A 56,428-nucleotide genomic window follows, 5' to 3' on the forward strand; every position below is an offset into this window, starting at 1 on the left:
GACCCGTCCGCCGAGTACGTGACCGACTCCGCCTGCCCCTGCCAGGGCGCGGCCACCGCCTCCCCGTCCCCGGCCGGGCGGCCGTCCTTCCACGGGTACGCCTTCGCCCACAGGTATCCGCGGAGTACGAGCCGACCCCCGTCCGGGGAGAACGCCCCGTCCGTGACCCACGGGACGTCCCCGATGCGGCGGAAGGTGTTGGTGCCGGAGACGGACAGGGTCTGCGGGCCCTCGTAGAGGCCTCCGGCCTTCTCGTCCTTGCTGGCGATGTACACCCGGCCCGTCACCGGGTGGACCATCAGCGCCTCCGCGTTCCGCGGCCCGTCGGCGTACTTCACGGTGAACTGCTCGGCCTTGAGGGTGGTGTCCGCGAGGGTCTTCGGCTCGGCGAAGCGGTAGATCCACACGTGGTTCCAGGTGCCGCCGCGGTTGTCGCCGATGTCGCCGACGTAGAGGTTGCCGTCCGGGCCGAGGGAGATGCCTTCGACGTCCCGGGGGGTGCCGATGCCCGTCAGGGTGATCCGCGCGACCGTCTTCCCGGTCGCGGAGTCCACGGCGTAGACGTACGGGCCGTCGTCGCTGTCGTTGTGCGTCCAGTAGACGCCAGGGTGGATCCGGCTGGCCGCGAGCCCGCTCGACTCCTTGATCCGCGGGTCGGTGATCGTGAACCCGGACGCGCCGGGCCCGGACGCGGCGGCGACCGAGGGCAGCAGGGCGAGAGCAACAGCGGCGGCGGCGGTCAGGGGCAGCAGGTGCGGGCGCATCCCCCTAGCCTGCCAGCCGGGCCCGCGTGTCCGGCATCACAGGAGCCGCGCCCCCTTGATCCGCGAAGATGACCGGATGCGTTTCATGTTCGTCGGGGACTCCATGACCATCGGGCGCGCCGGCGACTACACCTGGCGCTACCGGATGTGGCAGCACCTCGACACCACCTTCGGCGGCCCGTACGAGATCGTCGGCCCCCGCAGCGGTCTCTACGACGCCGTCGCGGACGCGCCGGCCAGCGACGCGTACGCCGACCCCGGCTTCCCCGCCGATGCCCGCCGCCACCTGGCCGGCTGGGGCGAGGGCTGGCAGCACATGGCCCCGCTCATCGGGCCGGCCGCGGGCGCCGCCGGGGCCGACGTGCTGCTGGTCTCCCTCGGCCTGATCGACCTGGGCTTCTACACCGCCGCCGAGGGCACGGCCGCCAACGTCCGCCGCTTCATCACGGAGGCCCGCGCCGCCCGGCCCGGGATCCGCATGGTCCTGCTGCCCGTCATACCCAACGTCCGGGCCCGGGACGACGCGCCCTTCGCGCGGCAGGTCGAGCTCTTCAACGAGCTCCTCGCCAAGGCCGTGGCCGACCTGTCGACCCCCGCCTCGCCGATCCTGCTGGCCGCGCGCCCGGAGGCGTACGAGATCGACCGGGACACCTACGACGGCACGCACCCCAACGCCTCCGGAGAGCACCGCCTCGCGGGGGAGTTCGCGGCGGTCCTCCACCAGGCCTGGGGCCTCGGCGGCCCGTACCGCCCGCGGCAGGACACGTAACACGTCCTTCACGGGCGGGTCTTGCTTCGAGCGCACTCCAGGCAGTTGGCTAGTGGCCCATGGAGTACACGCAGCTCGGACGCACCGGTCTCAAGGTCAGCCGACTTGTCCTCGGCACCATGAACTTCGGCCCCCAGACGGGAGAGCCGGAGAGCCACGCCCTCATGGACACGGCCCTCGACGCCGGCATCAACTACTTCGACACGGCCAACGTGTACGGGTGGGGCGAGAACAAGGGACGTACCGAGGAGATCATCGGTACCTGGTTCAGCCAGGGCGGTGGCCGTCGGGAGAAGACGGTCCTCGCCACCAAGGTCTACGGGAACATGGCCGCCGAGGGCGACCCGTGGCCCAACTACGACCGCCTGTCGGCGCTGAACATCCGGCGGGCCGTCGACGCCAGCCTCAAGCGCCTGAACACCGACTACATCGACATCTACCAGTTCCACCACGTGGACCGGCTGACGCCCTTCGAGGAGATCTGGCAGGCCGTCGAGGTCCTGATCCAGCAGGGCAAGGTCCTCTACGCCGGCTCCTCGAACTTCCCCGGCTGGAAGATCGCCCAGGCCAACGAGGCCGCGGCGCGCTCGGGGCGGCTCGGCCTGGTGAGCGAGCAGTGCCTCTACAACCTCGCCGAGCGGCGGGCGGAGCTGGAGATCATCCCGGCGGCCGAGGCGTACGGGCTCGGCGTCATCCCGTGGTCCCCGCTGCACGGCGGGCTGCTGGGCGGGGCGATCCGCAAGGCCTCGGAGTCGGGTCGCTCGGCGAGCGGACGCTCGGCGGACGCGCTCGCGAACAGTTCCGTACGGGCGCAGGTGCAGGCGTACGAGGACCTGCTGGACAAGCACGGACTGGAGCCCGGCGAGGTCGCGCTGGCCTGGCTGCTGACGCGTCCCGGGGTCACGGGTCCGATCGTCGGTCCGCGTACGCCGGAGCAGCTCGCGTCCGCGCTGCGGGCGGTGGAGCTGGAACTGTCGCCGGAGGTGCTGGCGGGACTGGACGAGGTCTTCCCGGGGCCGGGTGCGGCGCCGGAGGCGTTCGCCTGGTAGGTGTCGCGGGTCGGTCCTACTGGCCGACCGCGGCGGCCACCGCCACCACGACGAACATCAGTACGAGCACACCGGCCATGACGCGGTTTCTGGTCTTGGGATCCACCCGTCGAGCCTAACGCGACCGGGCCCGCCCTTCGTACGGAGGGGCGGGCTCTCCCAGTTCCCAGGAGCCGACGACCTCGTAGCGGGGCTGTTCGCCGGGGACGCCGGAGACGGGCAGGTTGCTGCGGACCAGGCTGAGCTCGCCGACCTGCCAGCCGGTGCCCTCGAAGGGGGCCAGGGCCGTGCAGTAGGGCCGGAGGTCGCCCTGCTCGTCGCGGAGCCGCCCGAGGGTGAGGTGGGGGGTGTAGCGGCGGTGCTGGTCCATGGGCACCCCGGAGCGGCGGGCGGCGGCGTCGGCGCGCTCGGCGAGCATGCGCAGGGCGTCGAGGTCCCCGGCGGCGCCGGCCCACAGGGAGCGGTGGCCGAAGTGCCCGGAGCCGTGGATCCGGAGCGGGAAGGGGGCGCTGCGGGCCGCGGCGCGGGCGAGGCGGGCGTGCAGTTCGGGGAGGACCTCGTCGTGGACCTCGCCCATGAAGGCGAGCGTGAAGTGCCAGCCGGCTTCCGCGGTCCAGCGCAGCCGGTCGTCGCGCAGGCCGTGTACGGCCCCGGCGAGTTCCGCGCGGCCCGCCTCGGGCGGGATGACGGCTGCGAACAGTCTCATGGGCCGAGCGTAGGCCTGCGGGGGTGCCCGGAGCACCCCCGCGAGGGCCTACGCCGCCGTCGCCAGCTGGCGGCGGCGGTCCGACGGGACGAAGGTCACGCCGTGGCGGTTCACGCTGAGGCGGAGGTTGCCGACGCGCGAGAGGACGAGGCCGATCGTGACGGCGGCGGCCAGGGAGACCGCTCCGCCCGCGGCCATGCCGATCCGCGCGCCGTACGTGTCCGTGATCCAGCCGACCAGCGGGGCCCCGATCGGGGTGCCGCCGGTGAAGACCATCATGAACAGGGCCATCACCCGGCCCCGCATCTCGGGGTCGGTGGCCATCTGGACGCTGGAGTTGGCGGTGACGTTCACCGTCAGGCCGAAGACCCCGATCGGGACGAGGAGCGCCGCGAACAGCCAGAAGCTCGGTGCGAAGGCCGTCACCAGGAGGAGTACGGAGAACAGCACCGCCGCCGCGACCAGCAGCCGCAGCCGGGAGAGGCCCCGGCGGGCCGCCAGCAGGGCGCCCGCCAGGGAGCCCGCCGCGATCAGGGTGTTGAAGAGCCCGTACGTGCCCGCGTCCCCGTGGAAGACCTTGCTGACGAAGGCCGACAGCCAGATCGGGAAGTTGAAGCCGAAGGTGCCGATGAACCCGACGAGCACGATCGGCCAGATCAGCTCGGGCCGTCCGGCAACGTACCGCAGGCCCTCCCGGAGCTGGCCCTTGGCGCGGGGCTGGACCTCGACCGGGTGCAGGTCCCGGGTCCGCATCATCAGCAGGGCCGCGAGGGGTGCGGCGAAGGACAGGCCGTTGAGCAGGAAGGCCCAGCCGGAGCCGACGGCGGTGATGAGGACACCGGCGATGGCCGGGCCGACCAGGCGCGCGGACTGGAAGTTGGCCGAGTTCAGGCTGACCGCGTTGGCCACCTGGTCCTTGCCGACCATCTCGGAGACGAAGGTCTGGCGGGCCGGGTTGTCCACGACGGTGACCAGGCCGAGGAGGAAGGCGGCGAGGTAGACGTGCCAGACGTTGACGTGGCCGGCGAGGGTGAGGACACCGAGCGCGAGGCCGGTGAGGCCCATGGCGGCTTGGGTGCAGAGCAGCAGCGGCCGCTTGGGGAGCCGGTCGGCGAGTACGCCTCCGTAGAGCCCGAACAGCATCATCGGCAGGAACTGCAGCGCGATGGTGATGCCGACCGCGGAGGCGGATCCGGTCAGGGACAGGACCAGCCAGTCCTGTGCGATGCGCTGCATCCAGGTGCCGGTGTTCGAGACGGCCTGGCCCGTGGCGAAGAGCCGGTAGTTCCGGATCTTCAGCGAGCTGAACATCGAGTTCTTGTGCGGTGCGGTGCCCGGCGTGCGTGTAGTGGTGGATGTGTGGCCGGGGGCGGAGTCTGCTCCGGGTCCCGTACTCAAAAGGGTTCGCCTCCTGGCGTCGTTCCTATAGGTGCGCGAGCTTGTCCAGGACGGGCGCGGCTTCGCGGAGCTTCGCCCATTCGTCCTCGGTCAGCTCGGCCGCGAGCCCGGCGAGGAAGGCGTTGCGCTTGCGACGGCTCTCTTCGAGCATCGCCTCGGCCTCCTCCGTCTGGCGGACCACCTTCTGGCGGCGGTCGTCGGGGTGCGGTTCCAGCGTGACCAGTCCCTTGGCTTCCAGCAACGCGACGATGCGCGTCATGGACGGCGGCTGCACGTGCTCGCGCCGGGCCAGCTCACCGGGGGTGGCCTGGCCGCAGCGGGCGAGGGTGCCGAGGACCGACATCTCGGTCGGGCTCAGCGATTCGTCGACGCGCTGGTGCTTGAGGCGCCTGCCCAGCCGCATGACGGCGGAGCGGAGGTCGTTCACGGCGGCTGCGTCGTCGCCATGGGAAAGGTCATGCATGTATTTAGAGTAACTCATTACTCTTCCTAAGGAACAACGGTTATCTGGTGTCACTCGTACGGGTGAGTCGGCTCCGGAAAGTGACACGCGTCCATGCCCTGTGCCCCGACCCTTTCGGCATGGGGACACATGTGCTGAGCATGCGCATAGACGGGGAGCTCCTCGACAGGCTCCGGACTCATGCCGCCAAACGCGGAATGAGCGTCCAGGACTATGTGGTCCGGACGCTCATTCGCGACGATTTCGACGAACGCTTCAAGGCCGCCGTCGACGAGACGGAGAAGTTCTACGGGCTTACGTGAGGCCCAGCGCCGGCATCGCGTAGTAGAAGACGAAGACCGCGGACACGACGTACATGGCCACCGGGACCTCGCGGCCCCGGCCGGTCGCCAGCCGCAGCACGGAGAAGGCCACGAAGCCGATGCCGATGCCGTTGGTGATCGAGTACGTGAACGGCATCATCACCATGGCCAGGAAGGCCGGGACGGCGATGGTGAAGTCGTTCCAGTCGATGTCCCTGACCGAGCCGGCCATGATCAGGAAGCCGACCGCGACGAGCGCGGGCGTGGCCGCCTGTGAGGGGACCATCGTGGCGAGCGGCGTGAGGAACAGCGAGACGGTGAAGAGGCCGCCGGTCACGATGTTCGCGAGGCCGGTCCTGGCCCCCTCGCCGACGCCGGCCGTGGACTCCACGAAGCAGGTGGTGGCCGAGGAGGAGGAGGCGCCGCCCGCGGCGACGGCCATGCCGTCGACGAAGAGCACCCGGTTGATGCCGGGGAAGGAGCCGTCCGGCTTCGTCAGCTTGGCCTCGTCGCCGACGCCCAGGATGGTGCCCATCGCGTCGAAGAAGCAGGACAGCAGCACGGTGAAGACGAACAGGACGCCGGTCAGTACGCCGACCTTGCCGAAGCCGCCGAACAGGCTGACCTGACCGATGAGGCCGAAGTCGGGGGCGGCCACCGGGTTGCCCGGCCACTCCGGGACGGTCAGGCCCCAGGCGGTGTCCGGGAGCTTGGTGACCAGCTGGACCACCAGGGCGGCGACGGTCATGGCCACGATGGAGATCAGGATCGCGCCGGGGGTCTTGCGGATGATCAGGGTCAGCGTCAGCAGGACGCCGACCACGAAGATCAGGACGGGCCAGCCGTGCAGGTGGCCGTTGCTGCCGAGCTGGATCGGGACCGTGGTGTGGGCGAGGTCCGGCATGCGGGTGACGAAGCCCGAGTCGACCAGGCCGATCAGCAGGATGAACAGGCCGATGCCGATCGCGATGCCCTTGCGCAGGCCGAGCGGGACCGCGTTCATGACCCGCTCGCGCAGACCGGTGGCGACCAGCAGCATCACCACGAAGCCGGCCAGGACCACCATGCCCATGGCGTCGGGCCAGCTCATGCGCGGGGCGAGCTGGAGGGCGACCACGGTGTTGACGCCGAGCCCGGCGGCGAGGGCGATCGGGACGTTGCCGATCACGCCCATGAGGAGGGTGGTGAAGGCGGCGGTCAGCACGGTGGCGGTGACCAGCTGGCCGCCGTCGAGCTGGTGGCCGTACATGTCCTTCGCGCTGCCCAGGATGATCGGGTTCAGCACGATGATGTAGGCCATCGCGAAGAAGGTGGCGAAGCCGCCCCGTACCTCGCGGCCGATGGTCGAGCCGCGCTCGGAGATCTTGAAGTAGCGGTCCACGGAAGAAGCGGGGGCCGACGTGCTCATGGGGGTCCTGGTCCTCAGCGGTGATGCAGTGGTGGTTTCCTACGAAGAAATCGGGCCAAGCCCAAATCGTTTCAGTATGAACACATGAACGAGAGGGCGTCCATCTCCGCGCGTAGACCCTCCGCCGACCGGCCTAGACTGGTCACCATGGCGAAATGGACTGCGACGCACGAGGCCCCCGAGCCCCTTGAGGGCCCGATCGTGGGCACCGTGGCCGGCGGCACGATCCTGTGGTTCGCCCTCTTCCTCTTCCAGCTCCCCTTCTACGGGTGGTTCGCGGACCGGGGCATGCTGTGGTGGGTCTGGACCTGCGCGGTCGGCGGGGTCCTCGGCCTGATCGGCCTCTGGTACGTCCGCGGCCGCGAGGCCGCTCTGCGGCGGCACGCGGCGGAGCTGGCCGCTCGGGGCGAAGCCGACCCGTCGGCCCCGTCCCCCCAAGCGGGCTAGCGCCCGACCTCCCGCGCGGGCCGGCTGCGACCCGTCTGCGGGGCCCGCGCGCTCCCGTGCGGGTCCGCTGTGGCTGGTCGCGCAGTTCCCCGCACCCCTGGCGGGCCGCTGCGCGGGCGGCCCGGCCCCTAGGGGGTACTCGGGGAGGATTCGGCTCATCCGGAAGTCGGATATTCGTATCTTTCGGCGGGTGGGTGGGGGATTCGCCCCTTAACGTCGGAACCATGACGGAGCGGGCGCAGAGCGCATCAGACGGGCCGGAGCCGGGCGGGGGCGGCGCGGCCGCCGGGACCGCCATCGACGCGGGGGCCGAGTTGGATCCCGTACACCCGGTCAAGCCGCCCGCGCCCAGGTTCAAGCCGGCAGGTCTCAGCACCACCGAGGTCGCCGAGCGCGTCGCCCGCGGAGCGGTCAACGACGTCCCCGTCCGCAGCAGCCGCTCCACGTCCGAGATCGTCCGCGCCAACGTCTTCACCCGCTTCAACGCCATCATCGGCGTCCTCTGGGTGATCATGTTCTTCGTCGCGCCGATCCAGGACAGCCTCTTCGGCTTCGTGATCATCGCGAACACCGGCATCGGCATCATCCAGGAGATGCGCGCCAAGAAGACCCTCGACGGCCTCGCCGTCATCGGCGAGGCCAAACCCAGCGTCCGCCGCGACGGCCGCACCGCCGAGATCTCCACCTCCGAGATCGTCCTCGACGACGTCATCGAGCTCGGCCCCGGCGACAAGGTCGTCGTCGACGGACTCGTCGGCGAGGCCGACGGACTGGAGATCGACGAATCGCTGCTCACCGGCGAGGCCGACCCCGTCCTGAAGAAGCCCGGCGACCCGGTCATGTCCGGCTCGTTCGTCGTCGCCGGCGGCGGCGCCTTCACGGCCACCAAGGTGGGCCGCGAGGCCTACGCCGCCCAGCTCGCCGAAGAGGCCTCCCGGTTCACGCTCGTCCACTCCGAGCTGCGCTCCGGCATCTCCACCATCCTCAAGTACGTCACCTGGATGATGATCCCGACCTCCATCGGCCTGATCATCAGCCAGCTGGTCGTCAAGGACAACAACCTCAAGGACGCCATCGCCCGCACCGTCGGCGGCATCGTCCCGATGATCCCCGAAGGCCTCGTCCTCCTCACCTCCGTCGCCTTCGCCATCGGCGTCATCCGGCTCGGCCGCAAGCAGTGCCTGGTGCAGGAGCTGCCCGCCATCGAGGGGCTCGCCCGCGTGGACGTGGTCTGCCTCGACAAGACCGGCACCCTCACCGAGGGCGGCATGGACGTCACCGAGTGCCGCCCGCTCGGCGGCGCGGACGCCTCGTACGTCAAGAAGGTCCTCGGCGCGCTCGGCGAGAGCGACCCCCGCCCCAACGCCAGCCTCCAGGCGATCATCGACGCCTACCCCGACAGCGCCGAGTGGCGCTGCACCGAATCACTGCCCTTCTCCTCCGCCCGCAAGTACAGCGGCGCCAGCTTCAGCGAGGGCGACGGCGAGAACAACACCTGGCTGCTCGGCGCCCCCGACGTGCTGCTCCCGGCCGGGGACCCGGCCCTGGAGGAGATCAACGAGCTCAACGAGCAGGGCCTGCGGGTCCTCCTGCTGGGACGGGCCGCCGTCGAGCTCGACGACCCGGGCGTGGCCACCGGGGTCAGGCCGACCGCCCTCGTCGTCCTGGAGCAGCGGCTGCGCCCCGACGCCGCCGACACCCTGCGCTACTTCGACGACCAGGACGTCAAGGCCAAGGTGATCTCCGGGGACAACGCCGTCTCGGTCGGCGCGGTCGCCGGCAAGCTGGGCCTGCCCGGCGCCGAGAACACCGTCGACGCCCGTACGCTCCCCACCGACCAGGGGGAGATGGCCGAGGTCCTCGACGGGAACGCCGTCTTCGGGCGGGTCACCCCGCAGCAGAAGCGCGACATGGTCGCCGCCCTCCAGTCCCGGGGCCACACGGTCGCGATGACCGGCGACGGGGTCAACGACGTGCTCGCGCTCAAGGACGCCGACATCGGCGTCAGCATGGGCTCCGGCTCGGAGGCCACCCGGGCCGTCGCGCAGATCGTCCTCCTCAACAACAGCTTCTCCACCCTGCCGTCGGTGGTCGCCGAAGGCCGCCGGGTCATCGGCAACATCACCCGCGTCGCCACCCTCTTCCTCACGAAGACGGTCTACTCGGTGCTGCTGGCCATCCTGGTGGTGTGCTGGCAGGTGGAGTACCCCTTCCTGCCCCGCCACCTGACGCTGCTGTCCACCCTCACGATCGGCATCCCGGCCTTCTTCCTCGCCCTCGCCCCCAACAAGGAGCGGGCCAAGCCGCACTTCGTGAAACGCGTGATGCGGTACGCGATCCCGGGCGGGGTCATCGCCGCCGTCGCCTGCTTCGTGACGTACATGATCGCCCGCCACTACTACACCGGCCCCGACGCCCTCAAGGCCGAGACCAGCGCCGCGACGCTCGCGCTGTTCCTGACCTCGATGTGGGTGCTGGCGATCATCGCCCGCCCCTACACCTGGTGGCGGGTCGGCCTGGTCGGAGCGATGGGCGGGGCGTTCCTGATCGTGCTCGTCGTGCCCTGGCTGCAGGAGTTCTTCCAGCTCAAGCTGGAGGGCGCCGTGATGCCGTGGACCGCCGTCGGCATCGCCGCCGTGGCGGCCGTCCTCATCGAGTTCACCTTCCGCTGGGTGGACCGGCGGTTCCCGGCGTAGGGATCGGGAACCGGCGGGGTCACGGTCAACCGTGGGCCCCGTGGTTCATTCCCGAGAGGGATCGACAGGGGTCTCGGGGGGTATTCATACTCGAACTATGGGAACGAAAAAGATCACTATCACCTTGCCCGATGAGGTGGTGGAGTACATCAAGGGGCACGTGGACCCGCGTGGTGTCTCCGCCTACGTGACGGCCGCGGTGGAGCGGGAAGTCGCGATGGACAAGCTCGGTGAGCTGTCCGCCGCGCTCCAGCAGGAACACGGCGTCCTGACGGAAGAGGAGCGCCTGAGCACGGACGAGTGGCTGGCATCGATCGACGCGAAACACGACGCGATGAGAGCCGGGGCCGAGGTGAGGCACGACTCCGGGCAGGTGGCGGCATGACGCCACCACCGAAGCCCGAGCCGCTCGACCGCCCACGGGTGTTCGTCCTCGATTCGGAGGCGCTGTCCAAGGTCGTGCGCGGGGACCGGGCGCTCCTCGGTCTGGTGAACAAGGCCTGGGAGCGCAAGGTGCCCGTCGTCACCTCCGGCCTCACGACGCTCGAGGCCTGGGACCCCCGGCCGGGCAAGGCACCCCGGCTCTGGGACTGGGCGCTCTCCCGCGTCGAAGTCGTCGACGCGGACGCCTCGGCCGTCGCCGTCGCACGCGCCCTCCTCACCGACGCGGGGCTGCACGGCCACAAGTACGCCATCGACGCGGTCCTGGCCGCAGTCGCCGTCGTGAAGGCGAGGCGGGGCGAACAGGTGACGGTCTTCACCTCCGACGCGGGTGATCTCACGCGGCTCCTGTCGGGGCATCCCGTCCTCGTCGAACGGGTCTGAGGGGCTCACGCCGCCAGTGTGTGGGCCTGCTCCGTGCGGGACGCGATGCGGGTGCGCAGGGTCAGGATCGCCGCCGCGGCGAGCAGGCCCGCGGCCAGTGCGCCCCACCACAGGGCGGCCGCCCCGACCCCGGTGTACAGGGTGACGCCCAGGGTGAGGGCGGAGAAGCGGGCCAAGCCCCAGGTCCAGCTGAACGCGCCCTGGTAGCGGCCCCGGGCGTCGGCCGGAGCCAGGTCGGCCACCAGCGAAGCCGCGATGCCGGCCACGGCCACCTCGCCGAGCGACCAGACCACCACCGAGACCACGTACCCGGTCACGGAGTCCGCGAGCCCGGTCAGCGCCACCCCGGCGGCGATCAGGGCGCCGCCCGCAGCCTGCACCGGCAGCTGCGGCAGTCCCGACAGCCGGGCCGTCACGAACGGCTGCAGGGCCACCACCAGGACGGCGTTGACCGCGGCCAGGGCCCCGTACACGGCCGGCGAGAGCCCGCTGTCGCGGACGGCCAGCGGCAGCGCCACCTCGGTCAGCGAGTACACGAACAGCTGGATCCCGAACAGCGGGAGCAGCAGGAGCATCAGCCGGTCGCGCAGGACGACCCCGTAGCCCAGGCCGCCGGAGGCCTTGGCCGGAGCGGTGCGGGCCGGTTCGCGCAGCCGGGTGGCGACCACGGTGGCGTAGACGAGCGCCGAACCGGCGTCGACGGCGAAGAGCAGCCAGTACCCGTGCGCGGCGAGGAAGCCGCCGAGGACTCCGGCGACGGCCGTGCCGATGTTGACGCCCCAGTTGAACAGGGCGTACGCCCTCTGCCGCCAGCCGGTGTCCACCGAGTCGGCCAGCAGGGCGAACGCGGCGGGCGGGACGGTGGCCCCGGCGGTGCTGAGGAGCAGCGCGGAGGCGGCCATCGTCCACACCCCCGGGGCCAGGAACAGTGCGCCCTGGGCGACGGCGGAGCCGATGAGCCCGATCAGCATGGTCGGGCGGCGGCCGATCCGGTCGGCGAGCACTCCGCCGAGGGCCGGGCCGAGCAGGTGGCCGGCGCCGAGCGCGCCGAGCACGAAGGAGGTGCCGGATCCGGTGATGCCCCGGTCGGCGAGGAGGAAGACCAGGAACGGGGTGACCAGGTAGCCGATGCGGTTGACGATCGAACCGGCGAACAGGGTCCAGACGAGGGGCGGGAGACCGCGGAAGGAGGAGGGCATGGCAGGAGCCTGCGCCCTGGGCAGCCGGGGGCCCATTGATTAAGGTGGGGCCGAATCCAACGGCATGGCGGGCGGGCAAGCAGGCGGGGGCGGCAGGCGCATGGAGTACGAACTGAGCTTCACGGCCACGGACCTGGCACAGACCAGGTTCGCGGTGTCCCCGATGTGGGAGGTCGTCACCAGCTTCCGGCTGCTGCGCGAGGAGACCGACCCTCCGCTCCACCGCCGCTGGGCCCGGCAGGTGCGGCCCCGGCTGCTCGCCGCCGGACTGGACCGGGGCTGGCTCGCCGCCCTGATCCCGGGCACCGGCTACCTCGCGGACTTCCTCAACCCGACCCCGGCCGGCCCCTTCGGCGAACTCCCCGGGGAACTGGAGGCCATCCGCCGCAGCCCCGCGGCGCAGGTGCACGCCGACCTCGACGTCCTGGTGGCGAAGACGCCCTGCCCGGCGCCCCGGCTGCGGCTGCTGCGCGAGGAGCCCGAGGCGGCGCTGGAGAAGGTCACCGCCGAGATCGAGACGTACTGGGACCTCGCGCTGGGCCCGTACTGGCCGCGCATCCGCCAGCTGCTGGAGGCGGACGTGTTCCACCGGGCCCGGCAGGTCGCCGAGCACGGCTCGGCGCACGTCCTCAACGAACTCCACGAGACGGTCAGTTGGGACGCCGGCACGCTGCGCATGGTCCGCCGGCAGTGCTCGATGAACCGGGCGGACACGGGAGCCGGCCTGCTCCTCGTCCCCTCCGCCTTCGCCTGGCCCCGCGTACTGACCCGCTCGGTGGCCCCCGAACCGCCCCAGCTCGCCTACCCCGCCCGCGGGATCGGCACCCTGTGGGAGCCCCGCGCCACCAAGTCCACCGACGCGGTGGCCGCCGTACTGGGCCGCTCCCGCACCCTGCTCCTCGCCGAACTGGACACCCCCGCCTCCACCACCCAACTGGCCCGCCACAGCGGCCTGTCCACCGCCGCCGTCTCCCAACACCTCACCGCTCTACGCGACGCGGGCCTGGTCACCGCCCACCGCGCGGGCCGCTCGGTCCTGTACGCCCGCACGGCGATCGCGGACGCGCTGCTGACGCCGGTGGGCGCCGGTACCCCCTGACGCACGCCGTGGCCGGAACCGAATCGTGATCAGGCAAAGCTGGTGCGACCCGGTGGCCCGTGTGTGAGATTACGGCTGATCAACTCTTTCTTCCCTGGGGGGAACAGCACATGAGACGAGCGCGTGCTCTGCCACTGGCAGGACTCGCCCTGGCGGTGGCCCTGGTCTCCACGGCCCCGGCAGCAGCCGCGGGCGATCCCGTGGCACCCAAGGTCACGGCACCCCGTACCCTTCCCAAGCCCGAGTTCGCGGGTGAGAACACTTCGTCCGACTGCTACACCGACCCGTACAGCGGGTCCGGAGCGGGCTGGGTCGGCGCGAGCTTCGACGGCGTGAGGCTCCGCGTCAAGGCCACCGGCCCCGCGGGCACGCAGCTCCAGACCACGTTCCAGTTCTGGGACACCTCCTACGGGGGCAAGCGCACCAACCTGACCAACGGCTGGTCCGCGCCGTCCGACCAGACCGCGTACGTCAGCCGCGACCTGGTGAAGGAGGGCGGCCAGTACGGCTGGCGGGCCCGTGCCACCAACGGCAAGCTGACCGGCGCCTACACCCCCTGGTGCTACTTCCGGGTGGACACGACGCCGCCGACCGCCGCGGTCACCACCGACGCGAAGCCCAAGAAGGTCGGCCAGGAGGCATCCTTCACGCTCCACGGCACCGACACCGGATCGGAGATCGCCTGCGCCCGCTGGCAGACGCAGCAGACCTTCGGCGTCGGCTGGAAGTGCTCGGACGAGGCCACCGACCTCCACGTCGTACGGCTGGTCGACGGCAAGGCCGACATCAAGGTCAGGCCCGAGACCTGGGGGTCCCAGGCCATCTACCTGCAGACGATGGACAACGCGGGCAACCTGGCCCACGCCTCACTGCGCTACTACGCGCAGTCGAGCACCGCCCCCATCGCCCTCGGGGACATCGACGCGGACGGCAAGCCCGACGTCCTGGCCCCCGACGCGGCCGGAAACCTCAACACCCGTGGCGCGGACCCGCGCGACACCCCCAGTGCCCACGCCGGCGCGGCCCCGGGCGATCTCGGGAGCTGGGCCCGCGTGCAGTACACGCACCGCGGCTCGTTCTACAGCGACAGGGTGGACGACCTGGTGGCGCACGCCCCCGGCGGATCCCACCTCTTCCTCTTCCACAACGCCGGCCTGGGGCATTTCACCGAGGACGGTCCGATGATCATGGACAAGCCCAGCACCTGCAAGGACGCGGCACGCAAGGTCATCGACTGTGTGAAGAACGGCCTCGGCGCGGACTGGTCCAAGGTCACCGGGATCGCGGCCTACGGTTCGCCCCGGGGAGACACCCCGGCCGACGGCCAGACCGTCACCCGTACGTCGCTTCTGTTCGTGGAGAACGGACGTCTGTGGCTGGCGGAATCGTCCATCGGTACGAAGCTGAGCCGCGAGGCGACCCTCATCTCGGGCAACACCACCCGCTGGGCCGGCTACGACCTGCTCACCCCGGGCCGTGCGCAGGGCACGGACTTCCCGACCCTGTGGGCCCGCTCGCAGAAGGACGGCACGGTCCGGGCCTTCACCATCAAGGGCACCCCGGCCGCCCCCGACTTCTCCGCCTTCGCCAACCCGGCCGCCGGGCCGGTCCTGACCACCCTGGCCCCGGCCGCGCACCCGCGCATCGGCTCCGACGGCGACCTCACCGGTGACCGCATCCCGGACCTCTGGTCCGCCGACGCCTCCGGCAAGGTCACGGTCTTCCCGGGCAAGGGCACGGCGAAGCCCTACCCGACGGTGACGGGCTTCGGCGCGGCGCGCTGAGCGAGCCACCACCCCGTACGGTCTCCGGCGCCCCGCAGTGGGCGCCGGAGGCGTTTCCTCAGTCGAACCAGCGGTCGCGGGCCAGTTCCGCCGTGCGGGACGGGTCTTCCAGGAGGGCTGCCACCTCGAAGCGGCGGGGCCACTGGCCGGCCGCCCAGGCGAGGGCTGCTGCCACGCCTTCCAGGGTGGAGGCGTGCAGGGTGCCGTCCGGGGTGCGGCGCCAGTCGAGTTCGGTGCCGCCCGCCAGGAGTTCCTCGTGCTCCACGTAGCTCTTCGGGGTGGCCGGGCCCAGGAGCTGGTGGACGGAGTCGGGGACCTCGTGTTCCTCGCCCGCGGTGGTGACCTCCGCCGGGACCGTCTCCGAGAGGCGGCGGACCTGGAAGAGGTCGGCCAGGTCGGCCGCCCGGGACGGGGCGACGGGGAGGAGGGGGAGGCCCGCCGTCAGGGGGAGGAGGTCGGGGGCGTCCGCGACCAGGGCCTCGGAGGCGTCCACGACGACCACCTCGCCGTCGACGACCGCGCGCAGCTCGTCGGGGAGGGTGACCTGCTCCGGGTCCAGGTCGGCCAGCGCACCGTACAGGCCGTGCAGTTGGCGTCCGGTGACCTCGCGGTCCGGGTCGGCGAGGCGGCCGAGCAGTTCGGCGGCGCCGCCCGGCTCCTCCAGGAGGGCGGGCACGGTGGTGCGTACGCCCAGGGCCCGCAGGACCTGCTCGTCCTCGAAGCCGGTGGCGTCCGCGGGGGTGTAGAGGCCCGCCAGCAGCGGGTCGCCGCCCGCCGCGCGCAGGCCGGCCGGGCGGCGGCCGTCCAGGACGGGGTGGTCGCGCAGCCACCAGGCGGTGTACGGGCGCACGGAGCGGGTGGTGCCGTCCGGGAGCAGGACCCGCACGGGCTGGGTCAGGGCGTCCCGGTAGGGGGGCTGGGCCAGCATGGCCAGGGCCCGGGGCCAGCTGTCGTCGTCGACCAGGTCGAGGTCCCGTACGGCGACCAGCTCGGTGGCGACCGGCGGCACGGGGGTGTCGGGCAGCTGGTCCAGGAGGTCCTCGCACCACACGTCGACGGCGTCGAGCAGGCCGGCGTCGTCGGGCTCGGCGAAGTCCCCGTCGCGGGGCTCCAGTTCGTCGGGGTCCAGGACCACGTCGGTGGCGCGGACCAGCTGGAAGGCGGCGAGGACGCCCACGGCGGTGAGGGTCGCGGCGTCCCAGCGTTCCACCAGTTCGGCGTCCACGTACGGGATCTCGTCCTCGCGGATCACCGAGGCGAGGGGGGAGTCGGGGAGCAGGAGTTCGCCGGCCGGGGTCGGTTCGCCGTCCTCGTCGGGCAGGGCGAGCGCGCCCAGCCACGGTTCGTCGCCGGGGGAGAGTTCGGCGTCGCGGACCAGCCCGAGGACGATGTCGGCCAGTTCCTCGGGGTCCAGGGCGTCCTCGTCCCAGATCTCCCCGGCGTCCAGGGAGGCCGCGACGGCCGCCCGCACCTGCGGGGTCGTCAGGACGGCGCGCGGGCTCGCCGGGAGCGCGCCGAGCTTCTCCAGCAGCGGGTGCACGGCGTCGGGGTGGGCCACCTTCAGGCCGAGCCGGGCCAGGCTTTCGGGGTTGCCCGAGCGCGGGGCGTCCGCGCCGGGCAGCAGCAGGTGCCGGGGGCCGATCGCGGTGCGCCCGTCGGCCAGCGGCACGGGGAGGCCGGAGAGCCGGTCCGGGTCGACCCCGGCGAGGCTGTCGTAGAGCCGGTACCACCACTCGGGGGTCCGCTCGATGCCCGCGATCCGCTCGATGGCCTCGCCCAGCGGCAGCCGGCCCACGCCCAGGGTGCGCAGTTCGGGGCGGCGTTCCAGCCCGGCGGGGAGCAGGGTCGGCAGCACCTCCGCGAGGACGCGGACGGTGTCGGCGCCCGCGCCCTCCACCACCTCGGCCTCGAAGGGGCGCAGGGCGGCCCGCTCCTCGGGGTCCTCCGCGGGGGCGGCGGGCGCGAGGAAGGCCGTACGGGGCAGCCGTGCGATGACGGCGGCGCGCAGGGCCCCGTCGAGCTCCCCCTTGCCGAGCGGGCCGGGTACGAGGTCCACGAGCGCGGTGCTCACCGGGTCCCAGGAGCCCAGCAGCTCGGCGTACGCGTCGGCCGCGCGCTCCACCAGGAAGTCGGTCAGCGGCCCCGGCGCGGGGTGCCGGCGGGTGGTGTCCAGCGGCAGGGTCGCGATGAGCAGCGCGGGGATGCCCAGGGGTTCGTCGGTCGGGGTCGGCGCGTGCACCACGGCGGCGGTCGCGGGTCGGACCGGGGCGCCTTCGGCGTCGACGGGCACGGACCAGGACACCGCCCAGACGGGCCGCAGCCGTTCCTCGACGGGCCGGTCGGCGAGCAGCGCCTTCTCGATGGGGCCGGAGTGGCGCACGGTGCGCCAGCGGCGGAGGCCGGGCGGGGTGTCCGGGGCGTGCAGGGTGTCCGCGGCGGAGTCGGTGATGACGGTGTACGGGCCTTCGGCGCGGCGGGTCAGCGTCCGCACGCCCCCGGCCGGGGTGTCGATGACGACCTCGGCGAGCCCCGGCAGGGTCAGCAGCAGGGCGTCGTCGACGCCGGCGAGCAGCCGCCCGGCCAGCTCCTCGGCGGCGGCGTCGCGCAGCGGGAGGACCACCACGGTGTCGTAGCCCTCGGGCGCGGTGCCCTCGGCGGGCAGCGGGAGGCGCAGCAGCGGGACGTGGCCGTCGCGGCGGCGCAGTTCCTCGCCGAGTCCGGAGCTGCCGACGGCCGCTCCCCGGGCCAGCTCGCGGGCCTCGGCCAGGGACCAGCGGACGCCGCCGTGCCGGCCGAGGACGGCGGGCTCGTCGGAGACGGCGAGGACGGCGGCGAAGCCGACGCCGAAGCGGCCGACGCTCTGGGAGGAGTCGTCGCGCTTGGCGGAGGCGCGGAGCGTGGACAGCGATTCCACGCCGGTGGCGTCCAGCGGGGAGCCGGTGTTGGAGACGGCGAGCAGCGCGTGCCCGTCGGGCTGGTCGGTGCCCGCGTGCAGGGTGAGCCGCAGCCGGCCGGGGACCCCGGCGCGGGCGGCCGCGTCGGCGGCGTTCTGCGCGAGTTCGACGACGAGCCGGTCGCGGTAGCCGCCGAGGGCCAGGTCCTCCTCGGCGTTGGCGTCCTCGCGGAAGCGGGCCGGGCCCGCGCCCCAGGCGTCGAGCACCCCGCGTCGCAGCCGGGCCGTGCCGAAGGGGTCCACGCCGTCCGGGGCCGCCGTCACTCGCACGCTCACGCTGCTGCCTCCAAGCTGCACTGCGATGTACCGCGCCGTACCGAGTACTGCGCCGTACGGCATCCACGGAACGGCGGACGCCGTGGCCCTGAAGGTATCGCGTGCGTCGAGCGCCTCCGCAAACGAACCGGCTTCAGGCAGACTTCAGAAGTCGGTATCGCACTGCTATTTGTGAGGATTGCGCATGATCACGCTCACCAAGGAAGACGGCCCCGCGGACCTGGGCGGCGTAACCCACCTGTCCATCGGCGTCTCGTGGGACCCGACCGTGGGCAGCAGCGGTGGCCTGATGGGCAAGTTCAAGCGGAAGATCGGGACCGACCTGGACCTGATCGCGATCGCGATGCAGGGCTCGGACCCGGTCCGGCTCGCGGGTCTGGACTCCCTCGACCCCATGGGCAACGGCTCGCTGCTCCACAGCGGGGACAACCAGACCGGCCACGGCGAGGGCGACGACGAGACGGTGACCGTCGAGTTCGCCCGGATACCGGGCAACGTCACGTCCATCGTCTTCGTCGCCGCCGCCTACAAGAAGGGCAGTTCCTTCCAGAGCGCCCGCAACATCAGCTTCAAGGTGTACGACGGCACGGGCGGCAGCACCCAGCAGGTCGCCGACATCTGGCCGAGCCTGCTCGGCACGGACAACGGCTGCGCCGTGGCCAAGGCGATCCGGGACGGGGCGGGCTGGAAGCTCCAGGTCATCAACGAGACCGGGAAGATCAAGCCGGGCGACGAGCAGGCCCTGATGCGGTTCGCCGTGGCGAAGTAGGCGCCCGGCCGGGGCCCGGACGAGGATCCGGGCCCCCGGGGCTACTCCTGGCCGACGAGGTGCGCGAACACCACGACGTTGGCGTCCCAGTGGCGGTCCTTGGTGAGGTTGCCGCCGCAGGTGATGACGCGGAGCTCGGCCTTGCCGTGGGTGTCCCCGTAGACCTTGTCGGTCGGGAACTGGTCCTTCTTGAACGTGTCGACCTCGTCGACGGCGAAGACGGCGGTGGAGCCGTCGTCGCGGTGGACCTCGATCTTCTCGTCCTTCTTCAGCTTCTTGAGGTTGTAGAAGACGGCCTCGGGGGCCTGGGGCGTGTCCATGTGCCCGACGATGGCGGCCGCGCCCTTCTCCCCGGGGGTCGGGCCGTCCTTGTACCAGGCCGCGTCCTTGGGCTTGGCGAAGTCGGGCTCCGTCATGACGCCCTGGGCGTCGAGTCCGACGGTGTCGAGCGGGGCGTCGACCTTGATGTCCGGGATCACGATCCGGTCCGGGACGGAGGCGCTCAGCACGGAGGCGTTCTTGGCGGCGGCCGGGTCGTTCTTGGCGCCGGTGCCGGCGTCGCCGCCGGAGCCGCAGGAAGTGATCAGGAAGGCCGTGAGGCCGGCGGCGCCCGCCAGGGCGGCCACGCGCAGGACGCGGCCGCTCCGGCGGGGGGCGCGGTCAGGGGCGGACTGCTCAGCCATTGTCTGCCGCGTCCGAGGGGACCCAGCCCAGCGGGGCCTGGCCGGTGTTCACGGAGCCCTTGGGGGTCTTGTGGTGGCTCGGGTCGAGCGGGGCCGGCTTCGGCTTCGGGTTGACCGGGCCGGTGGCGTCGGTGGTGAACTTGACGGTGTCGAACTTCTTGCCGCCCGCGAAGGCGTCGACGCCGTAGTAGCCGGTCTTGACGTCCTTGGCGACGACCGCGGTGCCGGTCCAGACGCCCTTGCCGTCGTTCTTCAGGTTGACCTGGCCGCCGAAGGCGTCGGACTTGACGAACGCGCTCTTCTCGTCCGCCGACGTCTTGATGGTGACCTTGATCTTCTCGCCCGGCTTGCCGTGGTCCTGGGACAGGCTCAGCGTCGAAGTGGTCGGCGTCGGGGTCGGCTTGCCGTCCTTGACCGTGATCTGGGCGGTGGCCTGGAGCTTCTCGCCCTTGGGGCCCGTGCCGGTGAGGGAGATGCCGTAGTTTCCGTCGGCGACCTTGGCGATCGTGGCGGTGGCGCCGCGCCCGTCGGTCATCTTGACGTCGTTCAGGGCCTTGGAGGAGATCGACAGGTTCGTCGAGCCGTCCGGGACCTCCATCGACATCTGGACCGCGTCGCCCGGCTTGCCGGAGCCGGGCGAGACCTTGAGGGCCGCCTTGGCCGCCACGTCGGTGCTCGCGCTGCTGTGCGCGGTCGGGGTGGAGTCGGCGGCGAACGCCACGGTCGGGACGGCCAGTGCCATAGACGAGGCGAGGGCGATCGCCGAGAAGGTAAGTGCCTTGCGCATGGGGTTCCTCCTGAACGGGCCGGGGTTCGTTCCCGGCACACCAGACATGAGGGACATCCTGGGGTGGTCGGTTGCAGCCTTCGGGAGGGCCGGGAAGGGCCCCTGCCGAAGGTCCCGGGGCATAAAAGCGCAGGTGGCGGTGGTGGGTTGGAGTTCTCGTTTGCTCATGCTTTGCCCCGATTTTTGGGACCAAGGTCCCAGGGTTCCGGGCCGTGTGCGGGACGTCGTCCTTCAGGGCTCGTTCAGGTCTCCCTCAGGGCCGCCTCAGGCCGCTACGGGCAAAGCGGAAGCCCCCGGTGACGGGAAGTCACCGGGGGCTGCGGAGCGTTGGGGCGGGGTCGGTCAGAGGGCTTCGATCACGTAGTCCACGCACGCGGTGAGCGCCTGGACGTCCGCCGGGTCGATCGCCGGGAACATCGCGATACGGAGCTGGTTGCGGCCGAGCTTGCGGTACGGCTCGGTGTCCACGATGCCGTTGGCGCGCAGCGCCTTGGCGACCGCGGCCGCGTCGATGTCGTCGGAGAAGTCGATCGTGCCGATGACGGACGAGCGCTTCGCGGCGTCCGCGACGAACGGGCTCGCGTACTTCGACGCCTCGGCCCAGCCGTACAGGTGGGCCGCGCTGGCCGCCGTACGCCCGGTCGTGAACTCCAGACCGCCCTGGCTGTTCATCCACTCCAGCTGCTGGTCCAGCAGGAAGAGGGTGGAGAGCGCCGGGGTGTTGTACGTCTGGTTCTTCAGCGAGTTGTCGATCGCCGTCGGCAGCGAGAAGAACTCCGGGATGTGCCGGCCGGAGGCGTGCACGCGGGCCGCGCGCTCCAGGGCCGCCGGGGAGAACGCCGCCAGCCACAGGCCGCCGTCGGAGGCGAAGGACTTCTGCGGGGCGAAGTAGTAGACGTCGGTCTCGGTGATGTCCACCGGCAGACCGCCGGCGCCCGAGGTCGCGTCCACCAGGACGAGCGACCCCTCGTCGGCACCCGCGACGCGCTTGATCGGCGCCGCGACACCCGTCGAGGTCTCGTTGTGGGTGTACGCGTACACGTCCACGCCCGCCTCGGCCACCGGGTCCGGGTGGGTGCCCGGGTCGGAGGAGATCACCGACGGGGCGTCCAGCCACGGCGCGGACTTCGCGGCGCTGGCGAACTTGGAGGAGAACTCACCGAAGGTGAGGTGCTGCGACTTCCGCTCGATGAGACCGGCGGTCGCGATGTCCCAGAAGGCGGTGGAGCCGCCGTTGCCCAGGATCACCTCGTAGCCCTCGGGGAGGGAGAAGAGGTCCCGGAGTCCCTGGCGCACGGAGCCGACCAGGTTCTTGACCGGAGCCTGGCGGTGGGAGGTTCCGAGCAGGGAGGTACCGGTGGCGGCGAGGGCGTCCAGCGCCTCGGTCCGCACCTTGGAGGGGCCCGCGCCGAAGCGTCCGTCGGCGGGCTTGATGTCAGCGGGAATCTGGATCTCGGCCACAAGCGGAGCGTATCCGGTCCGGGTCCACGCCCTGGAGCCGCGTCCACCCGATGAGATGACGCGCGTAGAAGCGAGCCGGGCGGCAGCCGGTGGCAGGCTGTCCGACGTGACCTCACCCGGTGAACTCGAACGGACCCTGCGGAAGAACCTGCGCGGAGAGGTCGACTTCGGCGCCGCCGCCCGGGCCCTGACCACCATGGACGCCTCGAACTACCGCCGCGTCCCCGTCGGCGTCGTCGCCCCGCGCGACGCCGAGGACGTGGCCGCCGCGCTCGCGGTGTGCGCCGCCGCCGGGGTCCCGGTCGTCCCGCGCGGCGGCGGCACCTCCATCGCCGGCCAGGCCACGGGCGTCGGCGTCGTCCTCGACCTCACCCGCCACATGAACGCCCTCGTCTCCCTGGACCCGGCCGCCCGCACCGCCGTCGTCCAGCCCGGCCTGGTCCTCGACCGGCTGCGGGACGCGGCCCGCCCGCACGGGCTGACCTTCGGGCCGGACCCCTCCACGCACTCCCGGTGCACGCTCGGCGGGATGATCGGCAACAACGCCTGCGGGGCCCACTCCGTGGCCTGGGGGACCACCGCCGACAACGTCGCCGAGCTGGCGGTGACGGCGTACGCGGGCTCCTCCCACCGGCTCGGCACCGGCTGGCGGGGCGCGCCGGACGGGCTGCGGGAGCTGGTGGCGCAGAACCTGGCGGTGCTGCGCACCGGCATGGCGGGCGGCCCGGCCGACGGCTTCGCGCGGCGGATCTCCGGCTACGGGGGCCTGGACGCGCTGCTCCCCGAGCGGGGCACCGGGGTGGCCCGGGCGTTCTGCGGCAGCGAGGGCACGCTCGGCGTGGTCACCGAGGCCGTCGTACGGCTCGTGGAGCTGCCGGCCGCCCCGGTCCTGGCCGTCCTCGGGTACGCCGACGAGAGCGCGGCCGCGCAGGCCGCGGCGGGGCTGCTCGGGTACGGACCGCTGACCGTGGAGGGCATGGCCGCCGACCTGGTCGGGGCGGCCGCCTCCGGGCTTCCGCGCGGCGGGGCCTGGCTGTTCGTGGAGATGCCCGACGAGGGCGCGGCCCGGGCCCTGCTGCGGGCCTCCGACGCGGTGGACACCCTCCTCCTCACCGACCCGGCGGCGCAGCGGGCCCTGTGGCGGATCCGCGAGGACGCGGCGGGCACGGCCACCCGGATGCCCGACGGCACCATGGCCTGGCCGGGCTGGGAGGACTGCGCGGTCCCGCCCGCCCGGCTCGGCGCCTACCTGCCGGAATTCCGGGCCCTGCTGGCGGAGCACGGGCTGCGCGGATCCCCGTACGGCCACTTCGGCGAGGGCTGCGTGCACGTGCGGATCGACTTCGACCTGGTGACCGCGCCGGGGGTGGCCCGCTTCCGCGCCTTCTCCTCGGACCTCGCCGACCTGGTGGTCGCGCACGGGGGCTCCCTGTCCGGGGAGCACGGGGACGGGCAGGCCCGGGCGGAACTGCTGCCCCGCATGTACGGGCCTTCGGTGATCGGGCTCTTCGAGTCCTACAAGCGGGTCTGGGACCCGGCGGGCGGCATGAACCCCGGGATCCTGGTCCGCCCGGCACGCCTCGACGAGAACCTCCGCTTCGCCCCCCTCCCGGCGTCCCTGCCCTTCGCGGGGGAGGTCGCCCGGTGCGTCGGCGTCGCCAAGTGCCGGTCGACGGAGGCCGGGGGGACGGGGGTGATGTGCCCCTCGTACCGGGCCACGGGCGAGGAACGCCACTCCACGCGGGGGCGGGCCCGGCTGCTGCACGAGATGCTCGCCGGGGAGGTCGTCACCGACGGGTGGCGTTCGGCGGAGGTCGCCGAGGCGCTCGATCTGTGCCTGGGCTGCAAGGGCTGCCGCAGCGACTGCCCGGTGGGGGTCGACATGGCCGCCTACAAGGCGGAGTTCCTCCACCACCACTGGGCGGGCCGGCTGCGGCCGCTCTCCCACTACGCCCTGGGCGGGCTCCCGGACTGGCTCCGCCTGATCGCCGCGCTACGGCTGGCCGCGCCGCTGAACCTGGTGTCCCGCTTCCTCCGCATCCCCGGACTGGAGCGGTCCCGCCCCCTGCCCCGCCTGGCCCGAACCCCGTTCACACGCGCCGCCCGCGCAGCACTCCGCTCCGAGCCACATCCAGCCTCGCCGGCGTTTGAGGCGCGGGGTCTGGGGCGGAGCCCCAGGGGGTCCGGGGCGCAGCCCCGGGGAACGGGCGAAGGGCGGGTAGGGGACCTTGCCCCGCAGGGTCGCCCCGGGGCCGGGGCCGGGGCCGGGGGTGTGGTGACGGTGTGGCCGGACACGTTCACGGAGTACCTCGCTCCCGAGGCCGGGCACGCCGCCGTGCGGGTCCTGCGGGCCGCCGGCCTGGAGGCCACGGTGCAGACCGGCCGGGTCTGCTGCGGGCTGACCTACGTCTCCACCGGCCGCCTCGACACCGCCCGCAGGGTCCTCCGCCGCACCCTGGACGCCGTGGGCGACGCGCAGGGCCCCGTCACCGTCCTCGAACCGAGCTGCGCGGCAGCGCTCCGCACCGATCTGCCCGCCCTCCTCCCGGAGGACCCCCGCGCGGCCCGTCTCGCAGCGGCCGTCCGAACCTTCGCGGAGACCCTGGAGGAGTACGCCCCCCACTGGCAGCCGCCCCGCCTGGACCGGCCGGTCGCCGGCCAGACGCACTGCCACCAGCACGCCGTCCTCGGTGACGCCGCCGACCGCCGGCTGCGCGAGCGCGCCGGGCTGACGGGAGGGCTCAGCGGCGGCTGCTGCGGCCTCGCGGGCAACTTCGGCTTCGAGCCCGGACACCACGAGGTCTCCGTGGCCTGCGCCGAGGAGCAGCTCCTTCCGTCGCTGCGGGCGGCCGCGCCGGGCACCGAGGTGCTGGCGGACGGGTTCTCCTGCCGGACGCAGATCGCGCAGCTGGCGGGTGGCCGGGCCCGCCACCTGGCGGAGGTCCTGGCGGAGGGCTTGCCGGACGGCCTGCCGGAACCGGACGCGGACAGGATGTAAGGCAAAACACGGAAGCACGGTCCTTACTCACCCCCTAATCTGGATAAATGCCCACGACCACCGCCACGCCCGCCCAGCCCTCACGGACGACCACCACGGCCACTGCCCCCGCGGACGGCTCCTTCCGGGCCCGTTTCGGGCCCGTCGCCCTGGTGGTCACGGCGGGCGTCTCGGTGCAGTTCGGTGCCGCCCTCGCGGTGATGCTCATGCCGCGGGCGGGCGCGGCCGGCGTGGTCACGCTGCGGCTCGCCGCGGCCGCGCTGGTGCTGCTGCTGGTCTGCCGGCCCAAGGTGCGCGGGTACTCCCGCTCCGACTGGTCGACCGTCGTGTGGTTCGGCGTGACCATGGCCGGCATGAACGGGTTCATCTACCAGGCCATCGACCGGATCCCCCTCGGCCCCGCCGTCACCCTGGAGGTACTGGGCCCGCTGGTGCTCTCCGTCGTGGTCTCCCGCCGCCTGCTGAACCTGCTGTGGGCCGGGCTGGCGCTCGCCGGAGTCGTCCTGCTGTCCACCCACGGCGGAGGCGGCCTGGGCGGCCTGGACCCGCTGGGCGCGGCCTTCGCCCTTGCGGCGGGCGGCATGTGGGCGGCGTACATCGTGTTCAGCGCGCGGACCGGCCGCCGGTTCCCGCAGGCCGACGGGCTGGCGCTGGCGATGGCCGTGGCCGCCGTACTGTCCCTGCCGCTCGGCGTGATCGAGGCCGGGTCGGCCCTGCTCCACCCGAGCACCCTGCTCCTGGGCCTGGGCGTGGCACTGCTGTCCTCGGTGCTGCCGTACACGCTGGAGCTGCTCGCCCTGCGCAGGCTCCCGGCGCCGACCTTCGCGATCCTGATGAGCCTGGAGCCCGCGATCGCCGCGACGGCCGGGTTCCTGATCCTGAACCAGGCCCTGTCGGCGCTGGATGCGGCGGCGATCGCGCTGGTCATCGTGGCGAGCATGGGGGCGGTCCGCTCGCAGGCCCGCCCGGAGCGCCGCAAGCGGCCGTTGCCTGCTCAGGCCGGCGTCGAGGACTCCAGCGCGGGCAGGAACTGATCGTAGAAGCCGGCCTTGAGCCGCAGCGCCCGCTCCTCCGTCTCCCGGAAGGCGGCGGCCCCGGCCGCGCCCTCGGCCCGGCCCAGGAGCTCGGTCACCCGCGCGGCCAGCCGGTCGGAGTGGGTGTCGGACAGCAGGGACACCGTCGCGAGCGAATGCGTCTTCGCGTCGTGGACCAGGTGCGGGTGGTAGAAGCGCGAACGGTTGCGGCCGCCTCCCTCGGCCGTGAACAGCGGCCCCATCCGTTCCCACAGCCGCCCGTACTCGACGGAGACCAGCACCTCGCCCCAGAAGCGGAGGAGGGTCAGCAGCCGCAGGTCGGCATCGGCGTGGCCGCCCGCGTCCGCGATCAGTTCGAGGGTGTCGGTGATGGCCCGCCGCGTCGCGGCCGTGGGCCTCGACGCCACCAGCGCCTCCCTGGACACGCCGAGGCGGTGCATGTCCTCGGTCATGTCCTCGCGGTGCGAGGGCGCGTGCCCCTGGGCGCCCGGGTACTCCTCGCGCAGGATGATCCGGGCGATCCGCAGCCCCTCCTCGTCGCGCAGCAGGTCGATGGCCAGGTCGTACGACGGGGTGAAGGCGAGCGAGACGAACCTCCGCTGGAGCAGGAGCTCGGCGAAGTCCGCCTCGGGCAGCCGGGTGATGTGCGCGAGGACGGGATGCTCCTCGAAGCGCTCGATCAGCCCGTCCTCGAACCGGTCCAGCTCGTGCAGTCCGGCCGGCCCGGCCGGCCCGTCGTGCCGGTTCGGAGCGCTCAAGTCGTACATGGCCGTACCTTTCCGTGGATCTCGATCTGGATCTCGACCCGTATCCGTATCCGCATCCGCATCCGCATCCGTTTCCGTACCTGGATCTGGATCGGGATCGGGATCCGGGTCACCAACTGATGTTTCTGAGCGACTCGCGCCAGTCCGACAGGGCCACGTCGCGGCCGATCGACCACAGCGTGTCCAGCTCCCTCTGGACCTGTTGGCCCATCGCGGTGTCGGAGCCGTCGATCTCGGTCTGGGCCGAGTTGATCGCGAGCTGGCGGTGCAGGAACGAACTGACCAGAAAGTGCTCGTCGGCCTTGTGCACGGCGATGGACGGCAGGGAGTTGTACACCCGCACGCTGAGCAGCTCCCGGCCCCTCGCCCCGACCGCCCTGTGCAGTTCCGCGAGCCCGGCCAGGCACATCTCCACCCGCGCCTTCACGTCCAGCGCGAGGGCGGGGTCCCGTACGGAACGCAGTGCCTCGTCGCGCAGCCCCGCCACGGGCGAGGACGGGTACAGGAGCATGATGCGCACCGGCACGCCGTGGTCGACCAGCGCCTTCTCCAGCGCGGGCTGGAGGTGTTCCAGGTTGGGGATGAAGGTCTGCAGGATGACCACCTCCTCGATGGCCTCCTCCACGAACGCGTTGAACTGCACGTCGGGGAACTCCGCGTGCACCCGGATCACGCCGAGGTAGTTCTCCTGCTTGAGCTGCTGCGCGACGGTGTCGATGTCCAGCTTGGCGAGCTGCGCCTGGAAGCTGCTGTCGAGCCGGGCCACCTGCGTCCGGAGGGTCTCGTCGAGCCGGGTGACCTGGGCCTCGACCACGTCGAGCTTGCGCAGGCGGTCGATCTCCAGCAGCAGGAACACGGTGACCGTGCTCAGGATGAGCAGGGTGACCTTGGGGAGCGCGCCGCCGGGAGCGAGTGCGTCGAGCCACCCGAGGAGGTCTGCGATCAGGACCACGACGCCCGATGTGGACATCAGGGCCAGCGCGATCCGTTCCACGCGATAGCGAACGTCGACACTCATGTTGCTCCAGCCCCCGTGCCCCGTACCTCGTGCCCGTCGTGGTCGGCCACGAAGGTATACCGACTCCCGTTGTTTCAGGGCGGGTTGAGGGGGAGGGTGGGGATGAATGGGGCGAGTTCAGGCCACGCCGGGCCGGGAGGGCCCGGTCAGCCCCCGGTTGGCCCCCGGACAGCCCCCGGATTGTCCCCGGTCGGTCCCCGGTCAGTTCCAGGTGGTGTCGCCGGCCGGCCGGGACGTCACGTCCGCGTGCTGGACGTTCGCCTCTACGCGGGCCGTGCCGGAGTCGGGGGACTCCCCGTCCGGGAAGTCCTGGCCCCAGCCGCTGAACACGGCCACGCCCAGCGCGAGGGCGCTCAGGGCGGCGGTCGCGAAGTACATCCGACGAGTCGTCATGCGTGGAGCATTCCAGCCGCCCGCGCCGGAGGGAAGGGCTCACCCGCTCCTGTTCGTGCGCCCCGCCGCGGCGCCCGTCCCCGCTGCCCCGTAGCGCGCCGCCGTAGCGGCGGCCGCCGCTCCGATGCGCCGGCGCAGGGCCGGTGGGGCCAGTACCTCGGCCTCCGCGCCGAGCTGCAGGAACTGCGCCTCCGCGTGGTCCTGGGACTCGATCGGCAGTACCGCCCTGGTCCAGCCGGGCAGTTCGGCGTCCGGGGTTCCGGTGGCGGCCAGGGCCCTGGCCTGGGCGCCGGTCAGCCGGGCGGCGGCCCGCGCGGAGACCCGTACCTCCACCTCCTCCGGGTACAGCCGCTCGTGGAACTCCGCCTGGGTGCGCTGCCAGTGGGAGGCCAGCTCGAAGCCGTCCGGGAGCACGCACTCCTCGCCGGTCTCGCGCACCGCGAGGATCTGGTCCACCCGGTAGGTGTACGGGGGGCCGGCGGCCGTATCGGGTCCGGCGGGTCCGGCCGAGCCGGCTGCGCCGTCCGTTCCGGCTGCGCCGTCCGCGCGGGCCGCGACCAGGTACCAGCGGCCCGCCTTCAGGACCAGCCCGTACGGGGCCAGTCGCCGGTCCACCTCGTGGGGTGCCTTCCAGCGCCGGTAGCGGACCTCGACGACCCGCCCCCGCCACACCGCGTCGGCGACCCGCGCCAGGTGCGGGGTCTCCTCGTGCTCCGCGTACCAGCCGGGCGCGTCCAGGTGGAACCGCAGCCGCATCCGGTCGGCCTGCGCACGCAGCTCCGCGGGCAGGGCGGCGCGCAGCTTCAGCTGGGCGGTGGACAGGGCCCGGCCGAGGCCGAGTTCGGAGGCCGGACCGGGCAGGGAGGTGAGGAAGAGGGCCTCGGCCTCGCCCGCGGCCAGACCGGTCAGGCGGGTGCGGTAGCCGTCGAGGAGCTGGTAGCCGCCGCTGTGTCCGGCATCCCCGTACAGCGGGACGCCGGCGGCGGCCAGCGCCTCCGCGTCGCGGTAGACCGTACGGACCGACACCTCCAGCTCCCCGGCGAGCTCGGCGGCGGTCATCCGGCCCCGGGTCTGGAGCAGGAGCAGGATCGAGAGCAGTCGGCTGGACTTCACGTGCACTTCACTGCCACAGGATGTCAGTGAACTGCTCCTACGGTTCCCCCATCAGCGCACAGAGCAGCATGGTTGGGAGACCGCACATGAACAACCTCGACTCCGACTCCGACTCCGACCTCGGCTTCGACTTCCTCGTCGGCACCTGGGACGTCGCCAACCGGTGGCTCGCCGACTTCCTGGATCCGGACAGCGGCTGGGAGGCGTTCCCGGGGGTGTCCCGGGCCGGCCGCCACTTCGACGGCGCCGCGAGCTTCGACGAGATCGAGTTCCCGACGAAGGGGTTCGCGGGCCTGACCCTGCGCCTCTACGACCCCGAGCGCGAGCAGTGGACCCTGAACTGGGCCAGCCGCCGGACCGGAACGCTCTACCCGCCCGTCACCGGACGCTTCGACGCGGCGTCGGGCACGGGCGTCTTCGAAGGTGAGGACACCTACGAGGGCAAGGCCGTCCTGGTGCGGTTCGTGTGGTCGGGGACGGAGACGGGCTCCCCGCGCTGGGAGCAGTTCTTCTCGGCGGACGGGGGCGAGAGCTGGGTCCACAACTGGACGATGGACTTCACCCGCCGGGCGGAGGCGGCCGGCACCACCGCCTGACTCCGTCCGTCGGCCGCCACGTCAGAGAAGCCCGATCTGACCGATCTGACCGACCTGCCCGAGCGCTGCGCTCAGGGCGTCCGGCCGCTGCTCGACGGGCAGGTGCTCGACCAGCCGGACCGGGCACCCCAGCGCCGCGGCCCCCGCGTCCGCGACGGCGTCGTCCCCGACCATGAGCACGTCCGCGGGCTCCGCCCCGAGCGCCTCGCAGGCGATCCGGAAGAGGCGGGGGTCGGGCTTCTGGACTCCGTGCTCGAAGGAGAGCACGTACGCGTCGACGAACCGGTCGACCCCGTGGGCGCGGAAGACGGGGCGCAGGTCCCAGCCGATGTTGCTGACGACGGCGACGGGAACGCCCCGTTCGTGCAGAGCGGCGAGCGTGGCCGCGGTATCGGGGTAGGGCCGCCAGGCCGCGGGGGTCCAGTGCCGCTCGTACAGGGCGTCGGCCAGCTCCGGAGAGGGCAGCGGCACCTGGCGGGTGAGGGCGGTGTAGGCGGCCCGGTGCTGCTCGGGACTCAGGTCCCGCTCGCGCCACAACGGCTCCAGCCGGGCCGGCACCCGCCGCGGCGACGCCCCGCCCGGCAGCGCGCCCGCCTCTTCGAGCAGGGCGGCCAGGGAGGCGAGTTCGGCCTCGGGCAGGTCGATCCCGGCGTCCGCCACGACCGCACGCAGCCAGTCCGCGGTGGGCTCGACACGGAAGAGCGTCCCGGAGAAGTCGAACATCACCCCTCCGACGACCCCCGCAAGCCCGCCCCGCCCGCCATCCACACCGCCACGGAGGGCAGGGCCACCCACGGCCCCGTCCGCAGCCTTGCCCCTGTCGTTGCCTGCGTCCCGGCGGATGCCCCCGCGCAGGCTGTCGCCCTCATCGCTGCCCGTGCCGCCGGTGCTGCCGCTCATGTCCCCGCTCTCGCGCTCGCCCACGGCGTGGATCCTCGCCGCGGTCAAGCGCCCGGCGCAACCCTCGCCCCCGGCCCCAGTTCAGGTCCCGGCCCCGGCCCGGCGCCGGAGTAGGCCCCGGTCCTGGACCTGGCCTCAGCTCCGGCTCTGACCCTGCCCTCGGCCCCGGTCCCGGCCTCTGCCGCCGCCCGCCGGGCCCCGGCCCCGCCCGTCCGGGCAGGGGGGATTCGGGGCAAGTCCCTTGCGCTCCAGCCCCGTTCGCGTCCAAAAAATAAATGCAAGCACGCTTGATTGTTTTGGCCGCGGCTGCCACGCTTCCCCTCACGCCGAGAAGGGGAGCGCACCCGTGCCCGATCCGTCCGCTGTCGAGAACGCCTTCGCCGTCTTCGCCGATCTCCGCGAGGAGGGCCGGGAGCTCGACTCCCTGGTCGGGGAGTTGCCCGCTCCCGACTGGGCGAAGCCCACACCCGCACCGGGCTGGAGCCTCGCCCACCAGATCGCCCACCTGCACTGGACCGACCGGGCCTCCCTGCTCGCCCTCACCGATGCCACCGCCTTCGCGGGGCTGGTCGAGGAGGCCCTGAAGGCCCCCGAGTCCTTCGTCGACGCGGGTGCGGAGGAGGGCGCGGCGCTGGCTCCCGCCGAGCTGCTCGCCCGCTGGCGCGAGGGTCGTGCCGCGCTCGACGGGGCCCTGGCCGCGGCCTCGCCCGACGCCAGGTTCCCCTGGTACGGGCCGCCGATGAAGGCCGCGTCGATGGCGAGCGCCCGCCTGATGGAGACCTGGGCGCACGGCCAGGACGTCGCCGACGCGCTCGGCGTGCGCCGCGTACCGACGGCCCGGCTGCGGCACGTGGCGCGGATCGGGGTGCGGGCGCGCGACTACGCGTACGCGGTACGGGGACTGGAGGCGCCGGCGGGGGAGTTCCGGGTGGAGCTGACCGTGCCGGGAGCCCCCGCCGAGGTGTGGACGTACGGCCCCGAGGACGCGCCGCAGCGGATCACCGGCCCGGCGCTCGACTTCTGCCTGCTGGTGACCCAGCGCGCCCACCGCGACGACCTGGCCCTGAAGGCGTCCGGCCCCGACGCCGACCGCTGGCTCGGCATCGCCCAGGCCTTCGCGGGTCCGGCGGGCCCGGGCCGCGAGCCGGGGGCCTCCCGGTGACCCGGCGCCCGCTGCTGATCGGGAACGCGTCGGGCTTCTACGGGGACCGCTTCGACGCCCTGCGCGAGATGCTGACGGACGGCCCCCTCGACGTGCTGACCGGGGACTACCTGGCCGAGCTGACCATGCTGATCCTCGGCCGCGACCGCCTGAAGAACCCGGAACTCGGCTACGCCAAAACCTTCCTGCGGCAGCTGGAGGAGTGCCTGGGCCTCGCCCACGAGCGGGGCGTACGGCTCGTCGTGAACGCGGGCGGCCTGAACCCGGCGGGACTCGCCGGAGCGGTCCGCGCGCTGGCCGCGAAGCTGTCCGTGCCCGTCGCGGTCGCGCACGTGGAGGGCGACGACCTGATGCCGTACGGCGAGGGCGCCCTCACCGCGAACGCCTACCTCGGCGGCGCCGGGATCACGGCCTGCCTGCGGGCGGGCGCGGACGTGGTGGTGACCGGCCGGGTCACGGACGCGGCGCTGGTGAGCGGGCCCGCGGCATGGTGGTTCGACTGGGCGCCGGACGACCACGACCGGCTGGCCGGGGCGGTGGTGGCGGGCCACGTACTGGAGTGCGGGACCCAGGCCACGGGCGGCAACTACGCCTTCTTCACCCGCCACGACGTGTCCCGCCCGGGCTTCCCGCTGGCGGAGATCTCCTCGGACGGCTCGTCGGTCATCACCAAGCACGCGGGCACGGGCGGAGTCGTCTCCACCGGTACGGTCACGGCGCAACTCCTCTACGAAACCCAGGGAGTCCGCTACCTCGGCCCCGACGTGACGGCCCGCCTGGACACGGTCCGGCTGACACAGGCCGGCCCGGACCGGGTGGCGGTCTCGGGGACCCGGGGGGAGGCCCCGCCCGCGACCCTCAAGGTGGGAGTGACCCGCATCGGGGGCTGGCGCAACGAGGTCGTCTTCGTCCTGACCGGCCTGGACGTGGACGCGAAGGCGGCGCTGGTGCGGGAGCAGCTGGCCGCGCTGCTCGCGCCGGTGGAGTCGGTCTCCTGGACGCTGTCCCGTACGGACCACGAGGACGCGGAGACGGAGGAGACCGCGAGCGCGCTGCTCCGGCTGGTCGTCAGGGACCCGTCGCCCGACCGGGTGGGCCGCGGCCTGACCTCGGCGGCGATCGAGCTCGCGCTCGCCAGCTACCCGGGCTTCCACGTCACGGCCCCGCCGTCCCCGGCCCAGCCGTACGGGGTCTTCGAGTCGACCGCCGTCCCCGCCGCGACGGTCCCCCACACGGCGGTCCTCCCGGACGGCACGAGGCTCCGGATCGACCCGGACCCCCGAGCCGGGGCGGAGCCCCGCCACGGGGGTCCGGGGGCGCAGCCCCCGGTTTCGGGAAGGGGCGGGGTGGGGGAAAGCCCCGCAGGGGCCGCCGTCCCCACCCGGCGGGTGCCGCTGGGCCTGCTGGTGGGGGCCCGCAGCGGCGACAAGGGCGGCGACGCCAACGTCGGCGTGTGGGCCGAGAGCGACCCCGTCTGGGAGTGGCTCCGCCGCACCCTCACCGTCGACACCTTCAAGGCGCTGCTCCCCGAGACCGCCTCCCTGGAGGTGACCCGCCACGAGCTCCCCAACCTCCGCTCCCTCAACTTCACCGTCGCCCGGATCCTCGGCGCCGGCGTGGCCTCGGGCCACCGCTTCGACCCCCAGGCCAAGGCCCTGGGCGAATGGCTCCGCTCCCGCCACATGGACATCCCCGCAGCCCTGCTGGACCCGCCCGCGGAGCCCTCCGCGGCCCTGCCGGACCCGCCCGCGGCACCGCCCGCCGCCCCGTCGCCGCCCGCGGAGAACCCCGTACCCACCACCGCCCCGGAGGGGACCCCGTGACCCGCCTCAAGAGCGCCGTCGACCCGCTCGCCCCCGAGCACGCGCAGGCCCGTACCGCCGCCCTGGAACGCCTCGCCGAGCTCGACGCCGCGCACGCCACCGCCCTCGCCGGCGGCGGCGAGAAGTACACCGCCCGCCACAGGACCCGCGGCAAGCTCCTCGCCCGGGAGCGCGTCGAGCTGCTGCTCGATCCGGACACCCCGTTCCTGGAGCTGTCCCCGCTCGCCGCCTGGGGCAGCGACTACCCGGTCGGCGCTTCCATGGTCACCGGCATCGGCACCGTCGAGGGCGTCGAATGCCTGGTCACCGCCAACGACCCCACCGTGCGCGGCGGCGCCTCCAACCCCTGGACGCTCAAGAAGGCCCTGCGGGCCAACGAGATCGCCCGGCAGAACAGGCTCCCCTGCATCAGCCTCGTCGAGTCCGGCGGCGCCGATCTCCCCTCCCAGAAGGAGATCTTCATCCCGGGCGGCGCCATCTTCCGCGACCTCACCCGGCTCTCGGCCGACGGCATCCCCACCATCGCCGTCGTGTTCGGCAACTCCACCGCCGGAGGCGCGTACATCCCCGGCATGTCGGACCACACCATCATGATCAAGGACCGTTCCAAGGTGTTCCTGGGAGGTCCGCCGCTCGTCAAGATGGCCACCGGCGAGGAGAGCGACGACGAGTCCCTCGGCGGAGCCGACATGCACGCCCGGACCTCCGGCCTCGCCGACTACTACGCCCTCGACGAGCACGACGCCATCCGCCAGGCCCGCCGGGTCGTCGCCCGCCTCAACCACCGCAAGGCCCAACCCGATCCGGCCCGCGCCGAGGAGCCCCTCCACGACCCGGAGGAGCTCCTCGGGATCGTCCCCGCCGACCTCAAGACCCCCTTCGACCCCCGCGAGGTCATCGCCCGGATCGTCGACGCCTCCGACTTCGACGAGTTCAAGCCCCTCTACGGCACCAGCCTGGTCACCGGCTGGGCGAGCCTGCACGGCTATCCGGTCGGCATCCTCGCCAATGCCCAAGGGGTGCTGTTCAGCGCGGAATCGCAGAAGGCGGCCCAGTTCATCCAGCTCGCCAACCAGCGCGACATCCCGCTCCTCTTCCTCCACAACACCACCGGCTACATGGTCGGCAAGGAGTACGAGCAGGGCGGCATCATCAAGCACGGCTCGATGATGATCAACGCGGTCTCGAACTCGAAGGTCCCCCACCTCTCCGTCCTGATCGGCGCCAGCTACGGTGCCGGCCACTACGGCATGTGCGGCCGCGCCTACGAGCCCCGCTTCCTCTTCGCCTGGCCCAGCGCCAAGTCCGCCGTCATGGGCCCCGCCCAGCTCGCCGGCGTGCTCTCGATCGTCTCCCGCCAGTCCGCCGCGGCGAAGGGGCAGCCCTACGACGAAGAGGCCGACGCCGGCATGCGCGCCTTCGTGGAGGCGCAGATCGAGTCCGAGTCCCTGCCCATGTTCCTGTCGGGACGGCTGTACGACGACGGGGTCATCGACCCGCGCGACACCCGGACCGTCCTCGGCCTGTGCCTGTCGGCCGTCCACAACGCCCCCGTCGAGGGCGCCCGTGGCGGCTTCGGCGTCTTCCGGATGTGAGCCCGCACATGACTGTGAACACCCCCCAGACCAGCCCCCAGACGACCCCTCAGACGACCCCCCAGACCACACCCCCGACCACCCCCCTCACCTCCCTCCTGGTCGCCAACCGCGGCGAGATCGCCGTCCGCGTCTTCCGCACGGCCCGCGCGCTGGGCCTGGCCACCGTCGCCGTCCACTCCGACCCCGACGCCGACGCCCTGCACGTCCGCACCGCCGACGCGGCCGTACGGCTGCCCGGCGCGGCCCCCGCCGACACCTACCTGCGCGGCGACCTGGTCATCGCGGCCGCCCTCGCGGCGGGCGCCGATGCCGTCCACCCCGGCTACGGGTTCCTCTCCGAGAACGCCGACTTCGCCCGCGATGTCCGCGCCGCCGGGCTCACCTGGGTCGGCCCGCCGCCCGAGGCCATGGAGGCCATGGCCTCCAAGACCCGGGCCAAGGAGCTGATGCGCGCCGCCGGGGTCCCGCTGCTCGACCCCGTCGACCCGCACGCGGCCACCGCCGCCGACCTGCCGCTGCTCCTCAAGGCCGCCGCGGGCGGCGGCGGCCGCGGGATGCGGGTGGTCCGCGACCTCGACTCCCTCAAGGAATCCCTCGAAGCCGCCTCCGCCGAGGCCCTGTCCGCGTTCGGCGACGGAGAGGTGTTCGCCGAGCCCTACGTGGAGCGCGGCCGCCACGTCGAGGTGCAGATCCTCGCCGACTCCCACGGCACCGTCTGGGCGCTCGGCACCCGCGACTGCTCCCTCCAGCGGCGCCACCAGAAGGTCATCGAGGAAGCCCCCGCGCCCGGCCTCCCCGAGGCCCTGCGCAGCGCCCTCCACGAGGCTGCCGTGGCCGCCGCCCGCGCGGTCTCGTACGAGGGCGCGGGGACGGTGGAGTTCCTCGTCACCGCCGAGGGCCGCCCGTACTTCCTGGAGATGAACACCCGCCTCCAGGTGGAACACCCCGTCACCGAAGCGGTCTTCGGGATCGACCTGGTCGCCCTGCAACTGAGGATCGCCGAGGGCGCCGCCCTGCCCCTGCAGCCGCCCGCGCCCGCCGGACACGCCGTCGAGGCCCGCCTCTACGCCGAGGACCCGGCCCTCGACTGGCGTCCGCAGACCGGCGTCCTGCACACCCTCGACGTCCCCTCCACGGTCCGGGTGGACACCGGTTTCACCGACGGGGACACCGTCTCCGTCCACTACGACGCCATGCTGGCCAAGGTCGTCGCCCATGCGCCGACCCGCGCCGAGGCGGTCCGCGCCCTGGCCCACGCCCTCGCCGGAGCCCGGATCCACGGGCCGACCACCAACCGTGAGCTCCTCGTACGCTCCCTGCGGCACCCGGAGTTCGCCGCGGCCCGGCTCGACACCGGGTTCTACGAGCGCCACCTGACTGCCCTCACCGAGACGGCCCCGGACGACCCGGCTCCCGCGCTCTGCGCGCTCGCCGCCGCCCTCGCCGAGGCGGCCCCCGATCCGGAGGCCCCCCTCGCCACCCGCCTCGGCGGCTGGCGCAACCTCCGCTCGCAGCCGCAGAGCCGGAGCTACACGGCTGCCGGGACGGCGTACGAGGTCCGCTACCACCCGGCCCGCAGCGGCCCCCCGGAGCTCCTCGACCACCCCGGTGTCCGGGTCCTGTCCGCCGCGCGCCACCTGGTGGCCCTCGAAGTGGACGGCGTCCGGCGGCTGTTCCACGTGAAACGTAAATCGAACACGTCCTACGTGGACTCCGTGCTCGGAGCCCACGCCCTGACCCCCGTCCCCCGGTTCGAGGACCCCCAGGACCGCACCGAACCGGGCTCCCTGCTCGCCCCCATGCCCGGCACCGTCGTCCGGGTCGCCGAGGGCCTCGCCCCCGGCAGCCCCGTCACCGCCGGGCAGCCCCTGCTCTGGCTGGAGGCGATGAAGATGGAACACCGCATCCTCGCGCCCGCCTCCGGCACGCTCACCGCGCTCCACGCCGTCACCGGCCAACAGGTCGAATTCGGCGCCCTGCTCGCCGTAGTCCAGGAGGAAGCATGAGCTCCACCCCCGGCACCACCCCACTGGAATCCGAAGAACACCAGGCCCTGCGCGCGGCGGTCGCCGCCCTCGGCCGCAAGTACGGGCGCGAGTACCTCGCCCGCACCGCCCGGGAGGGCGGCCACCCCGACGAACTGTGGGCGGACGCGGCCAAGCTCGGGTACCTCGGGGTCAACCTCCCCGAGGAGTACGGCGGCGGGGGCGGCGGCATCGCCGAACTCTCCATCGTCCTGGAGGAACTCGGCGCCGCGGGCTGCCCGCTCCTCATGATGGTCGTCTCGCCCGCCATCTGCGGCACGGTCATCGCCCGCTTCGGCACCGAGGACCAGAAGCGGGCCTGGCTCCCCGGGCTCGCCGACGGCACCCGCACCATGGCCTTCGGCATCACCGAACCCGACGCCGGCTCCAACTCCCACCGCATCACCACCACCGCCCGGCGCGACGGCGACGACTGGGTCCTCACCGGACGCAAGGTCTTCATCTCCGGCGTCGACATCGCCGACGCCACCCTCATCGTCGGCCGCACGGAAGACGCCCGGACGGGCAGCCTCAAGCCCTGCCTGTTCATCGTCCCCCGCGAGACGCCCGGCTTCGCGTACACCCCCATCGACATGGAACTCCAGGCGGCGGAGAAGCAGTTCGAGCTGGTCCTGGACGACGTACGCCTCCCCTCCTCCGCGCTGGTCGGGGACGAGGACGCGGGTCTGCTCCAGCTCTTCGCGGGCCTCAACCCCGAGCGCGTCATGACCGCCGCCTTCGCCATCGGCATGGGCCGCTACGCGCTCTCCCGGGCCGTCGACTACGCGAAGACCCGGCAGGTCTGGAAGGCCCCCATCGGGGCCCACCAGGCGATAGCCCACCCCCTGGCGGCCGCGCACATCGAGCTCGAAATGGCCCGCCTGATGATGCAGAAGGCGGCCCACCTCTACGACGCCGGCGACGACATGGGTGCGGGAGAGGCCGCGAACATGGCGAAGTACGCCGCGGGGGAGGCCTGCGTCCGTGCGGTGGACCAGTCCGTCCACACCCTGGGCGGCAACGGCCTCACCCGCGAGTACGGCCTGGCCGCGCTGATCGTCGCCTCCCGGGTGGCGAGGATCGCCCCGGTCAGCCGCGAGATGATCCTCAACTTCATCTCCCACCAGACCCTGGGCCTGCCCAAGTCCTACTGACCCCCTTTTGACGCGGAACTCGCACCACTCGGCCCTGGCGGGCCTCCTGGGCTTCGCCCCGCTGCGCCGGACTCCGCCCGGCGGTGGCCGGGGAGCCCTGCGGGGGCTGTCCCCTACCCACCCTTCCACCGTTCCCCGGGCTCTGCCCGGACCCCGTTGCCGCGTGCGGCGCCGTCGCCGGGGGCCAGCCCCCGGACCCCCGCTCCTCAAACGCCGGAGGGGCTGGGTTGTGCCGGAGGGGGCTGGATTGCCCGCAGGGCAACTTCAGCCTCGCCAGCGTTTGAGGCGCGGGGGTCCGGGGCGGAGCCCCAGGAGGGGTCCGGGCGGAGCCCGGGGAACGGGCGAAGGGCGGGTAGGGGACTTCGCCCCGCGGGGCGCGGCCTCGCGGGGCGCGGCTCCGCGGGGCACGCCCCCGCAGCGCACGGCTCCGCGGGCACTCCGCCGCAGGGCACGGCTCCGCGGGCACTCCGCCGCAGGGCACGCCCCCGCAGGGCCGGGCAGGGCCAGCCCCCCGCGCCCCCCCGCGGGGCCGGGCAGGGCCAGCCCAGCGGAGCTCGCCGCAGGCGGCCCGCATACCCTCCCCGGAGGGGTTTCCGACCGACCGACCACCCCCTCCGGAGGAGACATGCCCCCACTGGTCCACGCCGCGCGAACGCCCGGTCTCACCACCCTCACCCTCGACTCCCCGGCCAACCGCAACGCCCTCTCCGCCACCCTGGTCGAGGAACTCCGTACGGCCCTGGCCACCGCCGCGGCGGACCCCGCCACCCGGGCCGTGGTCCTCACCCACACCGGCACCACCTTCTGCGCCGGCGCCGACCTCAAGTCCCCCTGCGACCCCGCGGACTTCCTGGCCCTGCTCCGCGAGATCGCCGAACTGCCCAAGCCCGTCGTCGCCCGCATCACCGGCCACGTCCGCGCGGGCGGCCTCGGGCTGCTCGGCGTCTGCGACATCGCCGCCGCCGGGCCGGCGTCCACGTACGCCTTCACCGAGACGCACCTCGGCGTCGTCCCGGCCGTGATCTCCGCGCCGCTGCTCCCGCGCCTGGACCCCCGCGCCGCGGCCCGCTACTTCCTGACCGCCGAGGTCTTCGACGCCGCCGAGGCCACCCGCATCGGCCTGCTCACCCTCCACGCGCCGGACGCCGACGTCGACAAGGTGCTCGCCCCCGTCCTGGAAGGCCTCCTCAAGGCCGGCCCCGAGGCGCTGGCCGCGACGAAGCAGCTGGTCACCGCGCCGGTACGGGCCGCTCTGGAGCGGGACGGATCCGCCCTCACGGAGCTGTCCGCCCGGCACTTCGCCTCCGCCGAGGCCCGCGAGGGCATCAGCGCCCGCTTCGAGCGACGGGACCCGTCATGGCTCCGGTGACCACGGAATCCGGCCCGACGGACCAGACGGGCCCGACCGCCCCCAAGCAGGCCCGCAGCCGGGTCACCCGCCGCCACCTCCTGGAAGCGGCCGTCTCCTGCCTCGCCGAGCAGGGCTGGGCCGGATCCACGGTCGCCGTGGTCGCGGAGCGCGCGGGCGTCTCGCGCGGGGCGGCCCAGCACCACTTCCGCACCCGCGAGGAACTGTTCACGGCGGCCGTCGAGTACATGGCCGAGGAACGCTCCACCGCCCTGCTGGACCTGTTCCCGCAGGGCGGCACCGCGGCGCCCCGCGCGGAAGTCGTCGGGGCGCTCATCGACCTGTACACCGGCCCGATGTTCCGTGCCGCCCTCCAGCTCTGGGTTGCGGCCTCCCACGAGGAGCAGCTGCGCCCCCGGGTGGCCGAGCTGGAGGCCCGCGTGGGCCGCGAGACGCACCGCATGGCCGTGGAGCTGCTGGGCGCGGACGAGTCCGTCCCGGGCGTACGGGAGACCGTGCAGGGCCTGCTCGACATGGCCCGCGGCCTGGGCCTGGCCAACGTCCTCACCGACGACACCGCCCGCCGGGCGCGGGTGGTCGCCCAGTGGGCCCGGATCCTGGACTCGGAACTGGGCTGAGCCACAACCCCCGCAACGCGACGGGCGCCGCACCCCCGAGGGGATGCGGCGCCCGTGGTCACGGCGGCGGCCCTGTGCGGGGGCGGCCGGCGAGGTCGTCCGCTCAGGCGGTGGAGGCGATGTCCGTGATGCCGGAGTACCCCTCGATCTCGCGCGGGTTGCGCACGCCCGGCCCGGTGTAGCGGGCCGAGGGGCGGACCAGGCGGCCCGTGCGCTTCTGCTCCAGGATGTGCGCGGACCAGCCGGCGGTACGGGCACACGTGAACATCGAGGTGAACATGTGCGCCGGAACCTCCGCGAAGTCCAGCATGATCGCGGCCCAGAACTCCACGTTCGTCGCGAGCACCCGGTCGGGGCGGCGCGCGTGCAGCTCCTCCAGGGCGGCCTTCTCCAGTGCGGCGGCCACCTCGTAGCGCGGGGCGTCCAGCTCCTTGGCCGTACGCCGCAGCACGCGGGCGCGCGGGTCCTCGGCGCGGTAGACGCGGTGCCCGAAGCCCATCAGCCGCTCGCCCTTGTCCAGGGCCTTCTTCACGTACGCCACGGCGTCGCCGGTGCGCTCGATCTCCTCGATCATGCCGAGGACGCGCGAGGGCGCCCCGCCGTGCAGCGGCCCGGACATCGCGCCGACCGCGCCGGACAGGGCGGCCGCGACATCGGCGCCCGTCGAGGCGATGACGCGCGCGGTGAACGTGGACGCGTTCATGCCGTGCTCGGCGGCGGAGGTCCAGTAGGCGTCGACGGCCTTGACGTGGCGCGGGTCGGGCTCGCCCCGCCAGCGGATCATGAACCGCTCGACGACGGACTCGGCCTTGTCGATCTCGCTCTGCGGGACCATCGGCCGGCCCTGGCCGCGCGCGGACTGGGCCACGTACGACAGCGCCATCACGGCCGCCCGTGCCAGGTCGTCACGAGCGGTCTGCTCGTCGATGTCGAGCAGCGGTTTCAGACCCCAGACGGGGGCGAGCATGGCGAGCGCGGACTGCACGTCGACCCGGATGTCACCGGAGTGCACCGGGATCGGGAAGGGCTCGGCGGCCGGCAGGCCGGGGTTGAAGGCACCGTCGACCAGCAGGCCCCAGACGTTTCCGAAGGAGACGTGGCCCACGAGGTCTTCGATGTCGACGCCCCGGTAGCGCAGCGACCCACCTTCCTTGTCGGGTTCGGCGATCTCCGTTTCGAACGCGACGACTCCCTCGAGACCGGGTACGAAGTCGGACATCAGGCGGCTCCTCAAATAGTGCGAACACGCGCGGCTCCCGGCGTGATTCGCGGTCCGGCGCGGTCATCCCCGTTGATGCCCGGCACGGCCGATGGTCATCCGTTCGGGACCGTCGGACCGGCCCCAAGATTTTGTCCGTTCCGCTTGGCCCGGGGAAGCGTGACATACGGCACAGTCGCGGACGCCGTGCTGCGGCAGGATGGCGGCGTGACCGATCAGCACCTTGACCCTGCCGACATGCGCAAGCAGTACCGCTCCCAGCTCGTCGTCGAGGAGAGCCTCGCCGATGAGCCCATGGGCCAGTTCGCGCGCTGGTTCCGGGACGCGGCGGAGGCGAACGTCTTCGAACCTAACGCGATGGTCGTCGCGACCGCGACCCCCGACGGCCGGCCCAGTACGCGCACGGTCCTCCTGAAGCAGTTCGACGACCGCGGCTTCGTCTTCTTCACGAACTACGGCTCCCGCAAGGGCCGCGAACTGGCCGCCAACCCCGCCGCGTCCCTGCTCTTCCCCTGGCACCCGATCGCCCGCCAGGTCATCGTCACGGGCACGGCCTCGCGCATCGGCCGGGACGAGACGGCGGCGTACTTCCGCTCCCGCCCCCACGGCTCCCAGCTGGGCGCCTGGGCCAGCGAACAGTCCACGGTGATCGCCTCCCGCGCGGAACTGGACCGCCGCTACGCGGAACTGGAGGCCCGCTACCCGGAGGGCGAACAGGTTCCGGTTCCCCCGCAGTGGGGCGGCATCCGGGTGGTTCCCGACGCGGTGGAATTCTGGCAGGGCCACGAGAACCGCCTCCACGACCGCCTCCGCTACGTCCTGGAGGCCGGCACCTGGCGCGTGGAACGCCTCTGCCCGTGACCCCGTAGGGGCCCGTACACGCAGACGACCCGCGAGCTCGGGTTTCCCCCCTGCAGTGGGGGAAGCCGGCCGGACGTGCCGGCGAGCTCGCGGGTCGGGTGACTGCTTGGGATTGGCGCCGGCGACTCCGCCTGGCACCGCACTGGGTGCGTGCGACAGCGGGCGCTTTAGCCCGCAGCCACCTCACGCGTCCGGTTTCCGTACATTGCGGCAACCACCTCCCTTCTCGTGTGCCGTCACTGTAGACATCCGCAGGGATCGCGCTCAACCGAATTACGGGATCGATTTTCGGGACCGATTTCCGGACCGGGCTGTCTACTCTGGCTGCCGAGGCTGGGGGGCGCATGGATCAAGGGACGCTGCCGCGTGAGTATCGGACGAGGGCGGGATCGGGGGCCGTGGCCATGGCGTGGATGGGGCTCCTGTGGGTGGGAGCCTGCTGGCGGTCGGCGACCGCAGATCAGTTGCCGCTCTGGTGGCGGGTGGGAGTGCCGGTCCTGACGGGCGTGGTCTGTGCGTTCGTCGGCTACACCCGGCCCCGCCGGTTCACGGTTCTCGACGAGCGGGGGGTCACCGTACGGAGTCTCCTGAGGGTGCGGCGGCTGGGGTGGACGGAGCTGCACGACGTGCGAGCCGAGGCCTGGCCAGAGGGGGCGCGGGCCATCCCCGGTGTGGCCGGTGTCCACGTCTGTGCCTACCGGCGCGACGGCAAGCGGATCATGCTGCCCTGCGTGGACGACCGGGAGGTCGCGGGGGTGCGTACCGAAGTGGCCCTCATCCGGTCCTTGTGGGCCGGCCTGCGCGGTCCCGGGTGGCAGCCGGATCCTGGCGCGGAGCCGCGCATTGCGCGGGCTGCCGTGAGGCGGGAGTGGTGGGGGCGGTCGGTCGGGTCGAAGGCGGTGATCGGTGCGGCCACGGTTGCGGGCATCGGGCTTCTCGCGGTGCTTCTTCGCTGACTGGACGACCCTTGAGGGCGGACATACCGGGATGATTGCGGGAAGTGGGTGTGGGCTGCGTCACGTTCGAGTTCAATGCTGTGACGTGCCGCACACGCGAACACCTGCAGGGGGCCCAGGTGACTGCATCCGGACGTGGAGAGACCGCCGACGATCTGCTCGCGGCGCTGCTGGACGGGATGGACGCGGCCTTGTGCGCGTTCGACGCCGATGGCGTGATCACCCACTGGAACCGTGAGGCCGAGCGGATCCTCGGGTGGTCGGCGGGGGAGGCCGTGGGGCGCAAGGGGTTCGCGGGGTGGGCCGTTCGGGCCGCCGACGCGCAGGACGTGATGGACAGGCTCATGGCCGCCCAGGACGTGCCGGGACGGCAGGTGCACGAGTTCGCGCTGCTGACCAAGGACGGCGGGCGGGTGCTCGTGCGGACCCAGTCCGCCGGGGTGCCGGGCGCCGACGGGAAGCCGGCCGGGGTGTACTGCGCCTTCAGCGAGGTGCACGCGCAGATCGACCTGGAGCGTTCCATCGCCCTGAGCGAGGCGCTGATGGAGGACGCCTCCTGGGGCGTCGTCCTCGTGGACGTGGACCTGCGCCCGGCCGTGGTCAACGTCCATGCCGCCCGCGCCTTCGGGTCCGGCCGCACCACGCTGCTCGGGCGGCCGCTGGGCGAGCTGCTGGCGCAGGGGGTGGAGGAGCTGGAGGGGGCCCTGCAGCACGTGCTGGCCGAGGGTGCGCCCCCGGCGCCCGCGGAGCTGTGGGTGTCCGTACGGGGCCCCGAGGGCGTGCGCCGGCGGTGCTGGAGGTGCGGGTTCCTGCGCCTGGCGTCGCCGCTGGCAGAGGAACCCGTACCGCTCGGGGTCGCCCTGCTGTTCCAGGACGTCACCGAGGCCCGCCAGGCGCAGCTGGACACGGGGCAGCTGCGGTTCCGCTCCCACCAGCTGTACCGGGCCGGGCGGGCCGCAGCCGAGTGCGAGGACCCGGCCGAGGCGGCGGCGGTGCGGCTGGAGTTCGCGCTGGCGGGCTTCGCCGAGCACGCGCTGGTGGACGTACTGGAGCCGCTACGGGAACCCGTACGGGAGCCCGTACGCGGATCCGCGCCCGCGCGGCTGCTGCGCTGGGCGGCGTCCCCGCCCGGCCTGCCGGGGCTGCCCGAGCCCGGGGCGATCCCGGTGCGGTACGCGGCCGGACACCCGGCGCTGCAGGCGCTGGACCGGGTCGGGTCGGTGCGGGCCAGTGCCCCGCCCGGGCAGGCGGGCGGGGCGTGGGCGGGCAGCCGCCGCTGGCCCGAGGGGTCGGCGCACGCCCTGTGCACGGTCCTGCGCAGCAGGGGCCGGAGCCTGGGGACGCTGACGTTCCTGCGGGGACCGTCCAGGGCCGCCTTCGAGCGCGCGGACGCGGCGTACGCGGAGGAGGTGGCGGCCCGCGTCGCGGCCGACCTGGACCTGGCGGGGAGATGACCCCGGCGGGGAGGTGACTCCGGCGGGGAGGTGTCTAGTGGCGGAAGAAGATGCGGTCGCCGTACTCCTGCATGACGCGGCCGTTCCACTCGTGGCCGCCGTCGACGTTGCCCGAGCGCAGGAGCGGCGGCTCGACCCCGCGGGAGACGAGCTCGCCGGCCGCGGCGGCCATGACGGCCTGCATGATCGCGCTGGTCACGACGGTGGAGGCGGGGGCGAAGGGGGCTTCGATGCCCTCGTGGGTGAGCTCGGCGTCGCCGACCGCGATCTTGCTGTCGAGGACGATGTCGCAGTGGTCCTTGAGGAAGGTCCCGGAGACGTGGCGGGACTTGGTGTCGGTCGCGTAGGCCACCGACGTGACGCCGATGACCTTGAGGCCGATCGCGCGGGCGTTCATGGCCATCTCGACCGGCAGCGCGTTGCGCCCGGAGAGGGAGATGATCACGAGGACGTCGCCGTCACCGGCCGGGCTGCTGTCCAGGACCGCCCCGGCGAGGCCGTCGACGCGCTCCAGGGCGCTGCCGAGGGTGGCGGGCATGACGTCGATGCCGGCGGTGCCGGGGACGGCGAGGAAGTTCATCAGGGCGAGTCCGCCGGCCCGGTAGACCACGTCCTGGGCGGGGAGCGAGGAGTGCCCGGCGCCGAAGGCGAAGAGCTTGTGCCCGGCGGCCACGGCGTCGGCGATGACGGTCCCGGCCTCGTTGATGCGGGCGGACTCCTCGTCCCGTACCCGCTCCAACAGGCCGATCGCGGCGTCGAAGAACTGACCGGCCAGCTTGCTCTCGCTCATACGCCGAATGCCTTCCGGGGTGGGAGTGGGTGAGGTTGTCGTCCGTGTCCGCCGCTCACCGTGCGGTCTGGACCAAGGGCGTGTCAATACGAACTTCCATCCACGGGGCGAAAGTCCCGGTGGGCGACGTAATGAGAGGGGGCCACAGGGGCGCGGGAGGCGTTTCGGGGCCGTCCGGAAGGGCCCTTGACGTCCTACACGGGACGGTTGTCGGCGCGATGGGTCAGAATTGGGGGCAGGGCCAGCGCACGCAATCCGAGGGGCACGAATGTCCGGACTGATCGACACCACGGAGATGTACCTCCGCACCATCCTCGAACTGGAGGAGGAAGGTGTGGTCCCCATGCGCGCCCGCATCGCCGAGCGGCTCGACCAGAGCGGCCCGACGGTGAGCCAGACGGTGGCGCGGATGGAGCGCGACGGCCTGGTGGCCGTCGCCAGCGACCGACACCTGGAGCTGACCGACGAGGGGCGCAAGCTGGCGACGCGCGTGATGCGCAAGCACCGGCTCGCGGAGTGCCTGCTCGTCGACGTCATCGGTCTGGAGTGGGAGCAGGTGCACGCCGAGGCCTGTCGCTGGGAGCACGTGATGAGCGAGGCGGTGGAGCGGCGGGTGCTGGAGCTGCTGCGCCACCCGACGGAATCGCCGTACGGCAACCCGATCCCGGGACTGGAGGAGCTGGGCGAGAAGGCCGAGGCCGATCCCTTCCTGGAGGAGGGCATGGTCAGCCTCTCCGAGCTGGATCCGGGCACGGAGGGCAAGACCGTCGTGATCCGCCGGATCGGCGAGCCGATCCAGACGGACGCGCAGCTGATGTACACGCTGCGCCGGGCGGGCGTACAGCCCGGTTCGGTGGTCAGCGTGACCGAGTCGCCCGGCGGTGTGCTGGTCGGCAGCGGGGGCGAGGCCGCGGAGCTGGACTCGGACATCGCTTCCCACGTGTTCGTGGCGAAGCGCTGACGGACGGGCAGGGGGCGGTTCGATCGACGACGGGTCGATAGCGGGTCGATGGACGGCGGGCCGACAGACGACGGCTCGTCGGGCGATGGCTCGACAGACGGCGGCTCGACAGGACAGTGGTTCGGCGCGCAAGGGTTCGGTCGGTTGACGCACGAGCGTTCGATCGGGTCGCCAGTGCGAGCGAATCCAACTGGTGTCGGCCGGTGTGGACCGGTGCGGATCTGTATGGATGGTCCCGGCGCCTTACGGCGCCGGGACCGGTCCTCCCCTGCTTGACCTGGAGCCCCGAGCTCTCAAGGTCATCCCTTCGGACCGTCTTCCCCGAGCGGTCCGCCTCCCTGTTGAAAGGATCTCCATCGGCAGCGGCGGTCAATCCTTGAGCAAGGTCACTCGAAAGAGCGGTGTTGGCGGCGAGAACCCCGTTTTCGAATACGGGTTCGATACTGTGGCCGGGAGCGAAGGGGGTGCATCTGCGGTGGTACGACGCCTCGATGTGACGGGGGCCGACGGCGTACGCCTGGCGGCCTGGGAGTTCTGCGCAGCGGCTGCCGAGCGTGAACCGGATCGGTCGCCGCCCCTGCCCGACCCCTCACCTGCGCCCTCGCCTGCGCCTGCGCCTGCGGGTGAGCCCGCGGCCCTGTTACTGCACGGCCTGATGGGCCGTGCCTTCCACTGGGCGGGCACCGCCCGCTGGCTCGGCGCGAGCCGCCGCGTCGTGGCCCTCGACCAGCGCGGCCACGGCCAGAGCGAGCGCCCCCCGACCTCCGGCCCCGGCAGCTCCGTCGCCTACGGCCGCGACGCCTTCGTGGCCGACGCCGAAGCGGCCGTCGAGCAGCTCGGCCTCGCGCCGGTGACGCTGATCGGCCATTCCATGGGCGCCCTCACCGCCTGGCAGCTCGCGGCCCGCCGCCCCGACCTCGTAGCGTCCCTGGTCATCTGCGACATGCGGGCGTCCGCCCTCGGCGAGGCCTCGCAGCAGGAGTGGGAGGAATGGTTCCGCCACTGGCCGCTGCCGTTCCCCACGCAGGACGCCGCGCGGCGTTGGTTCGGCGAGGACGACCCGCGGGTGGAGCGCCCGGATCCCGGCCGCGGCGAGTTCTTCGCGGAGGTCATGCACCAGGCGGACGACGGCTGGCGCCCGCTGTTCTCGCGCAGCCAGATGCTGACCGCGCGGGAAACGTGGGTGCACGACGCGCACTGGGAGGAGCTCGCCCAGGTCCGCTGCCCGACGCTGGTCGTCCGCGGCCTGGACGGCGAACTGGGCCGGGCGGAGGCCCAAGAGATGGTCCGCGTCCTGCCGGCCGGCCAGTACGCCGAGATCCCTGACGCCGGCCACTACCTCCACTACGACCACCCGACGGCGTGGCGCGCGGCGGTGGAACCGTTCCTGGAGGGCGTCAAGGCATCGGCTTGACGGGCCGGCGGAGCCGAGGCACCGCCGCCGGCGCGTCTCCCGGAAGCGCCCGACCCGTGGCGGTCACGGGGTCGTCAGGAGGGCGAGCTGGGCCGGTAGGGGGAGGGCCTCGCCGGTCGTGAAGGCGGTGGCGAAGGCCTCCGGGCCCAGGGCCGCGCGGGCTCGGGCCGTTGCCCGGTCGGTGTCGGCGCGTTCCGCCCGGGGGCGCGGGGTGCCCGCCGAGGCGCGGAGCGCCGTCGCCGTGCCGAGCAGGGAGGCCGCCCGGGCGGGCGGGAGCACCCCCGCCAGGCCTTCGAGGGCCAGGGCGAGCGCGCGGGGGTCCCCGGTGCGGCGGGCCGCCGCGAGGCCCTCCCGGTGCAGGGATTCGGCCGCTGCCGGGTCGGCCCGCAACTCCGCGACGTACCCCAGCTCCGCCAGGACCAGCGCCGCCCCGGAGTCCACCCCGAGCCGCCGGTTCCAGTCGAGCCACGGCCGCAGCCGGGCCTCGGCGGCGTCCAGGTCCCCGCTGCGCCGCGCGCCCAGGGCGAGCCCGATCGCCGCGAACTGCTCGGCCGGGCGGTGGCATTGCTCCTCCGCCAGCCGCAGGGCCTGCTCGTGCAGGGCGGCCGCGTGGGCGAGGTCGCCGGTCAGCAGTGCGATGCGGCCCTGCCGGGCCAGCCGGAAGGAGGCGTGCGTCCACAGCTCCAGCTCCTGCGCGTCCCGTACGCCGTCCGCGTGGAGCCGGGCCGCGGCCGCGTAGTCCCCGGTGACCTCGGCGAGGATGCCGAGCTGTTCCGAGGCCTGCAACTGGCCCCAGCGGTCGCCGAGTTCGGCGAACACCGCGGCCGCGGCCTCCGCGTTGCGGCGCAGTTCCGCCAGGTCGCCGTCGTAGAGGGCCCACGTCGAGACGGTGAGCAGGGCGACCGCTTCGCCCCAACGGTCGCCGGCGGCGCGGAACTGTGCCGGCAGCAGGGCGACTTCGTCCTCCCGTACGCCGGAGCCGAAGCCGCACCGGGCGTAGGCCAGTAGCCAGCGTCCCCGCAGGTCGGCGTCGGAGAAGTCGCCGCCCAGGTGGCTGTCGTCGCCGCCGAGCAGGGCGAAGGCGGCGTGCAGGGTGGTGGAGCCCGCCGCCCGGGTGGCGTCGGTGGCCTCCTGGATCCGGCCGCGCAGGAACCAGTACCAGGACTGCGCTCCGACCAGCCGCAGCCCCAACTCCCCGGCCCCCGTGTGCTCCAGGGCGGCCCGGGAGTTGAGGCGCTCCCGGTCGAGCCGCCGCAGCCACTCGCCCTGCTCGGGCCCGTGCAGCCGCCCGGCCGCGCGTTCGGCGAACCCGGTGTAGTACTCCGCGTGCCGCTGCCGGGTCGCGGCCGTCTCCCCGGCGGCATCGAGCCGCTCCAGTCCGTACGCCGCCACCGACTCCAGCAGCCGCAGGCGCGACTCCCCGTACGCGGAGTCCCCGTAGGCGGCGACCACGAGCGAGCAGTCCACGAGCCGCGTGACGAGGTCGAGGACGTCATGGCCGGGGATGCCGTGGCCGGCGGGGGCCTCGCCCAGGGCTTCCCCGCCCCCGTCGGCGCACACCGCCTCGGCCGCCTCCAGGGTGAACCCGCCCGCGAACACCGACAGTCGGCGCAGCACCGTCGCCTCCGCCGGCGAGAGGAGCCCCCAGCTCCAGTCGATCATCGCGCGCAGCGTGCGCTGGCGGGCCGGGGCGTCGCGGCGCACCTGGTTGAGCAGGCGGAACCGGTCGTGCAGCCGTTCCGCCAGGGCCTCCACGCCCAGGACCCGTACCCGCGTCGCGGCGAGTTCCAGCGCGAGCGGGATGCCGTCCAGCCGGCGGCAGATCAGGGCCACGGCCTCGGCGGTGCTCGGGCCGAGGACGAAGCCGGGGGAGGCGGCGGCCGCGCGGGCCGCGAAGAGTTCCACGGCCTGGGCCTCCGGGAGCGGGGCGACGGCCTCGATCACCTCGCCCGAGAGCGCGAGCGGCTCCTGGCTGGTGGCGAGGACGCGGAGGCCGGGGGCGTGGCGCAGGAGCCGGTCGGCGAGGGCCGCGGCGGCGGGCAGGAGGTGTTCGCAGTTGTCGAGTACGAGCAGGGCCGCCCGCCGCCGCAACGCCTCGGCGAGCCGCTCCTCCACGGAGCCGCCGCCCGCGTCGTCCCCGCGCATCCCGATCGCGGCGGCCACCGCCTCGGCGACCGACGTGTGGTGGGCGCCGGCGAGTTCCACGAACCACACCCCGTCGGGGTACGCCGCCTCCAGCCGGGCCGCCGCTGCGAGCGCGAGCCGGGTCTTGCCGACGCCGCCGGGCCCGCACAGCGTCACCAGCCGCCCGGCACCGAGCGCCGCACACACCCGGCCGACGGCCTCCTCGCGCCCCACGAGGGAGCTGACCGGGGTGGGCAGCTTCCCCGCACCGCCCCCGAACCCTGCCCCCCGCCCCCCTCCCACGCCCGCTGCTCCGGCCCCCGCATCCGCCCCGCCGCCCGCCACCGCGCCGACCGCGCCGACCGCGCCTGCGGCGGCCGGGCCCGTGGCGCCCGGGGCGGCGCCGGCCGCCGCCACCGTGCCGGGCGTCTCCGGGCCCGTCAGTGCCGGGTCCTGGCGGAGGATGGCTTCGTACAGGGAGCTGAGCTCCGGGCCGGGGTCGATGCCGAGTTCCTCGGCGAAGAGGGTGCGCAGGTGCGCGTACACGGCCAGGGCCTCGCTCTGGCGGCCGGCGCGGTACAGCGCCCGCATCTGGCTGCCGCGCAGCCGCTGGCGCAGCGGATGGGCGGCTGCGGGGCCGGTCAACTCGTCGGCCAGCGCGCGGTGTTCGCCCAGCTCGAGGCGGGCCTCCGCCAGGTCCTCGTACGCCGTGATCCGCTGCTCCTCCAGCCGGGCGATCGCCGCCTGCGTGAACTCCGCGTCCCGGAAGTCGGCGTACGCGTCCCCCTGCCACAGCCCGAGCGCCCGGGTCAGCAGCTCCGCCCGGGGCCGCGGCTCCGCCTCCTTGCGCGCGGCCGCCGCCAGCTCCGCGAAGCGGTCCGCGTCCACGGCCCGTGCGGGAGCGCGCAGGGCGTAGCCGGCCGGACCGTAGGCGACCAGGGCGCGTGCGCCGTCCTCGGCCCCGGCGAGGGCCCGGCGGAGCTGGGAGACCTTGGTCTGGAGGGTGTTGCCCGGGTTGCCGGGGGCGGTGTCCCCGGCATCGCCCCACAGGTCGTCGATCAGCCGGTCCACCGGCACGGGGCGGCCGTCGCGTACGAGGAGGGCCGCGAGCAGGGCCCGTACCTTCGCCTCGCGGACGGGCACGGGAGTCCCGTCGTCCGTGCGGACGGTCAGTGGCCCCAGCACCTCGAAACGCATGCCGCAACGTTACTTCTTGACCGTCAACCCCCATGCAGACCAGGCCTGTACGACCCCGTGCGCGGCCGTGAGCGGCCCGTGCGTGACGCGTGCGCAGCCCGTGCGCGGCCCCGGACATGGTGTTCCTGTGACCGCGACCGAGCGGCCGCCGAACACACCAGAAAGGAAGGGGAAGAGTCAGATGACCACCTCCACGACCACCCCCACCACCGCCCCCGCCAAGAGCACCCTCTCCCGTGAGGTCCGCCTCGCCGCCCGGCCCGTCGGAGAGCCGGGCCACCACCACTTCGAGCTGGTCGCCACCGAGGTCCCGGAGCCCGCCGAGGGCCAGATCCTCGTCCGCAACACCTGGATGTCCGTGGACCCGTACATGCGTGGCCGGATGGACGACGCCCCGTCCTACATCCCGCCCTTCGCCCTCGGCACGGCCCTGGAAGGCAGTGCGGTCGGCGAGGTCGTGGCCTCCCGCTCCGCGGCGGTGCCGGTCGGGGCGACCGTCTCGCACTTCCTCGGCTGGCGGGAGTACGCGGTCCTCGACGCGGCCGCCGCCACCGTGCTGGATCCCTCGGTCGCCTCGCCGTCCGCGTACCTCGGTCCGCTCGGCACCACCGGACTGACGGCGTACGCGGCGCTGACCCGCACCGCCCCGGTCGAGGAGGGCGACGTGGTCTTCGTCTCCGCCGCCGCCGGAGCGGTAGGCAGCGTCGCCGGGCAGCTGGCGCGGCGCCTGGGCGCCTCCCGGGTGATCGGCTCGGCGGGCGGCCCGCTGAAGACGCGCACGCTCCTCGACCGCTTCGGCTACGACGCGGCCGTCGACTACCGCCAGGGCGACCTGGCAGGCCAGCTCGCCGAGGCGGCTCCCGAGGGCATCGACGTCTACCTCGACGCGGTCGGCGGCGACCACCTCCAGGCGGCCATCGGCGCGATGCGCCAGGGCGGGCGGATCGCCCTGGTCGGCGCGATCAGCGGCTACGACGCCACCGCTCCCGCGGCAGGGCCGGACAACCTCTTCCAGGCCGCCGCCCGGGAGGTGACCCTGCGCGGGATGCTCGTCTCCAGCCACTTCGACCTGTTCCCGGAGTGGATCGGCCGGGCCTCGGGATGGCTGGCGGACGGCAGCCTGCGCACGGAGGAGACCGTGGTCGAGGGCATCGAGCGGGCCCCGGAGGCCTTCCTCGGCATGATGCGCGGCGCGAACACCGGCAAGATGCTGGTCCGCCTGGCCCCCGAAGCCACGACCACCGGCACCACCACCGCCACCACCGCCACCGATGCCCGATGAGCGCCGCCCTGGTCGTCCTGGCCCACCCCCGCGGCGATTCCCTCACCGCCCAGCTCGCCCGCCGTGCCGTGGCCCGGCTGGAGGCCGGCGGCCACACGGTCGACGTGCTCGATCTGCACGCCGAGGGCTTCGACCCCCGGATGGGCACGGAGGACGAGCCGGACTGGTCGGATCCCGACAAGGAGTACTCCGCCGAGACCCGGGCCCACATGGACCGGATCGCCGCCGCCGAGATCCTCGTGGTGGTCTTCCCGCTCTGGTGGTTCGGTCTGCCGGCCGTCCTGAAGGGCTGGATCGACCGGGTCTGGAACAACGGCTTCGCCTACGGACGCCGCACCCCGCTCCTGAAGGGCAAGCGGATGGTGTGGATCCCGCTGGTGAGCTACCCGGAGGCGAAGTTCCGGGAGCTGGGCTGGGACGGGCCGGTGGACCGCCTGCTCCGCGTCGGGATCTCGGAGTACTGCGGCATCGAGGGGGCCACCGTCCACTTCGTCTACGACTCCCTGAACGCGGGCGAAGCCGCCCTGTCGGAGGCGGACACCGCCCTGATCCCGGTGCTGTCGGTCCGGTGAGCCCCCGCACGACGGCTTGCCCCCCCCGCACGACGGAGGGGGCGCCCGGCCTACGGCCCGGCACCCCCTCGCCCCTCCGGCGTACTCCCCGGCGGTCAGCCCTTGCTGACCGCCTGCAGGATCTCCGGGAGGCCCCGCAGGACCTTCGGGGCCGCGAGGCGCAGGCCGGTCCAGGCGGCGAGCGTGCCCCAGGCCACGCCCAGCGGGAGCAGGATCCAGGCCTGGGACTGCTGGTCGGTGGTGCTGAAGTAGACGGCCAGCACGATCATGGGGGAGCAGATCACCGCCGAGGCGAACATGCCGGCGAAGGCGCCGCCCCACGCCAGCGCACCCTGCCCCGGAGCGGCGTTCTTGAAGGCGCCGTCCGAGGGGATCGAGTACGGGAAGCGGGCCGAGGCCACGGCTCCGGTGCACAGCATCGACCCGAGCAGGGCCAGGGCCAGCCCCAGGGCGCCGGGGAGGGTGGTCCAGTCGCCGGTCAGGGCGGCCGTGACCGTCGTGACCAGCGCCGTGAACGGCACGGTGACCAGCAGGAGGGCCAGGGCGCGGGCGCGCAGTTCCACGTACGCGTCACGGGTGGTCGACAGGGTCTGCGCGACCATCCAGAACGCCGAGGTGTCCTGCCCGAACTGGTTGTACATCTGCATGCCGAGCATGCCCGAGGCGAAGCAGGCGAGGTACACGGAGCCGCCGCCCTGGAGGGCGTTGGCGACCGGGATGAGCAGGCCGATGGTCAGGGACGACACCCAGGCCGCCTTGGTCTTCGGGTCGCGCACCATGTAGAGCATCGAGCGCCGGATCGCCGCGCCCGTACGGTCGTCGGGCAGGAGCGACCAGATGCCGCGGCTCTCGCCGCCCGCAGCCTTCGTCTTCTCCTTGGCGGCCACGATCGTCGAACCGTCCGGGCTCACCATCAGCTTGGTCAGGGTGCGTTCCCAGAACCACAGCAGCAGGCCGAGGGCCAGGACCGTGATGAGGAGCTGCACGGCCGCGATGCCGTACGCGCCCTCGCTCGCGGAGTCGACCATCCCGAGGGCCGTCGCGGGCGGCAGCCAGCGGACGACCGCGGCGGCCGGCTCCAGCCGCTCCAGGCCGCCGACCTCGAGCAGCCGTCCGAGGGCCAGGTTCGCCACCTGCGCGCCGACGGCGATGATCAGGCCGCTGAGCAGCGCGAGGTCGCGCCCCTTGCGGCTGGTCAGCAGCCGGACGTTGGCGGTGGCGACCGCGCGGGCCAGGGTGACGCAGCCGACCAGCAGCAGCGGTACGGCCAGGACCGCGGCCACCGTGCCCGCCGCGCCCCGGGCGACGGCGATCACCGAGCCGACGGTCAGGCACAGCGTGAACAGCGGCCCGATGCCGACGAGCGAGGAGGCCAGCAGGGCCCGTACGAGCGGACGCGGACGCAGCGGCAGCATGACCAGCCGGGTCGGGTCGAGCGTCTCGTCGCCGCTGGCGAAGAACAGCGGGACGAAGGCCCAGCACAGGGCCATGATCGCCGCGAGCAGGACGGCGACCGTGCCGGCGTGCGCGTTGCCGCGCAGCAGGGCGAGGCCGAGCACGGTGAAGAAGGCGACGACGAGGGAGAGGACGAGGGCGCTGATGAAGGCGGCCTTGCGCTTCGAGGAGCCCTTGAGGCCGTTGCGCAGGAGCGACAGCTTGAGGCGGACGAAGATCGGCGTGATGTCGACGGCGCCGGACGGCGCGGCGGACGCGCCGGTCGCGCCGGGCGCCGTGGACGTGCCGGACGTACCGGGCGTGCCCGGCGTGCCGGACGCCGCGGAGCCGGTGGACGCGGTGGAGGCGCTCATCGCAGGCCCGCCCCGTTGCCCGCAGCCCCGTTCCCCGCCCCGCCACCCGCAGCCGCGGCCCCGCCGCCCAGCCAGTCCAGGGACTCGCCGGTGGCCCGGCCCTGCGCCCCGACCAGTTCCAGGAAGGCGGCCTGCAGCGAGGGCGCGTCGCCCCGTACGTCGGCCAGCGTGCCCGCGGCCCTGATCCGTCCGGCGGCCATGACGGCCACCCAGTCGCACAGCGACTCGACGAGCTCCATGACGTGGGAGGAGAAGACGACCGTGGCCCCGGAGGAGGTGTAACGTTCCAGCACTCCGCGGATGGTCTGCGCGGACACCGGGTCCACGCCCTCGAACGGCTCGTCCAGGAAAAGCACTTCGGGGTTGTGGAGCAGCGCGGCCGCCAGGCCGATCTTCTTCCGCATGCCCGTCGAGTAGTCGATGATCAGCTTGTGCTGCGAGCCGGCCAGGTCCAGGATCTCCAGCAGCTGCGTGGCCCGGCTGTCCGTCTCGCGGCCCGGCAGCCCCCGCAACCGGCCCATGTAGCCGAGCAGTTCCCGCCCGGAGAGCCGCTCGAAGAGCCGCAGGCCCTCCGGCAGCACGCCGATCCGGGACTTGACCTCGACCGGGTCCGCCCAGACGTCGTGCCCGGCGACGATGACCCGGCCCATGTCCGGGCGCAGCAGCCCGGTCACCATGGACAGCGTCGTGGTCTTGCCCGCACCGTTCGGCCCGACCAGGCCGACGAACTGCCCGGCGGGCAGCTCCAGGTCGATCCCGGACACGGCGACCTGGTCGCCGAACCGCTTCCACAAACCCTCTACCCGCACGGCGGGTGCGGCGGACGGTGCGGGTCGCACACCGCCGCCCGTTCCGTCCGTCCCGCCCGTCGCAACGCCCTGGTCCGGCATGCGCCTGCCTCTCGATTTCGTTCCCCGTGTCCTGCTTTTCTCACCATAAGAGGCGGGGCGGAGGCTGCGCAGTTACGTATGTCATGAGTTCGCGGCGGAAATCGCCGCTGGTCAGAGCGTGTGTGCCCGGTTCACACCGTGCGACGGGCCCGTTCCGCCGCCGCTTCGCGCCCGCACGCGTAGGCCAGGGCGTCGATCAGCTCCTCCACGTCGGGCAGCCACCGGTTCGCCGCCGTCGGCGGCTGCGCCCACTGCACCGAGCCGCGTCCGCCGATCCGGGTCGGCGGCGCGGCCACGTACTCGCCCTCGCCGCGCGCGACCAGGTCGAGTTGGGCCGGCTGCCAGCCGATCTTGCGCAGCAGGTCGGGAACCTTCGCCCCGGCGCCGGGCAGCACGAAGAACAGCATTCGCCCCGCCGGGTTGGCGATCACCGGGCCCAGGGCGCGCTGCATGCGCTGGAGCCGGGCCAGTGCGAGGAAGCCGGCCGCGTCCGGGA

At 73.3% G+C, this 56,428-nt stretch carries 48 protein-coding genes (2 of these 48 running past the window's edge); 27 read left to right on the forward strand and 21 right to left on the reverse strand.

Annotated features, from left to right (window positions below; translation table 11 throughout):
- A protein-coding gene (locus tag ACZ60J_RS17185; protein WP_469682679.1) for a WD40 repeat domain-containing protein crosses the window boundary here: on the reverse strand, positions 1-764 show its 5' portion. The gene continues 238 nt to the left of window position 1, outside the view; 764 of the gene's 1,002 nt are visible here — the first part of the coding sequence; the start codon lies at positions 762-764; the stop codon falls past the left edge of the window.
- Between the two features lie 76 nt (positions 765-840).
- On the opposite strand from ACZ60J_RS17185, the gene ACZ60J_RS17190 reads away from it, so the two are divergent.
- Both ACZ60J_RS17190 and ACZ60J_RS17195 read left to right on the forward strand, forming a co-directional pair.
- Entirely contained in the window at positions 841-1,533 is a 693-nt protein-coding gene (locus tag ACZ60J_RS17190; protein WP_469683255.1) for a GDSL-type esterase/lipase family protein, read from the forward strand.
- Between the two features lie 59 nt (positions 1,534-1,592).
- Positions 1,593-2,582, forward strand: a complete 990-nt coding sequence (locus ACZ60J_RS17195; RefSeq protein ID WP_469682680.1) for an aldo/keto reductase — start codon at positions 1,593-1,595, stop codon at positions 2,580-2,582.
- A gap of 115 nt (positions 2,583-2,697) precedes the next feature.
- On the opposite strand, the gene thpR is transcribed toward ACZ60J_RS17195, so the two are convergent.
- From thpR to ACZ60J_RS17210, 3 genes are read right to left on the reverse strand one after another with little or no spacing between them, the layout of a single operon-like run.
- Positions 2,698-3,288, reverse strand: a complete 591-nt coding sequence (gene thpR / locus ACZ60J_RS17200) for an RNA 2',3'-cyclic phosphodiesterase (RefSeq protein ID WP_469682682.1) — start codon at positions 3,286-3,288, stop codon at positions 2,698-2,700.
- Positions 3,289-3,336: 48 nt separating this feature from the next.
- Positions 3,337-4,686, reverse strand: a complete 1,350-nt coding sequence (locus ACZ60J_RS17205; RefSeq protein ID WP_469682683.1) for an MFS transporter — start codon at positions 4,684-4,686, stop codon at positions 3,337-3,339.
- Between the two features lie 25 nt (positions 4,687-4,711).
- On the reverse strand, positions 4,712-5,149 hold the full coding sequence (locus ACZ60J_RS17210; RefSeq protein WP_214954723.1) for a MarR family winged helix-turn-helix transcriptional regulator: 438 nt from the start codon (positions 5,147-5,149) through the stop codon (positions 4,712-4,714).
- 119 nt (positions 5,150-5,268) lie between these two features.
- Here ACZ60J_RS17210 and ACZ60J_RS17215 point away from each other — a divergent pair, with 119 nt between their 5' ends.
- Complete coding sequence (locus ACZ60J_RS17215) at positions 5,269-5,451, forward strand: hypothetical protein (protein WP_030156886.1); 183 nt, start codon at positions 5,269-5,271, stop codon at positions 5,449-5,451.
- Here ACZ60J_RS17215 and ACZ60J_RS17220 read toward each other — a convergent pair.
- On the reverse strand, positions 5,444-6,859 hold the full coding sequence (locus tag ACZ60J_RS17220; RefSeq protein ID WP_469682684.1) for an NCS2 family permease: 1,416 nt from the start codon (positions 6,857-6,859) through the stop codon (positions 5,444-5,446). The two genes, ACZ60J_RS17215 and ACZ60J_RS17220, sit on opposite strands and share 8 nt — an antisense overlap.
- 147 nt (positions 6,860-7,006) lie before the next feature.
- Between ACZ60J_RS17220 and ACZ60J_RS17225 the strand changes: the two genes are divergently transcribed.
- The 4 genes from ACZ60J_RS17225 to ACZ60J_RS17240 all read left to right on the forward strand — a co-directional run bounded on the left by ACZ60J_RS17225 (position 7,007) and on the right by ACZ60J_RS17240 (position 10,827).
- Positions 7,007-7,306 (forward strand): DUF2530 domain-containing protein, encoded by a 300-nt coding sequence (locus ACZ60J_RS17225; protein ID WP_469682685.1) that lies wholly within the window; start codon positions 7,007-7,009, stop codon positions 7,304-7,306.
- 224 nt (positions 7,307-7,530) lie between these two features.
- The gene (locus ACZ60J_RS17230; protein ID WP_469682686.1) at positions 7,531-10,002 is read left to right on the forward strand and encodes a cation-translocating P-type ATPase; all 2,472 of its coding nucleotides are present in this window, start codon (positions 7,531-7,533) and stop codon (positions 10,000-10,002) included.
- A gap of 124 nt (positions 10,003-10,126) precedes the next feature.
- Positions 10,127-10,387, forward strand: a complete 261-nt coding sequence (locus tag ACZ60J_RS17235) for a hypothetical protein (RefSeq protein ID WP_469682688.1) — start codon at positions 10,127-10,129, stop codon at positions 10,385-10,387.
- Positions 10,384-10,827, forward strand: coding sequence for a hypothetical protein (locus tag ACZ60J_RS17240; RefSeq protein WP_469682690.1), 444 nt, complete (start codon positions 10,384-10,386; stop codon positions 10,825-10,827). Before ACZ60J_RS17235 ends, ACZ60J_RS17240 begins: the two co-directional genes overlap by 4 nt.
- A 5-nt stretch (positions 10,828-10,832) precedes the next feature.
- Here the strand turns inward: ACZ60J_RS17240 and ACZ60J_RS17245 are convergent, their stop codons facing one another.
- Entirely contained in the window at positions 10,833-12,026 is a 1,194-nt protein-coding gene (locus ACZ60J_RS17245; RefSeq protein WP_469682692.1) for an MFS transporter, read from the reverse strand.
- A 100-nt stretch (positions 12,027-12,126) separates the two neighbouring features.
- On the opposite strand from ACZ60J_RS17245, the gene ACZ60J_RS17250 reads away from it, so the two are divergent.
- Both ACZ60J_RS17250 and ACZ60J_RS17255 read left to right on the forward strand, forming a co-directional pair.
- Positions 12,127-13,125: an ArsR/SmtB family transcription factor gene (locus ACZ60J_RS17250; protein WP_469682694.1), complete on the forward strand. Its 999-nt coding sequence runs from the start codon at positions 12,127-12,129 to the stop codon at positions 13,123-13,125.
- 110 nt (positions 13,126-13,235) lie between these two features.
- The gene (locus tag ACZ60J_RS17255) at positions 13,236-14,909 is read left to right on the forward strand and encodes a hypothetical protein (protein ID WP_469682696.1); all 1,674 of its coding nucleotides are present in this window, start codon (positions 13,236-13,238) and stop codon (positions 14,907-14,909) included.
- 58 nt (positions 14,910-14,967) lie between these two features.
- Here the strand turns inward: ACZ60J_RS17255 and ACZ60J_RS17260 are convergent, their stop codons facing one another.
- Positions 14,968-18,138, reverse strand: a complete 3,171-nt coding sequence (locus tag ACZ60J_RS17260; RefSeq protein ID WP_469682698.1) for a sacsin N-terminal ATP-binding-like domain-containing protein — start codon at positions 18,136-18,138, stop codon at positions 14,968-14,970.
- A 184-nt stretch (positions 18,139-18,322) separates the two neighbouring features.
- On the opposite strand from ACZ60J_RS17260, the gene ACZ60J_RS17265 reads away from it, so the two are divergent.
- Positions 18,323-18,907, forward strand: a complete 585-nt coding sequence (locus ACZ60J_RS17265) for a TerD family protein (protein WP_383943495.1) — start codon at positions 18,323-18,325, stop codon at positions 18,905-18,907.
- Between the two features lie 41 nt (positions 18,908-18,948).
- Here ACZ60J_RS17265 and ACZ60J_RS17270 read toward each other — a convergent pair whose 3' ends face one another.
- From ACZ60J_RS17270 to serC, 3 genes are all read right to left on the reverse strand, one after another.
- Positions 18,949-19,590, reverse strand: a complete 642-nt coding sequence (locus ACZ60J_RS17270) for a class F sortase (protein ID WP_469682700.1) — start codon at positions 19,588-19,590, stop codon at positions 18,949-18,951.
- Positions 19,583-20,377, reverse strand: a complete 795-nt coding sequence (locus ACZ60J_RS17275) for a hypothetical protein (protein WP_469682702.1) — start codon at positions 20,375-20,377, stop codon at positions 19,583-19,585. The genes ACZ60J_RS17270 and ACZ60J_RS17275 overlap by 8 nt, the downstream gene beginning before the upstream one ends.
- Positions 20,378-20,719: 342 nt before the next feature.
- The gene (gene serC / locus ACZ60J_RS17280) at positions 20,720-21,838 is read right to left on the reverse strand and encodes a phosphoserine transaminase (RefSeq protein ID WP_469682704.1); all 1,119 of its coding nucleotides are present in this window, start codon (positions 21,836-21,838) and stop codon (positions 20,720-20,722) included.
- A gap of 55 nt (positions 21,839-21,893) precedes the next feature.
- Here serC and ACZ60J_RS17285 point away from each other — a divergent pair, with 55 nt between their 5' ends.
- Together ACZ60J_RS17285 and ACZ60J_RS17290 are read left to right on the forward strand one after the other, a co-directional pair.
- Positions 21,894-24,836, forward strand: coding sequence for an FAD-binding and (Fe-S)-binding domain-containing protein (locus tag ACZ60J_RS17285; RefSeq protein ID WP_469682705.1), 2,943 nt, complete (start codon positions 21,894-21,896; stop codon positions 24,834-24,836).
- 47 nt (positions 24,837-24,883) lie between these two features.
- A complete protein-coding gene (locus ACZ60J_RS17290) occupies positions 24,884-25,870 on the forward strand; it encodes an EamA family transporter (protein WP_469682707.1) in 987 nt (328 codons plus the stop codon).
- On the opposite strand, the gene ACZ60J_RS17295 is transcribed toward ACZ60J_RS17290, so the two are convergent.
- The 4 genes from ACZ60J_RS17295 to ACZ60J_RS17310 all read right to left on the reverse strand — a co-directional run bounded on the left by ACZ60J_RS17295 (position 25,831) and on the right by ACZ60J_RS17310 (position 29,161).
- Positions 25,831-26,637, reverse strand: coding sequence for a hypothetical protein (locus tag ACZ60J_RS17295; RefSeq protein ID WP_469682709.1), 807 nt, complete (start codon positions 26,635-26,637; stop codon positions 25,831-25,833). The genes ACZ60J_RS17290 and ACZ60J_RS17295 overlap by 40 nt on opposite strands.
- A gap of 109 nt (positions 26,638-26,746) precedes the next feature.
- A complete protein-coding gene (locus tag ACZ60J_RS17300) occupies positions 26,747-27,655 on the reverse strand; it encodes a hypothetical protein (protein ID WP_469682710.1) in 909 nt (302 codons plus the stop codon).
- A gap of 201 nt (positions 27,656-27,856) precedes the next feature.
- Positions 27,857-28,048: a hypothetical protein gene (locus ACZ60J_RS17305; RefSeq protein ID WP_469682712.1), complete on the reverse strand. Its 192-nt coding sequence runs from the start codon at positions 28,046-28,048 to the stop codon at positions 27,857-27,859.
- 39 nt (positions 28,049-28,087) lie between these two features.
- Positions 28,088-29,161: a helix-turn-helix transcriptional regulator gene (locus tag ACZ60J_RS17310; RefSeq protein WP_469682713.1), complete on the reverse strand. Its 1,074-nt coding sequence runs from the start codon at positions 29,159-29,161 to the stop codon at positions 28,088-28,090.
- Positions 29,162-29,247: 86 nt separating this feature from the next.
- On the opposite strand from ACZ60J_RS17310, the gene ACZ60J_RS17315 reads away from it, so the two are divergent.
- On the forward strand, positions 29,248-29,757 hold the full coding sequence (locus ACZ60J_RS17315) for a hypothetical protein (protein ID WP_469682715.1): 510 nt from the start codon (positions 29,248-29,250) through the stop codon (positions 29,755-29,757).
- A 21-nt stretch (positions 29,758-29,778) separates the two neighbouring features.
- Here the strand turns inward: ACZ60J_RS17315 and ACZ60J_RS17320 are convergent, their stop codons facing one another.
- A complete protein-coding gene (locus tag ACZ60J_RS17320; RefSeq protein ID WP_469682717.1) occupies positions 29,779-30,681 on the reverse strand; it encodes an HAD family hydrolase in 903 nt (300 codons plus the stop codon).
- A 322-nt stretch (positions 30,682-31,003) separates the two neighbouring features.
- Between ACZ60J_RS17320 and ACZ60J_RS17325 the strand changes: the two genes are divergently transcribed.
- From ACZ60J_RS17325 to ACZ60J_RS17355, 7 genes are all read left to right on the forward strand, one after another.
- On the forward strand, positions 31,004-31,819 hold the full coding sequence (locus tag ACZ60J_RS17325; RefSeq protein WP_469682719.1) for a TIGR03084 family metal-binding protein: 816 nt from the start codon (positions 31,004-31,006) through the stop codon (positions 31,817-31,819).
- 68 nt (positions 31,820-31,887) lie between these two features.
- Positions 31,888-33,642 (forward strand): acyclic terpene utilization AtuA family protein, encoded by a 1,755-nt coding sequence (locus ACZ60J_RS17330; protein WP_469683257.1) that lies wholly within the window; start codon positions 31,888-31,890, stop codon positions 33,640-33,642.
- Positions 33,639-35,237, forward strand: coding sequence for an acyl-CoA carboxylase subunit beta (locus ACZ60J_RS17335; protein ID WP_469682721.1), 1,599 nt, complete (start codon positions 33,639-33,641; stop codon positions 35,235-35,237). Before ACZ60J_RS17330 ends, ACZ60J_RS17335 begins: the two co-directional genes overlap by 4 nt.
- An 8-nt stretch (positions 35,238-35,245) precedes the next feature.
- Entirely contained in the window at positions 35,246-37,246 is a 2,001-nt protein-coding gene (locus tag ACZ60J_RS17340) for an acetyl/propionyl/methylcrotonyl-CoA carboxylase subunit alpha (protein ID WP_469682723.1), read from the forward strand.
- Positions 37,243-38,418, forward strand: a complete 1,176-nt coding sequence (locus tag ACZ60J_RS17345; protein WP_469682725.1) for an acyl-CoA dehydrogenase family protein — start codon at positions 37,243-37,245, stop codon at positions 38,416-38,418. Before ACZ60J_RS17340 ends, ACZ60J_RS17345 begins: the two co-directional genes overlap by 4 nt.
- A 625-nt stretch (positions 38,419-39,043) precedes the next feature.
- Positions 39,044-39,787, forward strand: a complete 744-nt coding sequence (locus ACZ60J_RS17350; RefSeq protein ID WP_469682727.1) for an enoyl-CoA hydratase family protein — start codon at positions 39,044-39,046, stop codon at positions 39,785-39,787.
- The gene (locus ACZ60J_RS17355; RefSeq protein ID WP_469682728.1) at positions 39,784-40,404 is read left to right on the forward strand and encodes a TetR/AcrR family transcriptional regulator; all 621 of its coding nucleotides are present in this window, start codon (positions 39,784-39,786) and stop codon (positions 40,402-40,404) included. Before ACZ60J_RS17350 ends, ACZ60J_RS17355 begins: the two co-directional genes overlap by 4 nt.
- Before the next feature lie 103 nt (positions 40,405-40,507).
- Here ACZ60J_RS17355 and ACZ60J_RS17360 read toward each other — a convergent pair whose 3' ends face one another.
- Complete coding sequence (locus ACZ60J_RS17360; protein ID WP_469682730.1) at positions 40,508-41,623, reverse strand: citrate synthase 2; 1,116 nt, start codon at positions 41,621-41,623, stop codon at positions 40,508-40,510.
- A 237-nt stretch (positions 41,624-41,860) separates the two neighbouring features.
- On the opposite strand from ACZ60J_RS17360, the gene pdxH reads away from it, so the two are divergent.
- The 3 genes from pdxH to ACZ60J_RS17375 all read left to right on the forward strand — a co-directional run bounded on the left by pdxH (position 41,861) and on the right by ACZ60J_RS17375 (position 44,894).
- Complete coding sequence (gene pdxH, locus ACZ60J_RS17365; protein ID WP_469683259.1) at positions 41,861-42,484, forward strand: pyridoxamine 5'-phosphate oxidase; 624 nt, start codon at positions 41,861-41,863, stop codon at positions 42,482-42,484.
- 404 nt (positions 42,485-42,888) lie between these two features.
- On the forward strand, positions 42,889-43,440 hold the full coding sequence (locus ACZ60J_RS17370; RefSeq protein ID WP_469683261.1) for a PH domain-containing protein: 552 nt from the start codon (positions 42,889-42,891) through the stop codon (positions 43,438-43,440).
- A 119-nt stretch (positions 43,441-43,559) separates the two neighbouring features.
- Complete coding sequence (locus ACZ60J_RS17375) at positions 43,560-44,894, forward strand: PAS domain-containing protein (protein WP_469682731.1); 1,335 nt, start codon at positions 43,560-43,562, stop codon at positions 44,892-44,894.
- A gap of 34 nt (positions 44,895-44,928) precedes the next feature.
- Here the strand turns inward: ACZ60J_RS17375 and ACZ60J_RS17380 are convergent, their stop codons facing one another.
- On the reverse strand, positions 44,929-45,684 hold the full coding sequence (locus tag ACZ60J_RS17380) for an SIS domain-containing protein (protein WP_469682732.1): 756 nt from the start codon (positions 45,682-45,684) through the stop codon (positions 44,929-44,931).
- A 268-nt stretch (positions 45,685-45,952) separates the two neighbouring features.
- On the opposite strand from ACZ60J_RS17380, the gene ACZ60J_RS17385 reads away from it, so the two are divergent.
- Complete coding sequence (locus ACZ60J_RS17385; RefSeq protein WP_469682733.1) at positions 45,953-46,645, forward strand: metal-dependent transcriptional regulator; 693 nt, start codon at positions 45,953-45,955, stop codon at positions 46,643-46,645.
- Between the two features lie 475 nt (positions 46,646-47,120).
- Positions 47,121-48,059 (forward strand): alpha/beta fold hydrolase, encoded by a 939-nt coding sequence (locus ACZ60J_RS17390; RefSeq protein WP_469682734.1) that lies wholly within the window; start codon positions 47,121-47,123, stop codon positions 48,057-48,059.
- 63 nt (positions 48,060-48,122) lie between these two features.
- On the opposite strand, the gene ACZ60J_RS17395 is transcribed toward ACZ60J_RS17390, so the two are convergent.
- Entirely contained in the window at positions 48,123-51,380 is a 3,258-nt protein-coding gene (locus ACZ60J_RS17395; protein WP_469682735.1) for an AfsR/SARP family transcriptional regulator, read from the reverse strand.
- Positions 51,381-51,561: 181 nt separating this feature from the next.
- Between ACZ60J_RS17395 and ACZ60J_RS17400 the strand changes: the two genes are divergently transcribed.
- Positions 51,562-52,662, forward strand: a complete 1,101-nt coding sequence (locus tag ACZ60J_RS17400) for an NADP-dependent oxidoreductase (protein ID WP_469682736.1) — start codon at positions 51,562-51,564, stop codon at positions 52,660-52,662.
- A complete protein-coding gene (locus ACZ60J_RS17405; RefSeq protein WP_469682737.1) occupies positions 52,659-53,234 on the forward strand; it encodes an NAD(P)H oxidoreductase in 576 nt (191 codons plus the stop codon). Before ACZ60J_RS17400 ends, ACZ60J_RS17405 begins: the two co-directional genes overlap by 4 nt.
- Positions 53,235-53,329: 95 nt before the next feature.
- Here the strand turns inward: ACZ60J_RS17405 and ACZ60J_RS17410 are convergent, their stop codons facing one another.
- The 3 genes from ACZ60J_RS17410 to ACZ60J_RS17420 form a co-directional block, all read right to left on the reverse strand.
- Positions 53,330-55,042: a transporter gene (locus ACZ60J_RS17410; RefSeq protein WP_469682739.1), complete on the reverse strand. Its 1,713-nt coding sequence runs from the start codon at positions 55,040-55,042 to the stop codon at positions 53,330-53,332.
- Positions 55,039-55,932, reverse strand: a complete 894-nt coding sequence (locus tag ACZ60J_RS17415; protein WP_469682741.1) for an ABC transporter ATP-binding protein — start codon at positions 55,930-55,932, stop codon at positions 55,039-55,041. Before ACZ60J_RS17415 ends, ACZ60J_RS17410 begins: the two co-directional genes overlap by 4 nt.
- Positions 55,933-56,063: 131 nt before the next feature.
- A protein-coding gene (locus ACZ60J_RS17420) for a bifunctional DNA primase/polymerase (RefSeq protein ID WP_469682743.1) crosses the window boundary here: on the reverse strand, positions 56,064-56,428 show its 3' portion. Its footprint extends 316 nt past the window's final position; only the last 365 of its 681 coding nucleotides appear in the window; its start codon lies off the right edge, out of view; it ends in the stop codon at positions 56,064-56,066.

Source organism: Streptomyces sp. NPDC104226 (assembly GCF_055584085.1).

What these genes read in the sequence shown, in the direction of transcription:
- ACZ60J_RS17190 (WP_469683255.1), top strand. Translation starts at nt 841, where the DNA reads ATGCGTTTCATGTTCGTCGGGGACTCCATGACCATCGGGCGCGCCGGC.
- ACZ60J_RS17195 (WP_469682680.1), top strand. Translation starts at nt 1,593, where the DNA reads ATGGAGTACACGCAGCTCGGACGCACCGGTCTCAAGGTCAGCCGACTT.
- thpR (WP_469682682.1), bottom strand. Translation starts at nt 3,288, where the DNA reads ATGAGACTGTTCGCAGCCGTCATCCCGCCCGAGGCGGGCCGCGCGGAA.
- ACZ60J_RS17210 (WP_214954723.1), bottom strand. Translation starts at nt 5,149, where the DNA reads ATGCATGACCTTTCCCATGGCGACGACGCAGCCGCCGTGAACGACCTC.
- ACZ60J_RS17215 (WP_030156886.1), top strand. Translation starts at nt 5,269, where the DNA reads ATGGGGACACATGTGCTGAGCATGCGCATAGACGGGGAGCTCCTCGAC.
- ACZ60J_RS17220 (WP_469682684.1), bottom strand. Translation starts at nt 6,859, where the DNA reads ATGAGCACGTCGGCCCCCGCTTCTTCCGTGGACCGCTACTTCAAGATC.
- ACZ60J_RS17225 (WP_469682685.1), top strand. Translation starts at nt 7,007, where the DNA reads ATGGCGAAATGGACTGCGACGCACGAGGCCCCCGAGCCCCTTGAGGGC.
- ACZ60J_RS17230 (WP_469682686.1), top strand. Translation starts at nt 7,531, where the DNA reads ATGACGGAGCGGGCGCAGAGCGCATCAGACGGGCCGGAGCCGGGCGGG.
- ACZ60J_RS17240 (WP_469682690.1), top strand. Translation starts at nt 10,384, where the DNA reads ATGACGCCACCACCGAAGCCCGAGCCGCTCGACCGCCCACGGGTGTTC.
- ACZ60J_RS17245 (WP_469682692.1), bottom strand. Translation starts at nt 12,026, where the DNA reads ATGCCCTCCTCCTTCCGCGGTCTCCCGCCCCTCGTCTGGACCCTGTTC.
- ACZ60J_RS17250 (WP_469682694.1), top strand. Translation starts at nt 12,127, where the DNA reads ATGGAGTACGAACTGAGCTTCACGGCCACGGACCTGGCACAGACCAGG.
- ACZ60J_RS17255 (WP_469682696.1), top strand. Translation starts at nt 13,236, where the DNA reads ATGAGACGAGCGCGTGCTCTGCCACTGGCAGGACTCGCCCTGGCGGTG.
- ACZ60J_RS17265 (WP_383943495.1), top strand. Translation starts at nt 18,323, where the DNA reads ATGATCACGCTCACCAAGGAAGACGGCCCCGCGGACCTGGGCGGCGTA.
- ACZ60J_RS17270 (WP_469682700.1), bottom strand. Translation starts at nt 19,590, where the DNA reads ATGGCTGAGCAGTCCGCCCCTGACCGCGCCCCCCGCCGGAGCGGCCGC.
- ACZ60J_RS17275 (WP_469682702.1), bottom strand. Translation starts at nt 20,377, where the DNA reads ATGCGCAAGGCACTTACCTTCTCGGCGATCGCCCTCGCCTCGTCTATG.
- ACZ60J_RS17285 (WP_469682705.1), top strand. Translation starts at nt 21,894, where the DNA reads ATGACGCGCGTAGAAGCGAGCCGGGCGGCAGCCGGTGGCAGGCTGTCC.
- ACZ60J_RS17290 (WP_469682707.1), top strand. Translation starts at nt 24,884, where the DNA reads ATGCCCACGACCACCGCCACGCCCGCCCAGCCCTCACGGACGACCACC.
- ACZ60J_RS17295 (WP_469682709.1), bottom strand. Translation starts at nt 26,637, where the DNA reads ATGTACGACTTGAGCGCTCCGAACCGGCACGACGGGCCGGCCGGGCCG.
- ACZ60J_RS17300 (WP_469682710.1), bottom strand. Translation starts at nt 27,655, where the DNA reads ATGAGTGTCGACGTTCGCTATCGCGTGGAACGGATCGCGCTGGCCCTG.
- ACZ60J_RS17305 (WP_469682712.1), bottom strand. Translation starts at nt 28,048, where the DNA reads ATGACGACTCGTCGGATGTACTTCGCGACCGCCGCCCTGAGCGCCCTC.
- ACZ60J_RS17315 (WP_469682715.1), top strand. Translation starts at nt 29,248, where the DNA reads ATGAACAACCTCGACTCCGACTCCGACTCCGACCTCGGCTTCGACTTC.
- ACZ60J_RS17330 (WP_469683257.1), top strand. Translation starts at nt 31,888, where the DNA reads ATGCTGACGGACGGCCCCCTCGACGTGCTGACCGGGGACTACCTGGCC.
- ACZ60J_RS17340 (WP_469682723.1), top strand. Translation starts at nt 35,246, where the DNA reads ATGACTGTGAACACCCCCCAGACCAGCCCCCAGACGACCCCTCAGACG.
- ACZ60J_RS17345 (WP_469682725.1), top strand. Translation starts at nt 37,243, where the DNA reads ATGAGCTCCACCCCCGGCACCACCCCACTGGAATCCGAAGAACACCAG.
- ACZ60J_RS17350 (WP_469682727.1), top strand. Translation starts at nt 39,044, where the DNA reads ATGCCCCCACTGGTCCACGCCGCGCGAACGCCCGGTCTCACCACCCTC.
- ACZ60J_RS17360 (WP_469682730.1), bottom strand. Translation starts at nt 41,623, where the DNA reads ATGTCCGACTTCGTACCCGGTCTCGAGGGAGTCGTCGCGTTCGAAACG.
- pdxH (WP_469683259.1), top strand. Translation starts at nt 41,861, where the DNA reads ATGCGCAAGCAGTACCGCTCCCAGCTCGTCGTCGAGGAGAGCCTCGCC.
- ACZ60J_RS17370 (WP_469683261.1), top strand. Translation starts at nt 42,889, where the DNA reads ATGGCGTGGATGGGGCTCCTGTGGGTGGGAGCCTGCTGGCGGTCGGCG.
- ACZ60J_RS17380 (WP_469682732.1), bottom strand. Translation starts at nt 45,684, where the DNA reads ATGAGCGAGAGCAAGCTGGCCGGTCAGTTCTTCGACGCCGCGATCGGC.
- ACZ60J_RS17385 (WP_469682733.1), top strand. Translation starts at nt 45,953, where the DNA reads ATGTCCGGACTGATCGACACCACGGAGATGTACCTCCGCACCATCCTC.
- ACZ60J_RS17395 (WP_469682735.1), bottom strand. Translation starts at nt 51,380, where the DNA reads ATGCGTTTCGAGGTGCTGGGGCCACTGACCGTCCGCACGGACGACGGG.
- ACZ60J_RS17400 (WP_469682736.1), top strand. Translation starts at nt 51,562, where the DNA reads ATGACCACCTCCACGACCACCCCCACCACCGCCCCCGCCAAGAGCACC.
- ACZ60J_RS17405 (WP_469682737.1), top strand. Translation starts at nt 52,659, where the DNA reads ATGAGCGCCGCCCTGGTCGTCCTGGCCCACCCCCGCGGCGATTCCCTC.
- ACZ60J_RS17410 (WP_469682739.1), bottom strand. Translation starts at nt 55,042, where the DNA reads ATGAGCGCCTCCACCGCGTCCACCGGCTCCGCGGCGTCCGGCACGCCG.
- ACZ60J_RS17415 (WP_469682741.1), bottom strand. Translation starts at nt 55,932, where the DNA reads ATGCCGGACCAGGGCGTTGCGACGGGCGGGACGGACGGAACGGGCGGC.